Genomic DNA, 54,352 nt, shown 5'->3' on the forward strand with positions numbered 1-54,352 from the left:
CGACCCGTCGGCCATCGACTCCGGGGCGGTCGGCTGGGCCTGTCGGTACGGCGAGTTCGCACCCGCTGTCGAGAGCGTGTTGTCGCCCAGCGTCGCCTGGTCGGCGGCGTCGGGACGCGCGACCGCGGCGAGGTCCTGGCCCTTCCGCGGGTCCCACCACTGGTCGTCGTCGGTCTCACCGGCGATTGCGGCGTCCGCGACGGCTGCGCCGTCCGAGCGCCCGTCGTCCTCGACCAGCCGCGCCGTCGCCTCCCTGAGGTCCTCACAGCGGTCGTGCGTGCTCACGTCGTCGGGGAACTGCCCTTCACGACCGTACGGGCAGAGGTCGCGCTTGCCGACCAGCGAGATACCGTCGAAGGGCTCCTCTATTCCAGCGTTGAGCGTCCGAAGGTCGTCGACGAACTGCTGGAGCTGCTGTTTGACCGGGGTGACGACGACCATCCGTTCGTACAAATCCGTATCGCGGACCAGCGTCGCGCCGGCGGTGAGCGCGGCCATCGTCTTGCCGGTCCCGCAGGGCCCCTCCATCGCGAGAAAGCCGCGCGCCTTGCCCGCCTCGATGGCTCGTTCGACGGCGTCAGCCTGGTTCTCGTATGGCTCGTCGAAGCCGAAGTACGTGCGCCAGGACTCCGTACCCGTCGAGGCGGGGTCTGCCATTGGGCCGGGATTAGTCGTCCCGGTATTTGAACCGCGGGGTTCGAGTCCATCGCCGTCGCTCCCGCTCTGTGTGAACAGTGTCGAGACCGCAATGAACGGAAAAACGGGCAGTGACTGACCGCCGGCCAGTCACTAGCACCGAGCCGTTAGTCCAGCAGGCCGAGATCGCTGAGTCGCTCGACGATAGTGTCGACGGCTTCCTCCGCGTCCTCCTTTCGCTTCCCGCCGGTGACGACGAGCTTCCCCGAACCGAACAGCAGCGCGACCACGTCGGGCTCGTCCAGTCGGTAGACGAGGCCCGGGAACTGCTCCGGCTCGTACTCGATGTTCTCGAGGCCGAGGCCGATTGCGATGGCGTTGAGGTTGAGCGAACTCCCGAGGTCCGCGGAACTGACGATGTTCTGGACGACGATTTCGGGGTCGTCGTCGACCTGGATGTTCAGGTCGCGGAGTTTGTCGAAGACGATACGCAGGCTCTGGTGGACGTCGTCCGTGGATTTCGCACCCGTGCAGACGATCTTGCCCGACCGGAAGATGAGCGCGGCGGATTTGGGGTCCTGTGTCCGATAGACGAGGCCCGGGAACTGCTCGGGGTCGTAGTCGGCTCCCTCCAGGTCCATCGCGACGCTCTCGAGGTCGAGTTCTTGTCCGATACCGGTCGAAGCAACGACATTTTCGATGTCAATGCTCTCTTTTGGGTCGACCATATAGTGTTTTAAATACCGGATTTAAATCATATAAACGTTTGTGATGCTGTGATTACTAGTCGTTCTTCGACCTCTACCGCGTCCGACAGATTCCATTCAAGTAGGGGCACGTCGGCCGAGCGACCCGCTATGACTGTTTCTTCCGGCCCTGTAAGGACTCCTGTCCGGCGGTCACTGGGCCGCTGAAAACGGAACTGTTCCGCTATACGGTCCGGCCGTCGTTGTCGACGACGCTCGCAAACGCCACGTTCTCTTGTACGGTCTCGATCTCGACGGTCGGCGAGTCGCCCGGTTCGCCGTCGGGGACGATGACGACGTAGCCCCGCTCGACCTTGGCGATGCCGTCGCCCTGGTCGCCCAGCGATTCGATGGTGACGTTTCGGATCTCGCCCTCGTCGACCGGCGGTTGCGGGACGCCGGTGTCGGCTCGCTCCGGGTCGGTATCCTGTGTGGGCGTCTGTGGCTGGGCTGTCGCCGACGAACCGGCATCGACCTGTGATAGCAGACCGACGCGGTAAGTCTCGCCCGGCGAAATCGCGCCGTGGGACACTTCGCTTTTCGGAATCTCGACAATATATCGGTCCCCGTCAGTCTCTACTCGCGCACTGAACAATGTACTGAGTGCATCTGGAACTTCGACCATAGCCTATTCTACGGCTCATGATAGATAATGGTCCTGCCCTGATGTGGTGAAAATTGCCGGCAGTTGGCGATCAGTCGTCGCTTTCGACGCGATTGGTGCCCGTACCGACCCCGGCCTCGTCAAGCAGTTCCGCCCTGTGCTCGTCTAGCAGCGGCGCGCGACCACCGGGCGAGGGCATGGTTTCGGTCATCTTTATCGGACTGCCGGCGATGGTTATCTGTTCGTCGGCGCCGGGCTGGTCGACATCGGTGAGCATCTCCCGGTCGTGGATGTGGGGGTCGTCGAAGATGTCGGCGGTGTTCTGGACCGGCGCGGCCGGCACGCGCCCTTCGAGCAGGTCGAGGAGCGTCTCCGAGTCGATGGTAGCCGTCCAGTCGGCGATTTCGCGGCGCAGGGACTCGCGGTTCGCGATCCGACTGCCGGCGTCGGGGTAGTCCGCGGCGAGGTCCGGACGCTCCATCGCCTCGCACAGCGTCTCCCAGTGGCCGTCGGCAAACGCCGCGATGACGACGTGGCCGTCGGCGGCCTCGAAGGAGTCGTACGGGAACAGCGTCGGGTGAGAGTTCCCCTGCCGGGTCGGCGACTCGCCGTCACAGGAGTACTGGTACACCGTTCGCTCACACAGCGACACCATCGAGTCGTACATCGCCGTATCGACGTACTGCCCCTCGCCAGTGCGTTCGCGGTGATGCACGGCCGCGAGGATACCGACGGCGTTCAGCACGGCAGTGAAGAGGTCGCCGACGCCGGGGCCGACCTTCGTCGGCGGGCCGTCCGACTGCCCCGTGATTTCCATGACCCCGCCCAGCGCCTGCGCGATGAGGTCGAACGAGGGCTGGCCCTGCCGGTGGGTTTCGCCCGTCCGCGGGTCGCCAAAGCCCCGGATGGAGGAGTAGATGAGGTCCGGGTTGTGTTCCCGCAGCGTCTCGTAGCCGCAGTCGAACTTCTCCATCGTGCCAGCCTTGAAGTTCTCGACCACCACGTCTGCGCGCTCGACGAGCGAGAGGAACGCCTCGCGGTCTTCGTCGGCCCCCAGATCGAGTTCGAGCGAGCGTTTCCCGCGATTGACGCTCTGGAAGTAGCCGCCGTAGGCTTCTTCGTCACCGTCGCTCACGAACGGCGGGTTCGACCTGATGAGGTCGCCGCCGGGGCGTTCGACCTTTACCACGTCCGCGCCCATGTCTGCGAGCAACATCGTACAGTACGGTCCGGCGAGGACCTGTGTCAGGTCGAGCACACGCAAGTCGTCAAGCGCACCCATGGGAAAACCACGACGGGGCGGCCGCATAAACCTTCTTGAATGTCCGTTATAAATTCCTTAAGGCCATATTATCATGAAAGACCATTAGGTTTATCACTACCCGCCGATGACGGGGTAGTACATGCCCCGGACCGTTATCCTCGGCGTGATTGGCTCCGACGCGCACGTCGTCGGCATCACGATTCTAGAGCAGGCGCTCTCGGCCGCTGGCTTCGAGGTCATCAACCTCGGCGTCCAGACGTCACAGGACGAGTTCGTCTCCGCCGCGAAATCTCACGACGCCGAGGCAGTACTGGTATCCTCCCTGTACGGGCACGCCCGTCAGGACTGTGAGGGGCTTCACGACGAGCTCGACGACGCCGGGCTCGACGTGCTCACCTACGTCGGCGGGAATCTCGCTGTCGGACAGTCCGACTTCGAGGAGACGCAGTCGACCTTCCGACAGATGGGTTTCGACCGCGTCTTCGACGCGGAGACGGACCCGGAGGAGGCAATCGAGATGCTCCGCGAAGACTTGCAGCTATCCACAACAGAGGCGGAGCAGATCAGGGTTGACGGGTGACTATGCCAACTGACGAGCGACTCAGCGACGACCAGCTACAGCGCATCGCAAACGAACTCAGGGACAACTGGCACACGGGCCGGGAAGTCGACTTCGAGGAGGCTATCGCCTTCCACGAGTCGCTGCCTGCCTCAAAGCAGTTCGCCACAGTGCTGGAGTCGGCTGACCAGCCCCTCCTCCAGCCGCGGGCGGGCGTTCCCTGTCTCGAAGAGCAGATCGACCTGCTGCGGTATCTGCAGGACGAGGGCGGGGCGGACCTCCTGCCGACGACTATCGACTCGTACACGCGCGACAACGAGTACGAGAAGGCTGAGGAGGGGCTCGCCGCCTCCCGCGGCAGCGACGAGAACGAACTGAACGGCTTCCCGGCGGTCAATCACGGCGTCGAGGACTGCCGGCGGCTCATACGGGCGCTGGACGCGCCGGTCGAGGTCCGGCACGGCACGCCTGACGCCCGGCTACTGGCGATGGTCACGCTCGCTGGCGGCTTCCAGAGCTTCGAGGGCGGGCCGATTTCATACAACATTCCGTACACGAAGCGGCACGACCTCGCGACGACTATCGAGCACTGGCAGTTCGTCGACCGGCTCTGTGGGGCCTACACCGAGCGTGGCGTGACAATCAACCGCGAACCGTTCGGCCCGCTGACGGGCACGCTCGTCCCACCGAGCATCGCCATCGCGGTGATGCTCGTCGAAGGCGAGCTTGCTGCGACACAGGGCGTCCGGTCGCTCACGCTGGGCTACGGGCAGGTCGGAAACCTCGTGCAGGACGTGGCGGCGCTGCGCGCCCTGCGGAAGCTCGGTAACGAGTACCTCCGCGACGAGGTGACCGTCACGACCGTCTTCCACGAGTGGATGGGCGGCTTCCCGCCGGACGAGGCCCGCGCTAACGGCGTCATCAGTCTCGGCGGCGCGACGGCAGCCGTCGCCCAGCCGGACAAAGTCATCACGAAGTCCGCCCAGGAGTTCCAGGGCGTGCCGACGAAGGAGGCCAACGCGGCCGGGTTGCGGACGACGAGACAGCTTATCGATATGATGATCGAACAGGATATCGACCTCGGGGGTATCGACGAGGAACAGGCGCTCATCGAACGGGAGACACGGGCGCTGATGGACGCTATCTACGAGGCCGGCGACGGCGACGTTGCACAGGGGGTCATCAACGCCTTCGACAGCGGCGCGCTGGACGTGCCCTTTGCGCCCAGCGACGCCGCCAAGGGCGCGGTGCTGCCGGCCAGAGACGACGACGGCCGGGTCCGCATCTTCGAGTTCGCGGACCTCGCGCTCCCGGACGACATCAAGGAGATCCACGCCGCGCGGCTCGGCGAGCGGGCCGAGACCGAAGGCCGCGACCAGTCGTTCCGGATGGTCGCCGACGACGTGGACGCTATCAGCGACGGGAAGCTCATCGGGCGTCCAACCGGCGACAACAGCCCCGCGGGAGGTGCCAGCGATGCGGATTGAAGACGTTCGAACGGTTCCGGGCCTCTCCGGGTTCTTCTTCGACGACCAGCGGGCCATCAAGGACGGGGCGACCCAGAGCGGGTTCGCCTACGACGGCCAGCCGGTCACAGACGGATTCGACCGCATCCGCGAGGCCGGCGAGGCGCTCATCGTGGAAATCGAACTCGCCGACGGCTCCATTGCGACAGGCGACTGCGCCGCAGTCCAGTACTCCGGGGCCGGCGGGCGCGACCCGCTGTTCAGGGCCGAGAAGTACCGCCCCGTCGTCGAGGGCCCGGTCGCCGACGCGCTCCGCGGCCAAGACGCGACGCAGTTCGGGGCCAACGCGACGATGCTTGAGGAGATGGACGCACAGCGGTCGGGCGGCGACCAGCTCCACACTGCGGTTCGGTACGGCGTCTCGCAGGCGCTGCTGAACGCCGCTGCGCAAGCGAAGGGCGTGACGCCGACGGACGTGCTCGCAGACACCTACGACACCGAGCCGGCGACCTCGCCGGTCCCGGTGTTCGGGCAATCGGGCGACGAGCGCCGCATCAACGCCGAAAAGATGCTCATCAAGGGCGTTCCGGTCCTGCCCCACGGCCTGTTCAACAGCGTCGAGAAGGTCGGGGAGAACGGCGAGGGGTTACGCGACTACCTCGCCTGGCTCTCCGACCGGGCCACCGCGCTCGGGCCGGAGCCGTACTCGCCGCGCTTCCACGTCGACGTGTACGGTATTCTAGGGAAGGTGTTCGGCCCGCCGTACGACCGGACCGAGGTGACGGACTACTTCGAGACGTTGCGGGAGGCCGCCGCACCGTACCCCCTTCAGGTCGAGGGGCCAATGGACGCTGGCGGCCGGCAGGCACAGATAACCGCGATGGCCGAACTCCGCGAGGGACTGGCCGACGCCGGCGTCGACGTGGATATCGTCGCCGACGAGTGGTGCAACACCTTCGAGGACGTGCAGGCGTTCGTCGACGCGGAAGCGGCCGACTTGGTCCAGATTAAGACGCCGGACCTCGGCGGCATCCAGCGCTCGGCCGAAGCGGTGCTGTACTGCGATGGCACGGACACCCGGGCCTACGTCGGCGGGACGTGCAACGAGACCGTGACTTCCGCGCGGGCCTGTGCCCACGTCGCACTGGCGACCGATGCCGCGCAGGTGCTGGCGAAACCGGGGATGGGCTTCGACGAGGGGTTCATGGTCGTCACGAACGAGATGCGGCGGGCGCTTGCCAGGCGGGACGCCGCGCGGGAGGTGCCGGCCGATGACTGACTGGACCGATCCCGACGCGCTGGACCTCTCGGACGGCGAGACGTTCGACTCGCTGCTTGACCGGGCCGATACCAGGGAGAAGGGCCACTTCTTCGAGTTCTTCGCGGAGGGCGACGAACTCGCTCACGACCCCGGCCTCCGACTCTCCCATCACGGCAGCGAGCAGTGGATGGGCCAGACGCTCAACCACGACCCGGCGTACTGGCGGGCCGACACCGCACAAGAGCGTGGCTTCGAGGAGCGCCCGGTTCACCCGGATTACCTGCTGGCGTGTGTGATGGGCATCACTGTTGAGGACCTCTCGGAGAAGGGCGGCTACTTCCTCGGCCGCGACGACGTGACGTTCCATCAGCCGGTGACGGCCGGGACGCCGCTGTCGGTCACTTCGACTGTCGTCGACACCAAGACATCGTCCTCCAGACCCCAGTACGGTATCGTCACCTGGGAAACGGAGGGCCGGGACCGCGAGACCGGTGAGACGCTGGTCTCCTACCGGCGGACGAACATGATTCCGCGACGCGAGCCAGCGGCCACTGACGGCGGAGCTGTCGGCGAACAGGACGAGGGCGGACCGGCGATACCTGACACCCTCATCTCGCCTGCCGGGGAGCGCTTCGATGACTTCCAGACGGCACTGGAACGGGCCAACGCGGAGAACGCTGCTGTCGCCTACCGCCACGAGCGCGGGCGGACGATGGACGACCAGCTCGTCGCCGGGCTGCCGCTGGCGACGCTCAACACCGCGCGCCAGCACCACAATCGCGACGAAATGGCCGACTCGCCGTCGGGCGACATCGTCGCGTACGGCGATGTGACACGCTCGGTTGCGCTGGCCCACGCCCGCTCCGACGAGGCGACCTACCGCGAGCGTCGCTTCGCTGACGAGCGGTTCCACGACTTCGTCACGCTGGGCGACACCGTCTACGGCTTCACCCGCGTCCTCGACTGCGACCCAGACGCCGGGCCGGAACGAGCCGGCGCGGTCACGTTCGAGCACGTCGCGTTCAACCAGGAGCAGACCCCGGTCTACTCTGGCCGGCGAACCGCACTCATCCAGCGACACCAATGACACGACTCTGCCGAACCTTCCAGACCGCACCGGCCGCGATACCGAACGACAACAGCGCGAAGTTCCTCGTCTCGGGGCTCACCAGCGAGGGGTTCCAGACCCCCGACTGGCTCGTCCCCGACATTGAGGACGGCACTGCGCCGTCGATGAAAGACGAAGCCGTCGACAACATAATCGAACACATCCCGGACCACGCCGACGACTTCGCCGGGGACATCCTCCCCCGTGTCGAATGGGCTTACGACGACGCCGACGCCCGCGAGCGCGGCATCGAGCAGGTGACCCGCCTCGCAGCTGAGGTCGGCGAGGAACTGGACGGCTTCGTCTTCCCGAAAACCGGCCGCCTCGACGACGTGCGCGACGCTGCGGGCGTCGTCGCCGACGCGGAGCGCGATGCCGGGCTCCCCGAAGGAACGCTGGAGATGGCGATTATTCTGGAGACGGCCCCCGGCCGCTCGGACCTTCGCGAGATCTGCCAGTACGCCACAGACACCCGGCTCTCCGGGCTCGTGTTCGGGCCGGTGGACTACACAGCGGAACTCGGCGGTCGCACGCTCGACGGCGAGCGGCCCCGCTGGGACGGCCTGCTCGAAGCCCTCTCAAACGAGACGAGCGCCGCTGACATCGTCGCCATCGGCGGCCCCTTCGACCAGTTGTTCCACGAGCGCGCCGGCGTTACCTACTACAACGCCGAGGGGTACGCCGACCAGGTGGAACACGAGGCGACCATCGGCATCGACGGCTCGTGGTCGCTGCACCCCAAGCAGACCGAGCAGGCGAATCGCATCCACATGCCGACGGTGGAGGAACTGGAGCGAGACCTCCACAAGATCGAGTCGTTCAACGAGGCCAAGCGCGAGGGGACCGGCGCAGTCGTCGTCGACGGCCAGATGGTCGACGAAGCGACCTACAAGAACTTCGCCAACACCGTCAAAACCGTCCGGGCTATCGACGAAACCCATCCCGCCCAGACCGAGGAGTACTACGACGACGACCTGCTGGCGCGGGCGAAAGACGTCGAACTGATCTTCGGCTAAGCCGGCAGTCGCTTTTTACTCGAAATAGTTCGCCAGCCGTTGGGCTGCCTCGTCCACCCGAGGCGTCACGAGTGCGAATCGTATCCAGTCACGCCGAGACTCGCCGAAGGCCTCGCCAGGCATCCCGGCGACGCCGGCTTCATCGATGAGTTCGTACACGTTCTCAAACGACCCGGGGAAGTCGGGGAACCGCGCCATCACGTAGAAGCCGCCGTCGGGGCGGTTGTACTCGGCCCCAGCCGCAGCCAGTGCGGCACAGAAGTCGTCGACGCGCCTTTCGAGTCGCCGTCGGCAGGCGGCGTAGTAGTCCGGACTCGTCGTCTTCAGCGCCCGCAGGACGGCGTACTGCGCTGGTCGGCTCCCGGTGACGTTCGTGAGCATATGCTGGGTGCGAGCGCGTTCCAGAAGTGCGCCGGTCGGGCCGTCCTCCGGCGGGAAGATTGCATAGCCGACCCGGAAGCCGGTGATCGCCATCGTTTTCGAGAGGGAGTTGGTGGCGACGACGTGGTCGGAGTCGGCGTGCAGCGCCGAACTGAACCGACCCGCGTAGTCGAAGTGGTCGTACACCTCGTCGCTGAGCAGCAGCGCGTCGTACTCCTCGGCGATGGCTGCGAACTCGGCCATCGCGTCGGCGTCGTACACCGCGCCGGTGGGGTTGTTCGGCGAATTGACGACGATGACGGCCGTCTCGTCGCTCGCGGCTGCCCGAACGTCCGCGGGGTCCAGTCGGTTGCGCTCGTCGACTGGGACGAAGGAGATGTCCGCGCCGACGAAGTTTGCCCGGCCGGCGTAGTAGGGGTAGACCGGGTCCGTCAGGAGAATCTCGTTTCCGTCGAAGTGGTGGAGTCCGCCGGTCATCGCGAGGTGGTTTGCCTCACCCGCGCCGTTCGTGATGAGGACTCGGTTCCGGTCCACCCCACGCCGAGCGGCGATTTCATCGCGGAGGGGCGTCAGCCCGACGCTGGGCGGATACTGGTAGTCGTCGGCCGGAGCCTCGGCGTAGTCTCTGAGCCCGTCCCGAAGCCCCTCGGGCGGGTCCCAGTCGGGGTTGCCCGACACCATGTCCACCACGTCCCGGTCGGCCCGGGCCGCATACTGCATGACCCGGAAGAACTGGGGTTCCGTGTAGTCCATACCCGGTCTCGGGCTGCCGGCCCCGTTTGCTTTTCTGTCTACTGGCGGATGTACAGCGTCAGTCCGCCGAGGACCAGCAACAGCATCCCCCACAGGAGGTCCGACCCCGGCAGGACCCAGAGGAATAGCGTCACGAGACCCGAGGTAACAAGTGACCAGCCAAGCGTCGTCTGATAGCTCATACACGCAGTTGTGTCTCCGAACTGAAAGTATTCCGGCCCGCCCTGAACGCTTATTCGCCCATCGCGACAACTACCGCTAATGACAGACGATACAGCGGACCCAGTCGAGAAGCGCGTCGGCAAGCGTCTCCGAGAAGCTGATGCCACAGTCGCTACCGCGGAGTCCTGTACCGGCGGCCTTGTCGGGTCGAAAATAACGGACATACCCGGTTCGAGCGACTACTTCGACCGCTCGCTGGTTACCTACTCCTACGAGGCCAAGCGAGAGCTGCTCGCCGTCTCGCGGGAATCGCTGGACGCCCACGGCGCAGTCTCAGAACCGGTCGCTGTCGAAATGGCTCAGGGCGCTCGTGATACCGCCAGGACAGACTGGGGCGTCGCCACGACTGGCGTGGCCGGGCCGAGCGGCGGCTCGTCGGAAACGCCCGTCGGGACGGTGTACATCGCCGTCGCCGAGGCCGCCCCGTGGGGGACCAACGAGTCCGGCGTGACAGTGTCCCGCTACGAGTTCGATGGCACCCGTCGCGAGGTCAAAGCGGCCATCGCGACACAGGCGCTCCGGGACCTGGAAACCGCCCTACAGGAGTAGTAAGCTCTTTCAGTTGGGACACAGACGGTCCGGTAGATGAACAAACGTGGGCACGTCCTGAACGCCGTCCTCCTGAGCATCGGACTGGGATACGTCCTTGACCCCTCGGGCGACGTGACGACATTCGCGACAATCACGGAAGTGTTCCTTCCCATCGTCTTGGGCGCACTGTTCCCCGATGTCGACACCGCCTTCGGCAAGCACCGCAAGACGCTGCACAACATCCCTGTCCTCGTGATCTTCCTGGCCCATCCGCTGTATCACGGCGGCAATCTCCAGTGGGTGTGGCTCGGCGTCCTCACCCACTACGTGCTGGACTACTTCGGTTCCCGCCGGGGCATCGCGCTGTTTTACCCCATCTCGGACAAAGAGTACGGGTCACCGACGGGTGTGACGACTTCCAGTGAGTATGCGGAGGTTGTCACCGTCGCGATTACCATCTTCGAACTGGCCGCGGTCGGGCTGTTGATACATGTGCTCCCACAGTACCTGCCGCCGTCGGTCCGTACCTTCGTCGTCGAGAACAGCGCGTTTCTGGTTTAGTACACTTTCACGTCGTCGAACCGACCGCTGTACGCGACGTGGTCCGGATGAGTCGGCTCGGTCCCCTGCAGCATCAGCCGGTCGAACTTTCCCCAGGTGTTTTCCAGCCCCAGATGCGCCCACTCGACTGCCCGGCGGATGTCGTGTGAGATGCCGTCGCGATGGAACAGCGACCGCTCCACGTCGTCTTTCAGCGCCGCACTGAGCGCCGCCACGTCCTCGAACGCCTCGGTAAAGGTCACGTACGCCTCGCCGACGGTACCACGGACGTGGGCATACGACGAGACGAACGGCTCGTGGCCGGTCTCCGACGTGAACGACTGCGCGCGGTCTCGGTGGTGGGACAACTGCTTGGGGTTGTACACTTCCAGCGCGTCGATGCTGTCGTCGTACGCTTCGATGTCGTCGAGTCCGAGGCTCACGTTGAGAAATCCGGGATGGGGGACAAGCACGGCTGCGTCCTGACGGTCCAGCTCTCGCATCGCGCCGTCGAAGGTAATGAAATCCGGGATCGGCTCTTCGAGTCCAATACCCAGTACGTGCCGGCGCTGTTGCCAGGTGCCAGTAAATATCTCTCTGGCTGGAAACACAGTCAGCTCTTCGTCGGAAAACGCCTCTGCTTGCCGCCGTATCTCCGGTAGCCGCGTGAAATGCGGCGCGTACACCAGCGCGTCGAGGCCACATGCCTTCGCGCGCTCGACGACCCCGTCGTCGAGCACTTTCACGTGGAGATCAACGGCGTACCCCTCGGGTTGCACGGTGAACGCTAACTCCGTACTGCCATTAGGGGTTTCCGTTTTGGCAGTCTGAGAGACAGACTTCTGACAGGTGGCAGCCAACGTTTTTAACCCCGCGTCGCCTGCCACTGAGCAAATGCCACGCTGGGAGTGCGACATCGAAGGGGACGACAGACAGTTCGACCGCGTCGAGGAGCTTATCATCCACCAGTCGGTTGAGCATGACCGCATCGAGTGCAAGGTCTGCGGTGCCGTCGTCCCCGACGGCTACTTCGCTATCAAGCACGCCTTCGACGAACACTCCCGCGCGGAGTACGTTCGCGCCTACGACGCCTCCGCCGCCGAGGTCCGCCGTCGTGAACAGATAAAAGAATCCGTTGAGGCCGCCGCCAACATGAGCGAGGTCATCGACCGATTGGAAGGCGGCGAAGCGTAGCAACTACCGCTGTTTTACGACGGTGCCTGACTTTGCTCGACAATGATTGCCAACTAGTCTGAAAACGCTTGATTGCTCCCTTGCGGGTCGCTACGCATCCGTTCGAATTGCACGAGACCCGTTCGCCTACCGCTCTTCGGAGTCGAGAACGCGAATCTGGTCGCCACGCACGGTGACCGGAATCGGGACCGTTGCCTCGTACAGTTCGACGGTGACCTGGTCCTTGCCCTCGTCGATGCGCTGGACCTGCGCCTTCTCGCCCTTGAACGGGCCGGCGATGAGTTCGACGATGTCGCCCTCCGCAATGCCTTCTACGTCCGGTTTCGGCGAGAGGAAGTGCTCGACTTCCGCCATCGAGGACTCCCCCTGCACGACGCCGTTGGCGTGGGGGATCTCGTCGAGGATGCGGTCGAAGACGTTGTGATCGTCCGCTTCGACCATCACGTAGCTCGTGAGCGAGTCCGGCGCGAGCGCGGCGTGGATCTCGTCTTCCTCGCGGGAGATGATCATGTCTGCGACGGTGCGTTCCTGGCTGGCCGTGGTTTTGACTGCGTAGATTCCCATCGGTTTACACCGGCTTGCTGCCAGGGATGAAGGTCATCACGGCGAAGATGATGAACCCGAGCAGTCCGACCAGCGCGATGCCCGCGCCGGCGATTTTCGCGATCTGGGAGAACTCCTCCCACGACGGCGTACTCGCCAATTTGAGTACGCGGATGTAGGAGGTGAGATCGTATGGAACGTCCATAGCGGGTCGTACCCACTGGTGGCTTTTCTATATTGTGGTGCGCGGCGACGAGTCCGAACCCGTCACAGAGCGAGCTGTACAGCGTCACAGAAAAAAGTAGCCGACAGAACGGGGCGATAACCGGGACGAGCGTTCCCGAACGTTCGGTTAGTCGTCGGTCAACGCAGTCCCGTCCGATCCGTGTGTCCCCAGGTCGCTACCGTCACCGGCATCGCCGGTTTCGAACTGGTCGATGAGGTCCTTGAGGTCGGTCGCCTGACTGGAGAGCGACTGTATCTTCTCGGTGACCTCCGTGATCGACGCCGTCTGTTCCTCGGCGGACGCGGCGACGTTCTCGGCCTCTGCGGATGTCTCCTCGCTGATCGAGCCGACTTCCTCGGCCATCGAGACGACCTCTTCCATCGAGGCCGCCTGCTCGTCGGTCGCGTCGCTGATAGCCTGCACGCCGTCGTTTGCCTCGTTGACCTGCTGGACGATACTGGTCAGCGAGTCGGTCGCGTTTTCGACCGTTTTCTTCCCGGTGTCGACGCTCTCACCCATCTCCTGCATGTCCTCGACGGTGGTGTCTGTCCGGGACCGAATGTCGTCGATCATCGACTCGATATCAGTCGTCGCTTCCTGCGTTTCCTCGGCGAGCGTCTTGATCTCGCGGGCCACGACAGCGAACCCTTCGCCCGCCTCGCCGGCCCGCGCAGCCTCGATGTTCGCGTTGAGCGCGAGCATATTCGTCTGTTCCGCGATTTCGTCGATGAGCGTCGTGACTTCGCCAATGCGCTCCATCTCCTCTGCGAGGGATTCCACCTGTTCGATAGCTTCAGTGGACTTCCGTTCGAGCGCCTCGATTTCGGCGGCGGCCTGCTCGGCGTATTCGCGGCCGGACTCGCCGTCGTTGACGGCCTGCTGGGACTTCGACGCGACTTCGTCGGTCGACGAGGTGATTTCCTCGACGGTCGCCGACAGGTCGGTCATCTCGTCGCTCACCTGCTGGATGTTCCGGTTTTGCTCGTCAGCGCCTTCAGCGATCTGTTGCACCGACTCGCTCACCGACTCGCTGGCCGACCGCACTTCCTGTGCGCTCGCGGAGATCGTCTCCGTCGAACTGTCGACAGTGCCGGCGAATCCTTCGATGCGGTTGACTGTCCGTTCGAGTTCTGCAATCATCTCGTTGAAACTCTCCGCGATATCGACCATCGCGTCGTAATCGCTGTCGGTAGCCATCCGCTGGGTGAGGTCCCCGGCCGCCGACTTGTCCATCACGTCGCTGAACTCGGCCGCCTTCGCTTCGAGGGCGGACGCCATCGCCTCGGCGTCTTCCTTCGCCGCCTCCGCCTCGTCTCTGGCGGCTTCGACGTCGGTAATCAACGTCTGGATGTCCTCGCCCATCTCCTCCAGCGCCGCGCCGAACTCACCGGGGATGCTCTCGTCGAGCGCCGGGTCGTCGAACCGCTTGTCAGCGAGCGCGTCGGCCTGATTCGCAGCGGTCGTCAGGTACGCCTGCATCGACGCGAATGAGTCGTACAGTTGCCCCATCTCGTCGACGCGCGTGGTCTCGGGGAGGGTGCTGTTGATCTCACCGGCGGCGATGTCCTCGGCGCTTTCGGCCACGCGGGAGAGCGCGTTCGCGGTTCCGCGCCCGATTGTCACGCCGACGACGAACAGTGCCCCCACGGCAAGCGCCAGGAGGAGCGCGATGTTCTCGGAGACAGCCGACTGCAGGGCGAACGCGCGGTCCTGCGGGACGTGATACAGCAACGCCCACTCAGTGCCGGTGACCGGCGTGTACGCCATCACGTACTGCCCGTCTTCCATGCCCGTTCTGGCGGAGACGGACTTGTAGCCGGTTTCGCCGTTCAGTGCCGCTTCGACGCTCGTGTCGGTCGCGTCCCCGGTTGCCGCGTACTCTTCGAGAATCGAACTCTTCCGGTTGTCGAGAATGATCTGTCCGTTCGACCCGACGACCTTCACGTCGCCGGTCGCAAACGGTGACGTGAACTCGTGGGAGCGCGCTTCGAGCGACGCCGTCAGCACGACGTATTCGTCGCTGCCGGAGACAGGCTGGACGAACGCAATAACCGATTCGTTACTGCTCTTGTACGCTTCGGACGTGCCCGTCGGACCCGACGAGACGACTGCACCACTCGCGTCGGTCCACGGATCGTCGACGTTGCTCAGTGCGACGCCGTTCAGTTCGTCGTCGGTGCTGGCGGTGACTGTACCGTCAGCGGCGTCGACGTAATGAAGCGCCCGGACGTCTCCCGGTAACCCAATGAGCTTCTGTTCGAGCCACCGCTGGTGTTCTCTGTCAGAGGTGGACTCGGACCGATCACCGATAGACGCCGCGAGAAACGACGCTGTCGACTGCTTGTTCGAGACCCAAGTTGAGACGGAACTCGATTGGGACTCCGCGACACCGCGGATTTGATCCTCTGTCTGTGACTCAACTAGCGCCCCCGTTTCGAGGTTGATGGCTGCCCCACCGAGTGCGAGCAAGACGACCACGCCGAGCAACAGGACGCCGAACTTCGCCGCGTACCGACGCCGAATGACGTCAGGGAGCGCACGCTCCGTTGCCTGAACCAGCCGGCTCGGGAGCGAACTCATCGGGACCCTCCCGATTTGAAGAACTGTGGTTGCAATAGCTCCAGCGACTCGACTGACCCGTTAGTGACCCGCTCGATCAGGTACGAACTCAGCGGTTCGAGGTCAGCCGTCAGGTCGACGCTGCCGGACGCACCCTGGTAATTCACTGCCCGGCCTGCTTCAGTGAGTGACCGAACACGACCGAAGTCGCCGACAGAGACAGTGTGTCCAGACCCGCCGGAGACTGACTGAATGGTCTCGGCGATTGCCGGACCGCTGCTTTCGCCGGCCTGTTCGGCGGCACACGCCATCAAAAACAGCGCGTCGTACGCGTTGACCGAGTACGCTCGGGGATCATCGATATCCGGGAGCCGGCGGACCAGTTCGAAGTACGCCTGCGTTCGCGCAGAGGACAGCGACGCGCTGTAGAACCCGTCGTAGTACGACGGGAGGTCACCGCCGAACATCCCCGCAGACAGCACCCATGGAACGTCGTACTCCGACTGGTTGTACGCATCAAGGATACCGCGCTCCTGGCCGGAGACGCTGGTGAAGCTGACGGCATCAGGGTCGTTCTGGAACACGTCTGCGAGCGTGTCGTCGAACGATTCCGACGACGGGTCATATCGGATATCGGCGACGATATCGGCGTTCAGTGCCTCACGCTGTGCGTCCGCCAGTCCGGCACCGAAGGAGTTGTCGATGCTCAGTAACGCGACGGAGTCCGCATCGATGTACAGCGGGTCGTCGACGGCCTTCGCCATTACCACCGCTTGCGTCCCGTCGCTCGGCACTGTTCGGCCGAAGTATTTCCGGCCGTTGGCCCGGCCGGCAGTCGATAGCTGCGGGGCAGTACTGGCGGGGCTGACCTCCATGATTTCGTCGCTGGCTGCTTCCGGAGCGAGAGCGAGCGACGCATCACTGACGAGGCCGCCGACGAAGCCGATGACACCACGGTCGACGAGTGATCCGTACTGCTCTACCGCGGTTTCGGCGTTCGCCTCGGTATCAAGAATGGTCACTTCGACGTCGTTACCGCCGATACCACCGGCGGCGTTGACGTCGCTTGCTGCCTGCTCGACCATGCGCTTGCCGTGTTGTCCGAGTGGGGCGAGCGCACCACTGAGTGGGAGGAGTGCACCAAACTGAACAGTGTCACTGCCTCCGCTCAGAGAACCGAGACAACCGGATGAGAGTCCCAAGCTCCCAACGGCCAGACACTTTTTGAGAACATTACGCCTCGAATCTGAGTACATGCGAAGAGAGTTAGAATTTCCGGATAAACGCTTTTCGGCGAGAGTATCATTTATGATAGCAAACGTGTGGAGATAAATTCATTTACTGGCAGCTAGGGAGAGTCAGAAAACTGAGACAACGAGGCAGTTCAGTCGACGTAGTCGATGTCTTCACCGAGTTGCTGGGCGGCCTTCTCCTGTTCGGCCTCGCTCTGGCCGTATATCTGCGGGCTCTCGACGCCGGTGACGACGATCATCGTCTCCATCTTGCCCTCGAACTCGTTGTTGACCGACGCGCCCCAGATGATGCGAGCGTCGGGGTCGATGCGGTCGTAGATCTCCTCGACGACGCCCTCGGCTTCCTCGATGCTCATGTCGGGGCCGCCGACGACGTTGACGAGCGCGGAGTTCGCACCGTCGAACTCCACGTCAAGTAGCGGCGAGCGGAGCGCCGAGCGGATGGAGTCCTGTGCCTTGTTCTCGGAGTCGGATTCGCCGAGGCCGATCATCGCGACACCGCCGTTCTCCATGATGGTCCGAACGTCGGCGAAGTCCACGTTGACGAGGCCGGGCTTGGTGATCAGTTCGGTCATGCCCTTGACCGAGCGCATCAGCACACGGTCGCAAATCTTGAACGCGTCCTGCAGCGGCATCGACGGCGCATAGTCCAGCAGGCGGTCGTTCGGCACGACGATGACCGTATCGGAGACCGAACGGAGTCGTTCGAGGCCAGCGTCGGCGTTGGCACGGCGGCGTTCACCCTCCGCGGTAAACGGAATCGTGACGATAGAAATGGTGAGTGCGCCGGCTTCCTGCGCGGCCTGTGCGACGACCGGGGCCGCGCCGGTGCCGGTGCCGCCGCCGAGACCTGCGGTGACGAACACCATGTCTGAGCCGTCGATAGACTGCTGGATGTCCTCGATGTCCTCCTGGGCGGCCTCCTCGCCGATTTTCGGGACCGAACCCGCGCCGCGGCCGCCGGTGCGCTTGCGGCCGATGAGAATCTTGGTGTCGGCGGCCACCTCGTCGGCGAGGTGCTGTGCGTCGGTGTTTGCGGCGACGAGTTTGGCCCCGTGGATGCCCTCCTCCATCATCCGGGTGACCGTGTTCCCGCCAGCACCGCCACAGCCGACGACCGTGATCTTCGTTTCCAGGTCCTTGACGACGCTTGCCAGTTCCTCGTCGGACATCGTCCCGGACGTGGACATGTCTTGAGACGGCGTCGATGTCGTTTCGTCGACAGTTCCGCCAGCCGCGTCCTCCCCGTCTTGTTCTGCCTCGTCGATAGCGTCGTCAATTATCGAATCCATAATTTAAAACCCCCTTGCAGACGAACAGTTATTAGTTTTCCCCCTACGTCTGACGCACGTCTGACGTGTTGAGTCATAGTTTTACCGGCTGACGCGCCAGTGTTCACAGCGTATATCGACGTATACGCTCGCGCTGGAACCGCTCCGGGTCAATCTCTTCGCCGTCGATTTCGACGGATTGGCCCGAGGCGAGTTTCCCGAACTTGGGCCCTTCGGGGATACCGGCCGTTCGTGCGAGGTCCGGGTCGAACGCCGTCTCCCGGGCGACCAGTTCGTCCGCGGTCCAGTCGACGCTGTCGAAGCGCCGTTCGAGGATTTCGACCAGCGGTTCGACGACCGCTTCTATTTCTGTCGCCGCCGGACAGACAATCGGTCCGGTGAGGACAGTCCCGTTTTGCTCGGTCGCGTACGCGATGGACTGGCGTTCGATAGTCTCACGCAGTGCCTCGCTATCGACGCCGCGCACGTCGGAAATAAGCTCGTTCGGGAGGTCGATTACGGTCCATTCCCCGTCGTACCCGGACGCAAGCTCTCCGAACCTGAGACCATCGTCGACCGGCCGGACAGCGTCTTCCAGCGTCTCGACGAGGCCCAGGTCGACACCGGTCGTCTCCCGAACGAACGTCTCACTGACGACGCGGTAGCCCAGCGACTCGATGGCGGCCGTGAGGTCCGGCCGGTCGCCCTCCATGAGAGCGTAGTCGGCCGCGCTGGCCCGGAAGGCGCGGTCGAGCACTGTGTCGCGCTCCGCGTCGCTGACGGCCCACTCCGCCAGCGCGTCCAACGACCAGTTGGCGGCGATGTGGCCGACCGCCCAGTCCGTCTCGCGGACGACCCGCTCGAACCGCGGGGCGTAGTGGCCGCCGCCGACGCCGAGGAGGTGGCGGCGCGTCCCGTTTTCCCGCGGCTTGTCGGCCGGCTCGTCGGCGAGGTCCAGTATCGCCCTGGCGGCGGCTTCGGCGGCGTCGGGGTCCTCCCACTGTGGCTCCGCACTGCCGACCTCGACAAACATCGACGGGACACCGACTGCTGTCGGGCCGTGGTGCGTACACTCCATCCCGACTTCGTAGTCCGGCGGAGCGTGGCGCTGGAGTGCCGACACCACGGCCTTGTGAGCCCCGGGACAGGCGCGGGCGAACTGCCCGTCTTCGCCGCCGTACTCCGCGACACCGAAGTTTCCGGTATGGTGGGCCGTCAGGAGCTCGTCCGTCTCGCCGGCGTGTTTTGAGGCGAACACCAGCAGGTCCGGATCGTCGAACGCTGCCGCGACGTTTTCGATGTCCAGATGTAACGCCTCGAACTCGCGGAGTTCCACGCTGTCAATCTGGTACACCGTACCGCCGCCTTCGTCGTCGGGCCGCGTTTCGTCGCCGCTCGTTTCCCAGTCCCGCAATGAGCGCAGGTGCTCTCCGATGTGCATCGATGCCGCGTCGGCGTGTGAGACAACGATTCCGAGCATCAATCGGCGTTCTCCAGATGGACCGGTTCACGACCCACCGCGGACCGGACGGCGTCACCGGCCAGCCCAAGCAGGTGTTTCAGCGCTTCGCGGCGCTGGACGAACAGTCCGACCCCGAGGAGGACGTACAGCCCTGTATACGCCAGCAGAAGGTCGTGACTCGATATCGGCAGAGCGAGAAGGTCCCTGATGATGGCGAACTCCAGAACCACCTGCGAGATGAACAGCGCGAACAGCCCGATTGCTTCCCGGATACTGATCTCGAAGTTGACCAGAATGGCGAGCGCAAAGAAGGACTGGGCCGCTGTAATCCAGATCTCCGCGCCCTGTCTGGCGTCGAACGGCAGGACGCCGTACCCGCCGAGTGCGATGGAGTACACCACCGCAATAGTCCCGATGAGCAGCGTCCACTGATTGAGTTTCGAGGAAATGAGGGCGTTGAACCCCGCCGTCGAGCGGGCCTTGTTGACCAGCACGGCGACGACAATGAGCTCAGGTGACTCACTGGCCAGCGGGGCGACCCACTGGATCATGAAGAACTCGGGAATCCCGTTCGCGACACCGATCTCTTCGAGACCGTGGGCGAACGGCTCAACCGCGGTGAAAATCATTGCGCCGGAGTAGCCAAACAACGCCAAGACGACGAGTGGCCGCCACGGCAGCGACCACTCCTGGAAGTACTTTGGGACGCCGACGGTGTGCTCGCTGTGTTCGATATCGGACTTGAGCACGAGGCCGATGTACGCGACGTAGAGGCCCACCAGAAACAGCGTATCGAAGATACCGATACCGCCGCCGAGAGGGACAAGAAACGCCCACAGCGTCGCCAGAAAGAGGAAGGAGATCTCGGTTGCGATGTCGGTGTCCAGCTGGACGGCGTCTTTCAGGAAGCCGTCGCGTTTCGTGACTGCGGGGTCCCGTGTCTTTGCGGCGCGCCAGACGGTGAACACGGCGATACCCGCCCAGCCGATACCGATGAGGATGCGGTTCGCGCCGGTCATGTTCGCAATCGCGAGGTTCGCGTCGTGACAGGCGCGAGCGAGCCCCCCGCTTGCGGACTCGATTTCTGCCGCCGTGAACTGGCGACAGGCCTCCGTCGTCGCCCCACCAGCCCCGGCGTTCCAGGCGTACAGCGCGTCAACGGCGTACTCGGGAGCCACGGCGAGAATGGCGAGGACGGCGATAGCGAACGCCCTCGGTACGTCTTTCTCGGCGGTTTCAGCGCCCCAGGCCAAGAGGAACGACGCCCCGAGGACGGCGAGCCCACTGACCGCGACGGTGGTCACGTTCCCGACCTCAATGCCGGAGATAAATAGGTAAATCCAGCCGACAGTCAGGGCCAGCGCGACTGCGACTTGCATCAGTGGATGGCGAAAACGACTCACTGTCGGAAGTGTGGCTGGGTCTGGCTGAAAAGCTTGCGAAAGTGTCGGCTGCAGACCGTGCTTCCCACAGAGCGTGGCGTTCATACGACCGGGGCGCGCTGGCGTTGGTATGGACGTTTACGGACTCATCGGCAACCCGGTCGGGCACTCGCTGTCGCCCCCGATGCACGAGGCGGGCTACGAGGCACTGGGACTTGATGCACGCTACGTCACGTTTGAACCACCAGCGGATGCTGGTGCCGAAGCCATCGAAGCGGCAGAGACGCTCGGAGTCGACGGCCTCAACGTCACAATCCCGTTCAAGCAGGACGTGCTAGACGCCGTTGACCCCGCACCGCTCGCCGAGCGCATCGGCGCGGTCAACACCGTCGATTTCACCGGTGGGACGCCGACGGGCTACAACACCGACGCGGTCGGCGCGGTCCGAGCACTGGCACACCACGACGTCTCGCTGTCCGGCACTGCTGTCGTCGTCGGGGCCGGCGGCGCGGGACGCGCAGTCGCGTTCGGCCTCGCCGACGAGGGGCTGTCGGTGCGGATAGCAAACCGAACCGAATCTAAGGCGCACGCGCTGGCCGAGGACGTCCCGGACGCGACGGGCCACGGCCTCGATTCGCTCGCTGACCTGCTCGCAGACGCCGACATCCTCGTCAACTGCACCAGCGTCGGCATGGAGGAAGACGAGACGCCGGTCCCCGCTGACGCGCTGCACGGCGACCTCGCGGTGCTCGATGCGGTGTACACGCCGATAGAGACTCGTCTGCTACAGGACGCGGCAGCCGCTGGCGCGACGACAGTTGACGGCGCGTGGATGCTCCTGTATCAGGGGGTTGAAGCGTTTGAACGCTGGACTGGCGAGGACGCACCTGTAGACAGGATGAACGGCCGATTGCGCGAACACTTGTAACGGAGCGGTCACCAGCAAGAGATTTGTGTTGGGGATAAATACGTTCATGTATGGGTCTGCTTCAGAAATTGAAATCTGCCCTCGGGCTTGACGGGACTGGGTCATCCACGTCGGGAACCAATCGCGACGTGGACGTGACCGTCGAGCGAGAGCCTTCTACTGAAGACGAAGACGCTGTGAAGGGGACGAACACCGCGACGACTACCGAGACCCACACATCCGATACCGCGGACGGGGCCGGGACTGAATCAGGGGATGGGAGTGCAACATCTGCTCAGACGGCCGAGTCGGAGACTGCGGCGTCACCGACTGCGACCGACGACGAATCGACATCTGCGACCGATGCTTCTCCAGCAGGGTCCGAGCAAGAACCAGTGGTCGACGACGAAGCCAGCGACTCGGAGGCCACCGCTGACGAAGAACCGGCCGAGGCTGATGCCGAGACTGAGGACGAGGAAAGTACTGCCCCAGTCACGGAAATAAAGGGTATCGGTCCCGCCTACGCCGACCGACTCGCCGATATCGGTATCGAGACGGTGGGCGAACTGGCCGCTGCGGATGCAGCGGACATCGCCGCAGACACCGACCTCTCAGAGAGCCGCGTTTCGGGCTGGATCGAGCGGGCCGAAGACTTCTGAAACCGTTGACGTTCCGTCTTTTTGCGCCGAACCGCAAGGGAATTAGTCGCCGCACTGTTTTCGTTCGGTAATGCAATCGGTCGAAACCGACCGGACCACGTTCACCGACCTTGCGGCCGACGCGCATCCAGCGGCGCGCGTCCCTGTCGAGGTTCGAGTGGACGTCGATGACCCGTTTCTCGCCTATCGTCGGGCGCGCGACGAAACTGGCGGCGTGTATCTGGCGACGACCGGCGGCCAGTCGGGGTGGGGTTACTTCGGGACCGCTCCGGCGGACTTCCGCGAGGTCGACCCCCGAGCTGGCGGGACCCTCGCCGCACTGACTGAGTTTCTCGACGGCGAGCGGCTGGTCCGTGGTGACTGCGACGTGCCGTATCCCTGCGGAGCCGTTGGATGGCTCTCCTACGACGTGGCGCGGGAACTGGAGTCACTGCCCGACAGCGCCGATGCCGACCGCGCGCTCCCAAACCTGCAGGTGGCCCGCTACGACCGCTTCGCCGCTTGGGAGGAACCCCGCGGTGAGTCGGTGACGCTGCGCGTGACAGCCTGCCCGCGGGTCGACGACTTTGAGACGCCCGAACTGGCCTACGAGTTCGGCAAGCAGCACGCGCTGGACTTGGCGCGGGCAGCGGCACAGGGCGACCCCAGTGTCGAGGATCCGCCGGTCGAGACCGATGAAGCAACCTTCGAGAGTGACTGCACGCGCGAGTCATTTGCTGACCGAGTCCAAACGGTCAAGCAGTACATCCGCGACGGCGACACGTTTCAGGCGAACGTCTCACAGCGTCTCCGCGCACCCGCCGCAGTCCATCCCGTCGAGGCGTTCGACGCGCTTCGAACTGTGAACCCCGCACCGTACTCTGCCCTGCTTGAGTTCCCTGGCGTTGACCTCGTCAGCGCCAGCCCGGAACTCCTCTTGCACCGCGACGGCGACCGTATCGAGACCGAACCCATCGCTGGCACCCGCCCGCGGGGCGAGACGCCCGACGCTGACGACCGACTGGAAGCGGACCTGCTCGACGACGGGAAGGAGCGGGCCGAACACGCGATGCTCGTCGATCTGGAGCGCAACGACCTGGGGAAAGTGAGCAAATTCGGGAGCGTGGAAGTGTCTGACTACCGCCGCGTCGACCGCTACTCCGAGGTAATGCACCTCGTCTCGGTCGTCGAGGGCCGACTCCGTGACGGCGCGTCCCTGCAGGACGCCATCGCCGCGGTGTTCCCCGGCGGCACCATCACCGGCGCGCCGAAACCCCGGACGATGGAGATTATCGACGAGGTCGAGGCCACGCGACGAGGACCGTACACCGGCTCCATCGGCCTGTTCGGCTTCGACGGCCGGGCGACGCTGAACATCGTCATCAGGACCTTGGTCCGGTACGCCGAGGAGTACCACCTCCGCGTCGGCGCGGGCATCGTTCACGATTCGGACCCGGACAGCGAGTATCAGGAGACGCTTGACAAGGGCCGTGCGCTGGTCAACGCCGTCGACGAAGCGCTGGGGAGACGCGTCGACCTGGCGATGGAGGACCAGCAATGAGCGGCTCCCGTGGTAGCGACGGCAGCGACGATAGCGACACCAACGCCGCGGGTGGCCCGACGGCGGACTCGCTGGCTCCGACCGTGCTGGTCATCGACAACTACGACTCGTTCGCGTACAACCTCGTCCAGTACGTCGGCGAGGTGGTCCTCCGACTCGGCGGGACTGAGGACGACGTCATCGTCCGGCGCAACGACGCCATCGACGTCGAGGGCATCCGCGAACTGGACCCCGACGGCATCGTCGTCTCGCCGGGGCCAGGGACGCCCGAAGAGGCGGGCGTCTCGATGCCGATCTTCGAGGAGCTGGACTACCCGACGCTGGGCGTCTGTCTCGGTCATCAGGCGCTGTGTGCGGCCAACGGCGCGCCAGTCGGCCACGCCGAGGCGGTCGTCCACGGCAAATCGTCGTCGGTTACCCACGACGGAACAGGCGTGTTCGAAGACCTGCCGGACCCCGTCGAGGTGGGTCGGTACCACTCGCTCGCGGTCGACCGCGAGGACCTTCCCGACGTGCTGACCGAGACGGCGTACACTGTTGGCCACGACGATGCCGACGGAGCCACAGAGACGCCAGACTCGTCCGAACCTGCCACCGCCGACGGCACGGACGAGTCCCAGGTCGTCATGGGCGTCCGCCACAGCGACCGCCCGCACATCGGCGTCCAGTTCCATCCCGAAAGCATTCTGACCGACCACGGCAAGACCATGATCGAGAACTTCTGCCTGCTATGCAATACCACGTAGACGGCGACCTCGTCCCCGAAGACGAGGCGACGGTGTCAGTGCGCGACCGCGGGTTCATGTACGGCGACGCGGCGTTCGAAACGCTCCGGGCCTACGGCGGCGAGCCGTTCCGGTGGGACGCCCACCGCGAGCGCCTCCAGCGGACGGCCGAGACGCTGGGGTTTGCCGACGCCGTGCCTGGTGACCTCCGGGAGCGCGTCGACGAGACGCTCGCGGCCAACGACCTCGACGAGGCGTACGTCCGGCTGTCGGTCACGCGGGGCGTCCAGCCCGGGAAGCTCACGCCGGGGGGCGATGTCGACCCGACGGTCGTCGTCATCTGCAAGGGGCTCCCGAGGGGCGGGCTCAACGGCGAGTGCGTCTGGGACGAGCCGGCGTCGGTCCAGACGGTCCGGACCCGGCGGATTCCGAGCGAGGCCGTCCCGGCGGACGCGAAGACGCACAACTACCTCAACGGGATTCTCGGCCGGCTCGAACTCCGAAAGGCCGCCGCTGGCGGCGAGCCCGCCGACGACTGTCTCATCCGAGACATGGACGGTAATCTGGCCGAGGGAGCGACGAGCAACCTCTTTTTCGTCACGGACAACGGCCTCCGGACGCCGAGTACGGATCTGGACCTACTGCCGGGGGTCACCCGCGACGTGGTAATGGACATCGCCCGCGGCGAGGAGTTCCCCGTCGAGACCGGCCACTACTCGCTCGATGCCCTGCGTGACGCCGACGAGGCGTTTCTCACCAACTCGACGTGGGAGATCCGCCCCGTTTCGACCGTCGACGGTATCTCCGTGGGGAGCGGGCCGATGACGAAGCTCCTTCAGCGGTTGTTCGACGAGCGAATCGAGGAGCGGCACTACTGATCGCGCTGAAGGTAGTGGAAAGCGAGCCAGCGCGGGTCGCTGGCGTGCCAGCTGACTGGTGTCCGCGTCCGGCTGCCTACTCGGGTGCGTAGCAGACCCAACTTGTCGCGGGAACGGTGATCTGGACCCAACTATCGCCGTTGGTCGAGATATTGCCCGCGTTGCCGCTGTAATCGTTGAGTGTCTGGTTCGTCCAGCTCGTGGGGACCCACTTGCTCCGCTGGCCGCTCGCACGGTTCAGGCCGACGAGGAGGTTCCCCTCTCGCTCGTAGACGTACAGGTCCTGGTCGACGTGGCGGGTCTGTGAGCCGCCGCTCGCGAGGTTGTTCCGGATCCAGAGGAGGTTCCGGATATCGTCGTCGTCGACGCTGATACGGTTGCTGTACACGCGTGGATACCCCTCGTACGTGAGGATGTAGGCGTACGCGAGTTTCTCGTAGTCCGGCGGCCCGCTGTCGTGGTTTGAAACGAACGTAAACGCCTGGAACGGCGACTGATTCACCATGCCGGCGCCGTCGAGCGCCTGCATGTTGCCGTCGCTGTGGAACGCCTCCTCTTTCATCGTGTAATAGAGCGGGTAGTCGGTGACGGACATCCCCGTGTCGGCGTACCCTTGGCAGACGCCGATATCGCCGTCGAGCACCTCACCCACTGTCCAGAGATCGAGGTCGTCGGCCCACTGGTTCGCGTAGTCGGCGAAAAACGACTCGGGGACGTGTTTGGCGGCGTCCCAGCGAATACCGTCGACGCCGAGGTCCGCGTACTTCTGGACGTAGGCCTGCAACTCGCCGCGGACGTACGCGGACTCCTGTTTCAGGTCCTTCAGCCCGACGAGCCAGTCGTCCTCGACCGATTCCGGGTTGTCGTAGTTAATGTCGTCTTTCGGGTGGAAGTCGCGTTCGCTGAACCGGGGGAGGTCCGCGAACGTAATGCCCGGCGCGTCCCGGAAGTCGTCGTTTGCGGCCATGTGGTTGATGACCGCGTCGGCGACGACGTCGAGGTCCTGATTGTGGGCCTCCTGCACCATCGCCTCGTACTCGTCCTCTGTGCCGAACACGCTGTTGAAATCCGTCAGGTCGACGGGCTGATAGCCAAGCGGTGGGTCGGTGACGCCGTTCTGATGGCTCCGGTCGAGGCGGCTCCGCTGGGCCGGTGGGACCTGAATCGCGTCGTAGCCCTGTTGTGCGACTGTTTCCAGCGTCGCTGTGATCTCTGTCCAGTCTGTGTGGTAGTACTGGTACACCGCGCTATCGCCGACAGCCGCGCTACTGCCGACTGAGGCGGCGGTGCCGAATACTGCGGCACCGAGCGCTCCGATTCCTTTCAGAACGGTTCGCCGAGACGCCTGCTTACTGCCGGTAATTCGGGGTCGATTCATTTGCTCTCCGAGGTATGTCTCATGTTATCTACCATGCTTTTCCGCAAAAGATGATGAGATTCTACATCACAATAAATAGTTGGTATATATGATTTTTTACATATCGGAAGTCAATCACACCTGAACAGTAATATAGCGATGATACGGGGACTGAGCCACTATCTCTACCGCGTTTCCGGCTCCCGGAAGACACACTTCGACGCTCCTATTTTATTTGTGATATATACCCGACTTTCTCACCAACCTCGAAGTAGTCCGTTCACACCACGTCTTCGCGCTCGACACCGTCGACAGCGAGAATGAGGTCGGGACCGTACGCGCCGGCAGGCGTCTGGAACCCGGCGGGCGCGTCGCCGTCGATGACCCGCTGGGTGATTTCGACCGCCGTCGCCGCCGTGAGGTCGTAGGTGTGTGGCCCTCGCAGTCGGGACTCGACGCGGTCGCCGTCGTCAGTTCTGGCTTCGCCCCAGACGAAACTGGGCACACTTGCGCGCTCTTCAGCGTCGGGTCCCTCGATCGTCTGCTCGATAAACCACTTGAGCGTGGCTTTCACCGGCGGGAGACCGAGTACGGGCGCGAACAGCCCCGCAAATCGCTGCTGTCGGGCCGCCGACGGCGGCATCGACATGTACACGGTCACGTTCGGTATGCCGGTGGTGTGGTACGCCGTCGACACGTCGCCCCACGGGATCGAGACGGTGTTCATCCCATCGTGTCCCCAGCCGAAGTCTATCTCGCGCGATTCGCTCCCGACGGTCACTCGCTCTATGCGGCCGTCGCGGCGCACCGCCCCGCCTGCGTCGATGTGTTCGACCATCGTCTTCGCGGTTCCCTTCGAGACGCCCATCTCCGCGTGAAACGCCAGCGCCAGCGTGTCGGCGTCGGGCAGCCGGTCGGCGAGGTGTGCAGCGAGGCAGTCCGTCGGGACCACGTCGAAACCGACACCAGGCAGGAGCATGATCCCGGCCTCCCGTGCTTCGCTGTCCCGCTCGTGGATGGCCTCAAACACGTCGAGCTCCCCGGTGATGTCCAGGTAGTGCGTCCCGGTTCGCAGGCAGGCCTCGACCATCGGCTCCCACGTCCGGCTGAACGGGCCGGCGCAGTGGACGACGGCGTCGGCGTCGTCGAGCAGCACGTCGAGCACTTTGGGTTCATCCAGCCCGACGACTTCGGACTCACAGCCGAGTTTGATCGCCTGCGTCGAGAGTTCGTCCCGGTTCCGGCCGGCCAGTACGGGCTCTAATCCCCGGTCGATGGCCGCCTGTGCGATGATGTTGCCGGTGTAGCCGTACGAGCCGTAAATGACGACATCTCCCATAGCGTCGCGTTCGCAGCGTCCCCCGATAACAGTTGACACTGAATCGACAGCCTGGCCAGTGACCGCTGGCCGCTCACTTCACGAGAGCTTTGGCCGCGCTCTGGCCTCGCTTCTTACTGCACGGTGCCGTTTCCGTCTGAATAGCCCGTGGCGCTTCACGCGGTTACTCGCCGGGATCGGCGGTTTGAAACGGGTTACGTCCGTACGGATGCGTAGTATGGACGAGGACAGCCGTATCGTCGCGCTGGACGAGGTGCCCGCTGACGGAACCTTTCTGTTCACTGTTCGCGACGGCTTCGACACGAAGGAGGCGATTATCGTCGAGTTGTCCGACGCGGTCGTCGCGTTCGAGAACTACTGTCCACACTGGACAGACGTCCGACTCGACAAAGGCAGTGGGGCGACTGTTCGGAATGGGGAACTGGTGTGTGAGAAACACGGGGCGACGTTCGAATCCGATTCGGGGCTGTGTAACTACGGCCCTTGCGAAGGAGCGGTTCTGGAGGAAGTTTCGATTACCACCGAGGACGACGTCGTCTACCTGACCGACGAGCGCTACGAGTTCGAAAACCAGGGGCCGTCCGGCGACCACGACCTCTCTTCGCGCGGTCGCATCGGCTTCTCCGGGAACTGAGCGGCTGGAATCGGCTTCTCCGGGACTCCGTACCGGTTAGCTGATCCGGTACGCCGGCTCTGAGACCGCTTCGCATTTACACTCCGGACACCGGCTTGGTCGGTTTGTCAGGTCGTCGAAGTCCGTGAAGCCGCACTCCTCGCACTCCGGCGGCGCGACGAGGAGCTGTTCGTCGGTCGATTCCAGGGATTTCGAAATATGCTCTACGTGCGTGAGCGCGTCGCTGGTCTGTATTTCGAACTCGTTCGCGATTGTCCCGGCGGCCATCGCTTCGTCGCGTAGTTGGTCAGCGATGCGCTGGCGCGTCGTCCGACTTGCCTCGCGCATGGGGGATGTTGGCATCCGATTGTTATAGGTTTTGTTCCGGACTCACTGCGTCGCAGTGACGCTCTCCCACGTTCCTGTACCAGCCACGATACTTTATCACCGACGGCGGTGAATAGCGACACCCAATGTTCGACAGAATCCTCGTTCCGACCGACGGAAGCCCCGGTTCCGAGCGCGCGTTCGAGGTCGCCGCGACGCTCGCCAGCACTCACGATGCAGCCGTCCACGTTCTCTCGGTCGTCGACGAACACGGGCCTACGGACGACTGGGACTACGACGGCGACTCCCCAGCAGAAGCGTTCATCGAGTCCCAAGCCGACCACGTCGACACCGAGGGCCTGTCCGTCACCACCGCGGTCCGCGAGGGAGTCGTCCACGACGCGGTTCTCGACTACGGCGACGAGAACGAGATCGACCTCATCGTCATGGGGACTCACGGCCGCACCGGTGTCCGGCGCTTCCTCCTCGGCAGCGTTACCGAGAAGGTCGTCCGCCTCGCCGACGTACCAGTCCTCTCGGTCAAAGCCGACGCGGAGCCGGGGACCGTCTCGTTCGACGACATTCTGCTCCCGACTGATGGCAGTAGCGGCGCGGAGGCAGCTATCGAACCGACGGGCGCGCTCGCAAGCGCGACCGATGCCACTGTCCATCTCGTCTCGGTCGTGGATACGCGATCACTCGGCATCGATGTCGGGTCGAGCGTTATCGTCGACGAACTGGAGTCTGTCGCGACGGATGCTGTCGGAGATGCGTCCGATCGACTCTCCGGGATGGGAGTCGAGACTGTCGAGACAGCTATCACGCACGGTGTCCCGTATCGGGCCATCCTCGACGCCATCGAGGAGGCTGATGCCGACCTCGTGGTCATCGGGACTCACGGTCGCACTGGTATCGACCGCTACCTGCTGGGCAGCGTCGCGGAAAAACTGGTCCGAACCTCGCCGGTGCCGGTGATGACTGTTCGAGCGCCGGACGCTGGTGATGAAAGCTAACATCGCTCCCGGTTATCCATCGATGAAGTCAGGACCGACCGGTGACACGGCGCTTGACCGACCTATCCGAAGTTCTCGACCTTCGCGTCGTCGGTACTGACGCCGGCGTCTTCGAGCGCTTCCGTGGCGGCATCGAGGAAGTCCGCGAAGCCGTAGATGAACACTTGACCGCCGTCCTCGACGGCCTCGGCGACCGGCTCAGTCAGGGGGTCGTCGCCGCCGATGACCGAGACGAGCGCCCCAGCATCCCGAAGCGCGTCCAGTCGGTCCTCGTGGACCGGCGCGTCGTCCTGATACACGACTGCGGCCTCGTTGCCGTCGTCCAGCGCACGCTCGGCGATCCCAACTGCCGGGCCGACCCCGGGACCGCCAGCGAGCACGACGACGCGGCTCTCGCCCTCGTAGTAATCTGAACCGAACGGCCCGGCAATGCGGACGCCGTCGCCCGCTTCGAGTGCGCCGAGCTGTGGTGCCAGCTCGCCGTCGGGGTCGATACCGGCAGTAATCTCGAACGATTCGTCGACCGTCGGCGAGGAGATGGTGTAGAACCGCGAGATGTCCTCCCCGTCGACAGTCAGCGTCAGCTTGACGAACTGGCCCGGCTGTGCGTCGAAGGCGTCCGGCGTCTCGAAGTCAATCGCCACGGTGTCTGGTCCGACGTCTCGGACGGCAACCACGTCGAGGACTCGTTCATCCATACCCGAGAGTTGCCGTGACTGGGCAAGGGGGTTACGGTCGCGGAGTGTCACGTTATTCGGTGTTAATTGCCGGTTCTTTCCCACAGACGGGTTATTATGCCGGTTTTCACTCGAAACTACGGCGGAATTCACTCGAAACCGAGTAGTGCGCGCGCGGGCGGTTACGGAAGGCTTTTCCTGCCACGCTGGCTACCCGAGGGATATAATGCCAGAGGACCTGAACTGGGCCATCGGCGGCGAAGCCGGCGATGGAATCGACTCCACCGGGAAGATTTTCGCGCAGGCACTCTCCCGGGCTGGTCGACACGTCTTCACCTCAAAGGACTTCGCCTCCCGCATCCGCGGCGGATACACTGCCTACAAGGTACGGACGTCAGTCGACCGGGTTGAGAGTGTCGTCGACCGCCTGGACATCCTGATCGCACTCACCGAGCGCACCATCCACGAGAACGAGGACGAACTCCACGAGGATTCCGTCATCATCTACGACGGCGAGCGCTCGACGATGCAGGACGTGGAAGTGCCCGGCGACGCGACGGCACTCGAAGTACCGCTGAAACGACTCGCCGAGGACGCGGGTGGGGCCATCATGCTCAACGTCGTCGCCCTCGGTGCGGCGTGTGAGGTCACCGGCTTCCCCATCGAGAACCTCGACGAAAGCCTCGAAAAGCGCTTCGGCGACAAGGGCGAGGCCATCGTCGAGAACAACAAGGAAGCCGCCCGGAAGGGACAACACTACGTCCAGGAGGAGTACGGCGAGTTCGACTACGACATGGAGACCACCGACGAGGACTACGTGCTCCTCAACGGGGACGAGGCCATCGGCATGGGCGCTATCGCCGCCGGCTGTCGCTTCTACGCCGGCTATCCAATCACACCGGCGACGGACGTGATGGAGTACATGACCGGCCGCGTCGACCAGTTCGGCGGGAAGGTCGTCCAGGCCGAGGACGAACTCTCCGCAATCAACATGGCCCTTGGTGCGGCCCGCGCCGGTGCCCGAGCCATGACCGCCACGTCCGGCCCGGGCATCGACTTGATGACCGAGACGTTCGGGCTGGTCGCCACGAGCGAGACGCCGCTGGTCATCTGTGATGTGATGCGCTCCGGTCCCTCGACCGGGATGCCGACCAAGCAGGAGCAGGGCGACCTCAACATGACGCTGTACGGCGGCCACGGCGAGATTCCACGGTTCGTCGTCGCGCCGACCACGGTTTCGGAGTGCTTCTGGAAGACCGTCGAGGCGTTCAACCTCGCCGAGAAGTACCAGACCCCGGTCTTCCTCGTTTCGGACCTCGCGATGGCCGTGACGGAGCAGACCTTCTCCCCCGAGACGTTCGACATGGACGAGGTCGAAATCGACCGCGGCAAGGTCGTCGACGAGAACGACATCGACGCCTGGCTCGACGAGAAGGGCCGCTTCCAGGCCCACTTCGCCGCCGCCGACGGCATCTCGCCGCGTGCGTTCCCCGGGACGACCGACGGCGCGCACATGACGACCGGCCTCGAACACGACGAACTCGGTCGGCGGACCGAAGACACGGACATCCGCATCGAGCAGGTCGACAAGCGCCAGCGGAAAGTCGAGACCGCCCGCGAGCAGGAGGACTTCGACTACCGCGAGTTCGGCGACCCCGACGCGGACACGCTAGTCATCTCCTGGGGCTCCAACGAGGGCGCGCTCCGCGAGGGGCTGACACTGCTGGAGGAGGACGGCTACGACATCCGGTTCCTCTCGGTCCCGTACATCTTCCCCCGACCGGACCTCACCGAGGAGATCGAGGCGGCCGAGGACGTCATCGTCGTCGAGTGCAACGCTACCGGCCAGTTCGCGGATGTCATCGAACACGATGTCCTCGAACGGGTCCAGCGCATCAACAAGTACAACGGCGTTCGGTTCAAGGCAGACGAACTGGCGACAGAGATAAAGCAGACGCTTGACACACCCGCGGAGGCAACACAATGAGTTCCGACGTTCGCTTCACAGACTTCAAATCCGACAAGCAACCGACCTGGTGTCCCGGCTGCGGTGACTTCGGGACGATGAACGGCATGATGAAGGCGCTGGCGGAGACGGGCAACGACCCCGATAACACCTTCATCGTCGCCGGTATCGGCTGTTCCGGCAAGATCGGGACGTACATGCACAGCTACGCGCTCCACGGCGTCCACGGCCGCGCCCTGCCCGTGGGAATCGGCGTGAAGATGGCCAACCCGGACCTCGAAGTGATGGTTTCGGGTGGTGACGGCGACGGCTACTCCATCGGGGCTGGCCACTTCATCCACGCTGTCCGCCGCAACGTAGACATGAGCTACGTCGTAATGGACAACCGAATTTACGGGCTGACAAAGGGTCAGGCCTCGCCAACCTCGCGCGAGGACTTCGAGACCTCGACCTCGCCGGACGGCCCGAACCAGCCGCCGGTCAACCCCAAGGCACTCGCCTTGGCCTCCGGCGCGACGTTCATCGCGCAGTCGTTCTCCTCGAACGCACAGCGCCACGCCGAGATCGTCCAGAAAGCCGTCGAGCACGACGGGTTCGGCTTCGTCAACGTCTACTCGCCGTGTGTGACGTTCAACGACGTGGACACTTACGACTACTTCCGCGACGCCATCGTGGACCTCGACGAAACCGACCACGACCCGTCGGACCGCGACCAGGCCAAGGACAAGATTCTCGAAAGCGAAAAGGAGTACATGGGCGTCCTCTACCAGGACGAGGATTCGGTCCCGTTCGAGGAACGCGAGGGCGTCGAGGGTTCGATGGCCGAGATTCCCGACGGCGCGCCCGAGGGCGCGATGGACCTCGTCCGCGAGTTCTACTAGACCAGCCGTTTCTGTTTCTGATCTCCCCGCCCCGTTGGAGCAGTTCCTGCACGTCGATATTGAACTCGGCGGGCAGTTCGAGGGGCGCTTTGAGCATAACACGGGTAGCCGCCGGCACGTCTTCGTGGCAGGTAATCACCGTGGCGGGTCAGAACCTCGATCCTAGCCGGGAAAAACCCATCTCTGGTCAGCGGATTACGTCCTCATCAACAGGGGGACCACCGCCGACGTGGCCTGAATTCACGGGGCAAAGCAAGCGTCCGGCACACGAATCCAGACGCGGAAATCATCTGTGCGAACTCGACGATTGCGGCCGATGGGAGCACCATCGCTGGAGAACACGTTCCCGGCGTTGAAGACGGACCGACACTCGCCCACTGTGCTATACTCTATGGCGCCAGATATCTCTTCGGCGCGTGATCACCTACCTCGGCGTTCACGCCGAGGTTTGTCGGTGGACTCCCCGGTCTATCCACTATACCGTGGAAGGCGAGTAGTCGCCGTTCCCGTTCAACGTCCCCGACTTGAGGGCGAGGTGATTGGTCGCCCGTCCAGAACCAGACTTGAGCCGATTCTGGACGTACCTGTGTGCGATGTTGCGTGCCGCGTTGTAGTCGCTGTGTAGCTCTTTGCCGCACTTCTGGCAGGCAAACTCGTCGCCGTCGCGGTTGTCCTCGTGCGTGAATCCACAGTCGGCGTGACTACACCGTTGACTGGTGTACGCCGGATGGACTGTCGTTGATGAGGGGCTCTCGCTTGATCCGTGGGTCCCTCTGGCTGCTGGCGTGGTTCTCAGTAGCCGGAAGGTTCTGATAAACAGAAACAACAATCTTTACATATTATTAGGCCAGCCTAAAAATATGGAATATGGTAGTCAGTCAACACGACGCCAGTTACTCGCAGGGACCGGTCTCACAGTCGGCGCGGCACTGGCCGGCTGTGCGTCGATGACCGAGTCAGACAACACGGAAAACTCAAATGAGTCGACTCGGACAGAACAGGCAGACAGCTACGAGGCCTGTATCGAGCCAGTAGGGTGTCAGACTTTCGAGTCGGTACCTGAGACCTACATCGTCAACAACGGCGAGTGGGCCGATATGGCCTTTGCGCTGGGTCAACGCGACGGGTTCCTGACGTCGACGAACATGATACCCGGATTCCTCTTCGAGCCGTTCGGGCTGGACGTACCGCCGCGCTCGGAGACGGAGTCGATGTCGGCGATTAGCTGGGACAAGGAGATCTTCTACGAACGCGAGCCCGATGTGATTTTGATGGACCCTCACTACATGCATGGCACCGGCTGGGACGACTCATGGGACGAGTCAGATACCCGGGAAATCAGCGAAAACGTTGCTCCCTTCTTCGGGAACAACATCCTGCGCCGACGCGATTTCCACGACTACAAACTCTACTCGCTGTACGGGGCCTTCGAGCGGCTCGCTGAGTTGTTCCAGGAACGCGAGCGCTACGAGGCGATGGCGTCTGTTCACGACGATCTTCAGAGGGAGATCCAATCGCGGCTCCCGTCGGATGGCAACCAGCCAACGATTGGTCTCGTCAACAGCGCCACTAATCCGAGCGAAGGGACGTTCTATCCGATGAATACGGATGCCGAAGGTATCGAAATGAAACCATACCAGGATCTCGGCATCGAAAGCTCGTTCACCCCTGAGCTGGTCGAGAATGGAACCATCGACTACGAACAGCTGCTTGAAGTCGACCCCGAGATCATCGTCGTCCACTGGGGAATCAAAACCACCGGCAACACTGATAGCTTCTCGCTGTCAGCGTTCCACAAGCAGTTCGTCGAGCCGATGGAGACCGATCCGGTCGGCAGCCAGCTGACAGCGGTTGAGGCGGGCAATATATACCCCGGTGCGTTCGGGTCACAGGGCCCACTGGTGAACCTGCTCCAGACTGAGATGGTCGCCCAGCAGCTCTATCCTGAGGAGTTTGGCGAGTTCGAACCCGAACGGTTTCCCGAGGTGGCCGACGACAAGCAACTGTTCGACCGGCAGCGGGTGAAAGACATCATTCAGGGACGCTTCTAACTGACGCATGTATCATCTCATGCAGTTCATCGAGGACCACTTAGCCGACGATGAAGCTGTTGGGCGAGAAGCGGCACAGACCTAGGCGGAGGACCTACAAGAAAGGACGCTCGCGGAGAGACGTTCGTCAGCTTCACGCAACATTGCTATCTCGTTCGCAAACCGGAGTCACGGTAGGTCAGCGATATATGGGAGCCGATGCGCCGGATATCATGCCCTTCTGTCACACACACAATAGAATCGGGTTCGGACCCATATGTCGGTATCTCTAACGGAAGGTATGCACGTCTTCTGGCATCAGCGGGATCTCCGGATACCGGACAACCGCGGGTTGACTGCCGCTGCCGCAGACGACGAGGTACTGCCGGTGTACGTTCTCGATACGGACCTGCTGTCGAAGGTCGGGAAGCGGCAGCGAGCATTCCTGCTGGCCGGTGTCAGAGCGCTGAAAGCGGCGTATCGGGACCGCGACGGTGACCTGCTCGTCAGGAAGGGGGCCGCTGCCGATGTGCTCTCAACCGTCGTCGAGGAGTACGACGCCGACCGGGTGTACTACAACGACCACTACCGGCCGGCGCGCCGGAACCGACAGCGCCGTGTCGATGAGGCCGTGCCGACGAAGTCCCTGACCGACCTCGTCCTCGTCGATCCGGCCGGGCTCGACAGCCGGTACGAGAACCACAGCCGCTTCTACGACGACTGGCAGGCCCACCACAAGCTCCCGCCGGTCGACCCGCCCGAAGCGGACTCGTTTGCCGACGTGTCGGACCCGACGACGGCTCCGAGCATCGAGTCGGATATGGACCTGCCAACCCCCGGCTACGAGGGGGCACGGCAGCGGTACGACGACTTCCTCACCGGTGGCATCGAGACGTACAACGAGACCCGTGATGACATGCAGGCAGCCGTCGAGCGGCCGACCAGCGCCGTCTCGCGTATGTCGCCGTACCTCGCGGCAGGGATGATTGGTATCCGCGAGATATGGCGAGATGCGTCCGACCGCCACACCGAAGCCACCGGTGACGCCCAGCGGAACATCCAGAAGTACCGCTACGAACTCTCGTGGCGCGAGCAGAGCTATCACCTGCTGTACCACAACCCCACGCTGCTGTCAGAGAACTACAAGTCGTTCCCGAACCGTATCGAGTGGGAAAACGACGGGGACAACTTCGAGGCCTGGAAGCGCGGCGAGACGGGGTATCCGTTCGTTGACGCCGGGATGCGCCAGCTCGAACGGGAAGGATACATCCACAACCGGCCGCGCCAGAACGTCGCGTCCTTCCTCACGAAACATCTACTGGTCGACTGGCGCGAAGGCGCACGGCACTTCAGGAAGCGACTGGTCGACCACGACCCCGCTAACAACGCCGCAAGCTGGCAGTGGACGGCGTCTACCGGGACCGACTCCGTGGACGTGCGTATCTTCGACCCGGTCGCACAGATGAGCAAGTACGACAGCGGGGCGGACTACGTCACGGAATACGTGCCGGAGCTTCGTGATGTTCCGGCGAACAAGATCGTCGACTGGCCGACGCTCTCTGACGGCGAACGCGAGGAACTGGCTCCGGATTACTATCATCCAATCGTCGACCGAAACGCCGCCTACGAGCGAGCACAGCGCGTGTTCGAGACAGCGCTGGGGAAACGCTGAGGGAGGGTCGAGGGAAGTGGCGCTACGCTCTGTACTGCACAAAGAGATAGGCCGCCACTGCAACGGACCCAGTGACGCCGGTGAGCCAGATATCCGTACTCAGATACAGCCCCGGCGTCGGCGGGTGGTACTGCGTCAGTGGCCACAGCACTTCGTAGGACCGCCCAGAGGCTTTCAACAGGAGCGCATCGGCAAACAGATGGCTGGTGGCTCCAAGCGACAGCAGACCGAACACGCGCCGTCGGTCGGAGCGGTTCACGACGACCACGCCAACGAGGACGGCGACGAGAGCGCCGCCGAGCGTATGGACGCCCAGCCAGTCGAACGGGATATCCAGTGTTGCCTCGACGGTTGCAGCATCCACGAGAAGCTTGATCTTCGCCATGTCCGGGATGAACGCGCCGGCCATCCCCACGGTGACGTACTCTCCAGAGAGCCAGTCGTACCGCAGTGACAGGAGGGTACAGATGGTGAACGCGATGAAAGCGTGCGAGAGCAGATCCGGCATCAGGCACGCACCTCCCGCATCATCGTAAGGAGCGCTCGTATCGGCCTGAGCGGCTCTTCACGCCGGCACAGTGCCCCCGTTTGCCAGTCAAGCCGCCAGCCACAGATCAGTCGCCCGAGGGTCCACAGGCCAGCGAGGGCGGACACGAGGTACATCGCAGCGTAGTTCATCGCCGGGACGCTCACACTGTTCTCCGCGGTGATAGTCCGGTCCGGGCCGAGCGTGCCATACACTTGCAGTGACTGGCCCTCGGCGACGGCTGTGTCGACGTTCCGGACCGTGACTGCGAGCGTCCCGCTGTGGCGCTCGCCGCCAGTAGCGTACTCGTACTCGACGGCGATTTCGACGGGGCTGGTCCCACTGACCGTGCCGGTCACCTGAACGTACTCGCCGACGTGGCTGTCGTAGTCCTCGGCCAGTGCGTCCTCGGCTGGGTAGTCACCCAGCGCCGGAGCGGGCGTGGCCGCCCCCAGTCCGACCATGAGCGCGAACAGCACGGCCAACAGTCCACAGATAGCGACGACCCTGCCCACCCACGAGTGAAGCATTCAAATCCCGGTGCGGGCGGCGGGATATAAACTCTGGCGCTTGGGTCGAGTCGCTGTCGTTCGTGCGCCTACTCGGGCTTGCCGGGTAGGACGTCCGGCTCGCCGGAGCGGTAGATGTACTCGACAGCGACGCCGGTCAGCGGCGAGTCGGCGACCGTCGCGTACGACTTCGCGAGGTCGAGATACTGTTCGGTCACGTCGACGACGCGCCGATAGGCGGCCTCGTCGTCGGGTGCGAGCAGGTACTCGGCGGTGACTGGCGTCAGTTGCCCCTCCGCGCGGTCGTCGCCGTAGTCGTCCACGTCGTCGAGCCACACCTGCGCGCCGATGATGGCGAGGACGATGGCCTTCGCGAACTCGTCGTCGATATCGAGGCCGGCGAGTCGGTAGAGGTCTAGCATCCCGTCGTAGAGGACGCCGACGCGCGCGTACTGGGTCTTGCTGTAGGGGAGTTCCTTTTCGGTCTCGGTGAGTGTCGCCGGCTCCTCGTCGTACTCGGCGAACTTGTACTCCTCGCGGATATCTGTCAGAGAGTCCTCGTCACCGTCCTCAGCCGCGGTCATCAGTTCCCGGAAGTAGCCGTCGCGGTCCTGATGGGCCTCGCTGTAGTCGACGGCCCACTGGTAGGCGTTCTCGACAACAGGCGGCATATCCTCCAACAGGCCGTCGAGGTGGGACTGGAGCGCGGATTGGGCGACCTCGGCGACGCGGCGGCGGTCGGCTTCACTCGCGTCAAAGTCGACCTCGAAATCTTCGAACTCGTCGTCGTTGATCGCGTCACGCATGTCGCCGTCGATAAGCGCCTCGATGGAGAGGCGAGTCATCTGCTCGGCGCGGACGACCATCTCGCGGGGGGCGAGGTCCTGTGCCGGCCCCTGTTCCAGTGCCGTCTCGTCGACAGTCGGCACGCCGTCGGCGATAGCGTCGATAACGGGGTCGCCGGGTGCTTGCTGACGAGCGTTGCGGTAGACGTAGCCCAGCGTTAGCTGCGCGGGCAGGATGAGCTTCGTGTCATAGGAGAATTCGACCGGACGGCCGAACTCGTCTTCGAGGGCGTCCTCGATGCGGTCGGTCACGTCGTCGACCATCGCCTCGGTGCGGTCGTCGATCTCGGATTTCAGCGAGAGGCTGCCGGCGTCGAACACGCCGGTGTCCGCGTAGTATCCCAGCACTGCCCGTAGTGCCGTGGGAAGCCGCCGCCTGTCCGCGAGCACGCCCGCGCCTGTCTTGAACATTGTATGTCGCCCCGGGTGTTCCCGTCATGGTAGTGGGGCCGTCTTTACCCTTTCGAGACCGCCCTCGGTGTATTCGGAAAGACTGATTACCGACAGGGAATACCCACAACCATGCGCGAGCGCTTTGACGTGGTGATAGCCGGAGCCGGGCCCGCTGGAGCGCAGTGTGCCCGTGATCTAGCGGAGCGAAACTACGAGGTGCTCGTTCTCGAAACCGAGTCCGAAGACGAGTTCCCGCGTCAGAGCAACAAGTCCACCGCCGGGACGTTCATGTCGGCGATGACGGGCTTTGCGATTCCCGATGACGTGGTGATGAACTACACGGACGACGTCGTGCTCGAATCCCCCAACGACCACTACGTCCGCAATCAGACCGGAGCGGTCCTGGAGTTCGCGGAGTTCAAACAGTGGCTCGTCTCGGAGGGTCGGAGCAAGGGTGCGACCTACCGCTTCGACGCCCGTGTCTCAGCACCGATCATGGAGAACGGGGAGATCGTCGGCGTCCGGTACGACGGCGACGAGGAGGTGTACGCCGACATCGTCATCGACGCCACCGGCCCTGCCGCGCCACTGGCGAAGAAACTCGACGTGTGTAACCTCAAGCGGGATCATCAGGCTATCGGTGTCGAGTACGAGTTCGAGGGCGTCGAAGTCAACCACGACGACTACGCCGACCTCCGGGACGCGATGATGCTCCGCCTGGATCACGACCTCGCCCCGGGCGGCTACTCCTGGATTTTCCACACCGGTGAAGACACAGCGAAGGTCGGCCTCTGTTACATCCAGAACGGCTCTCACCAGAAGTACGCGAAAGACGGGATGGGCATCGACGACTATCTGGAGTACTGGCTCGACTCGGACCCCAGATTCGACGACGCCGAAAAGATCGAGGGTACGCAAGCCCACCGCGGGTCGGCCCACATCCAGCCCCCCGATTCGATGAGCACGGACAACTTCATGGCTATCGGCGACACCGTCCCGACCGTCGACCCGCTGTGGGGCGAGGGCATCCACAAGGGGATGAAGTCGGCCCGCGCCGCCGCCGCGACAGCCGATTCGGCGCTCAAGCCCGACGAACCCGACACCTCCGCGGAGAACCTCTCTGTCTACGATCAGCTCTGGCACAGCGAGGTGGCCCCGAAACACAACGCCCGCCTGATGATGACGGAGCTGCTGTATCTCGCTCCTAACGAGCGGTACGATCAGCTGATGGACGACCTCCGGAGCACCGGACAGGACACCCTCAGGCAGATCAACGGCGGTGACCGTCGGGCGATTGCGAAGCTGACCCACCTTTCGGATATGCCGATTCTCATCGAATACGCGCGCCGTCGCCTCGATATTTGAAGTGACCGCGCGGAGTGCGGCAGGTTTTTTTCCGCCGGCCCGGAGTTTCAGATGATGGGAACCCCCGTTGGTGTGGTCGGTGACGACGCCATAGCAGACGAACTTCGAGACGCTGGCGTGGCTGTTGAACGGGGTAGTGACGGCACTGTTCCGAAGACCGACCGGGTCGTGGCAGTCGGTGAGGACGCCGTCGCTGCCGCGGCGCGGGTTGACGGTGACCCGCTCGTGTTGCCAGTCGCGGCTGGTCGCGGCGTCCGATCAGTACCGCGAGACGACGCCGTCGCCGCTGTGTCAGGGCTTGCTGACGCCCGGGTTGAGACGCATCCGGTCCTCCGCGTGGCGATGCCTGACGGAACGGTCGAACAGGCGTTCTGGGACGTGACTCTCGTTACCGCCGACGCGGCCCGCATCTCCGAGTTCACTATCGCGTCGACGGCCGACCGCATCGGCCAGTTCCGGGCTGACGGCGTCGTCATCGCTACGGCCGCCGGCTCGCCGGGCTACGCCCACCGCGTCGGCGGCCCGATTCTGGCACCGTCGGACCAGGCGGTGGTGGCACCGATTGCGCCGTTTGCGACTGATCCGGACCACTGGGTGTTGCCTGTCGCCGGACTCAGTGCTTCGGTGGAACGCGACGAGGCGACCGTCGAGTTACTCGTCGATGACCGCGTATCGCAGCCCGTGGGCTATCAGGAGAGTATCGCGATCTCGCTCGGCTCCCCCGTTCGGACCGCCGTCGTCGACGAGAGCCAGTCCAGGTTCGAGTGAGATTGGAAAGACACTAATGGACGGTGGACAGAGCTTTGCATATGCAGCCATCCGTAACGTTCTTTGGGCCACTGGATACCATTCTGGGGAGCCCCACGGTCGGCGGCGCGCTCCTCATCGAATACGTCATCTTCGGAGTGGTAATCGTCAACTTCCTGACCCGGCAGCTCGCCCACAGAAGCCACGTCAAACAGTACGAAAACGATGGCGCGGACGCGGTCAGCCGCCACCCGGCGCACACGTTCACCAACATCGCGCTGGTCGTGCTGTCGTTTTTCTACATGACGCTCCACCATCACGGCGGGATGGTCTTGTCGGTACTCGTCCTCGGCGCAGTCATCACTGACTTCTTCGAGTTCGAATCCCGGAAAGTCGAGGCGCGCCGTGACATTCCGCTGGAACGGCCGAAAGGGGCCATCGTCGCTGCCCTCGTAGTGTTCATGTACGCGGGCTACCAGAGCCTGTTCTGGGTCATCAAGGGTCCCTGGAGCGCCATCATCTAAACACGGTTTCTCGTTCTGTCGTCTTCGAGTGCCTATAATCCGCTAGTCGCGCGTACTGATAGCCCTACGTGTGTGGTCGGCAAGCAATACTGGGTTCAATATCTTACTTTTGTACACATTCTTTCCTTTATTGGCCCCATATATTCACTTTTCTCCGGATAGTCTGGCCGATTGGCTTAGAAGTAGGCGAAATAGTTTAATACTCGCACTGTATTTGTATCGGTGTAGACGAAGATGTCACACAGGTCCCTCACAACGGCGCTGACACTGTATCGCGGGGAAACACTCACACTCGAAGAGGCGGCGACGTACAGCGGGGTATCACCGACAAAATTCGCTACGGCGCTTCGCTCGCGCGGCATTCAGGTGCGTGACGAAGACGGCGCGCCAGTCGACCGGACTCCGAACTGAGAGCGGCGTCGGTCCCGCAGAAAAGGCTACTGCGTACTATTACGCCGACCGCTCGTTGAGATACGCCTGGAATTCACTGATCAGCGGAAGCACGACCCAGAAGGTCAGCGCGCCCAGCACCGCGAACCAGAAGAACGCGTCGCCCATGAACAGGGCGATCTGATCGAACGTGGTCGGTTCCTCGATAGTAAGTTCGCCGGTGAGCTGTGCCCCCTCGAAACTCGGCGTGTTGTACCAGCCCTTGATGGTCATCCAGCCCAGTCCGCCGACCATGAGGCACGCGAACCCCTTCATGAACTCGTCAGCCATTATCCGAACGTTAGGTAGCGTCGTCTTTAGACTTTCCCATTTCCTCGGTACGGAAGCGCGTCGAGAACGCATAGACGACTGTGCCAGCGAGGATGCACGCGATCCCGGCGATGCCGACCGGAACGTCGATCTCCGAGGCGGGCGCCGAGGCCCGCTGTGTCGCCACGTCGACGAGGATGAATCCGGCGACGACGCTGACGACCGCAAACAGCGTCGAAAACACCGTCACGGCCTTGTACACGCGCAGCGGCACCACAACGTCCCGCCGCTCCGAACCGTCCTCAGCCCCCGCTGACTGGTCCTCTGTCATCGTCGCTAGTACGGGCGGGAGCCACTTTACTGCGGCGAGATGCAGTCGCAACGCTCGCGGTAGTAGTAAGCAGAGAATGTAAAAACCGACGGAGAAATCGACCGGTCAGATTACTTCGGCGGCCGCAGCCGGTAGTACCGACGGTTGAGGTCGAACATGTAGCCCTCGCGCATCGTCTTGAGCACCGCGTAGGTGATGGTCGCGCTGACGATAGGGACGAGGAACGTCAGGTCGAACAGCAGGTGCGAGTCCATCGGGACGAGGTTCTTGATGGACAGCGCGGCGATGGTCAGGCTGAAGATGACGCCGGACATCCCGACCGCAGCCCAGAACGGCTGCTCGACGGGACGGCGCGCGGACCCCTTGTTCAGGAAGGGGACGATGGCAACGAAGCCGACGACCACGACGTTTGCCAGCACACCGTAGGTTCGGTCAGCCATGAGCTTCGAGCCGCCGAGGATGCTCAGCTCGGGGTTCAGCGGGCCGAGCTTGAGCAGGCCAAAGGACCAGTAGAGATACCAGTCCGGCAGGATAATTGCCGGCGTCACAGCGGAGTTAGCGGGGTTCGGCATCTCTGGCGGTAACGTCGCCGAGACGAACAGGATCATGCCCACGAAGAACGACGTCAGCGCGATGTTGCGCATCATCTCGTGGGGCCAGGCCGGGAACGCGAGCACGTCACGCTCGACGTAGTCCGACTGCTGGCGAAGGTCCTGGTCCTCGCGGCGCGCCCGCTCGAAGTACTCGTAGGTCAGCCGGGAGAGCCCCTGGGTCCGCTCCTTTCGCTCGGACCATGCGGGAGTCTCGTCGTCCGGCGAGACGATACCGGTGCCGGAACCGTCCGTGCGAACGTCGTCTGTGTCGTTGTCGCTCATAGTATTAGTGTGGCTCAGCGATCCCCTGCATCCAGACGATGCCGATGTGGACCGCGATGATGGCAGTCGTGATGAACGGCAGGAAGAACACGTGCAGGATGTACATCCGCTGTAGCGTGGCCTGCGAGAGCGTGAACCCGCCGAACATCAGCTGTGCGACCCACTCACCGATAAGCGGGATGGAGAGGGACATCTCGACGCCGATCTGGCCGGCCCAGAACGAGAGCTGGCTCCACGGCAGCAGGTAGCCGGTGTACCCGAACACTAGCGTCAGCGAAATCAGGACGATGCCGATGAGCCAGTTCAGCTCCCGCGGCTCCTTGTACGCTCCGGTGAAGTACACGCGGAGCATGTGGAGGAACACGGCGGCGACCATGATCTGTGCGGCCCAGCGGTGGACCGAGCGCAGGAAGTAGCCGAGGTTGAGCTGGCCCATGATGAGCATCACTGAATCGTACGCGACCGTCGGCGACCCGTCGGCAGCTGCGGCGGCCGGTGCGTAGTAGAAGCCCAGCAGCGCGCCGGATATCGCGGCGACGACGTACGCAACTGTCGAGAACGATCCGAGTGCGTACAGTGGGTACCAGTACCAGAACTTGTTGTCGAGATTGTACTGTTCCGTGTGGCTCTTTGGCATCTGCATGTTGACCTTGTAGTAGAGATCTTCGAGGATCTCTAGGTAGTCAACGACGCGCAGTCGCCTGTCGAGCCAGATGAGCACGGTCAAGTACACCGATTCCACCGGCGTCAGCTCGCGCGATTCCATCCAGCCTTTGTGGTCGTGTTCGTCTTTGCGTTCGAGACTCATTGATTACTCCGTTTTTGGTGGGCGTGGCAGCGCCACGAACGTCGATTGCACAGGACTGAACGGGTCGTACACGGACTGGTGGCACTGACAGTAGATGTCGTTGGCTGCGGCGAAGTTAGCGCTTCCCTCCTGTGTCTTGAACCCGGGCACACAGCAGAAGTGTGTACATTTGTTCAGCCAAGCGATGAAGCCCTGGTCGGTCGCCTCGGAGACGAACGACTGGACGTTTCCGGGAAGGTTCGCGTACTCGCCCTCGCCGTTGGCCATCTTCTCGACTTCGACTGACCGGATTATCTGCACTGGGGCGCCGTTCTTGCCCTCGCTGTTGGTCCGCCAGACGACGCTTGCGGGCTTCCCGACGCCAGGGTCGCCGATGCCGTTGCCCCACTCCTGGTAGTCGTCGAACATGTCGACCGTCATCGGCTTGCCGGACTCGTACTCCCCTTGCCAGGAGAAGGATCCAGTACTGTTGAGGAACGTGTTGTTCCGTTCGGATTGCGGGTAGATAGCCGCAGTACTCTGGATACCGCAGTACTGGAACCACTGCGAGGAGTAGTCGATACCGCTCCCGCCGAAGTCGGATGCGACCGCCGCACCGGCGTTCTCGTCGTATTCCGGCCAGATACCGCTGATTTCGCCGCCGTTGATCTCGATGGGGATGATCGGCATTCCTCGCGGAGCCGGTCCGTCAGTGTTCTCGACGGCGACGAACGGCGTCGTTCCGCCACCTTCGCCGGCGGCATCCGTCGTCGCGTCGACGGCTGCGGCGCCACCGACGCCGACGCTGGAGAGTGCCGCACTCCCGACGACGCCCTTTACGAAGCGACGACGGCCTGTTTCAGCCGGATATTTGTCTTCATCAAGTGGCATATTATTTCTTGTAGTATGGGTACACTGCGCGTTTGAATGTCTCTGCGAACTTGTCGCCGTCCGCCATCGTCGTGCCGTCGACGTCTTCCTGACGGATATAGAGGTCTTCCCACTTGCGACGGCGCTTCTTGACGATCATTACGTCGGGGAGGAACTCCTTTCGGTACAGCAGCATGATGAACGCCAGGTCGATGAAAATCGCCGTCAGCACGCCGCCCATGAACATGTTGGCCTCGATGAGACGGACCGTCAACACCGTGCCGATGCCGGACGCCCATCCGGCGATCATGCCGTAGGTGAAGAGGCCGACGAGGCCGACCTGAATCACCGTCAGAAGTACGATACCGACAGCCGCTGCTGTGCTCTCGCGCGGCGGTTCGTACCGGTGGATATCACCGTACGTGGAGCCTTCGGACGCCATTAGTTGTTCCCTCCGCTAGTGTGGGGCGACTCGCCGTACTTCAGCTGGAAGAACGTGAATATCAGCGGGATGATGACTGCGAGGCCAGCGCCGAACCCGACGTAGTGTGGCTGAATCGGGACGCCGGCGTAGTGCGGGTCGACTTCGACCGGGCCGCCGCCACCGATTGTCTGCGTCGGGTACTCCTCGCCGACGACGATAGCGCCCTTCATGTTGAGTCCCTCGTGGGGGACACAGAGGTACGGGTAGATGCCGTCCTCCTCGAAGGTGTGCTCGTAGTTGACGCCGGCACTGGAGGCTGTGCTGCCGGAGTCCAGCGGTCCGTCGCCGTCCGAGACGACGTTGTGGCCGCCGCCGTTGCCCGTCCATTCGAACTGGACGGTCGCCCCGTTGTCCACATGGACGGCTGGCGGGCCGAACCCGTACGCGCCGCCGTTGGCCTGCACGCCGACCTCGACAGTTACTGTGTCCTGTCCGGTCGCATCGACGGTCGATCCATCGAAGTTCCCGACCGAATCCAGGAAACCGCCGTAGTCCGGGACGGTTTTCGCACCGTCACCGCCTTCCTCCTGTGCGGCGGCTGCGCCGGTGGCACTGAGGGTCGCCGCAGCACCGGCGGCCCCCCCTGCTGTCCGGACGAACTCCCGTCTGTTCATATACACTCTGGAATCAGGACTGAGTTTGTATAAACCCACCGAATACCACCCGCAGGAACCGTCATTACCCGGCTTCGTCAGTCTCGGCCGCCCCGTCTTCAGACCCCGAATTCTGTGGGTCGAGCTCCGGAACGAACTCCGGTCGTTCGCCGTCCTCGAGTCCGATAGCCCGGAGTCTGTCCCGGTACTCTTCGGCGCGGAACGTGTCCGAGAGCCTCGCGTTTGCGACGGTGAAAAAGAGGACGAGCGACACACCGATGAAGGCAGCGCCAGCCACGACCAGGAGCGCAATGCTGGTTCCCCTGTTGCCGATGACGCCAGCGGTCGCGAGCACTGCGCCCCCGAGCAGGGCAATCCCGGCCAGGAGCTGCGCCCCGGCAATCGCCTGTAACATCCAGTTACCGAGTTCGCCGCCACCCTCGGGAACTGACTCCGGTTCGGGAAGGGGCCTGTCGGGGACGTTCTCTGGCACGTCGTAGGAATCCATGGAACACAGCGCGACCGTGGGCTTCACGTCACGCATGACAGTCCCCTCGCCTTCGAGGCTGCCGTCCGGATAGACAACCGCGTAGCCTTCGTCGGAGTACGCGAGAACTCGCGGCGGGTCCCGATGGCGTTCGATGCGGGCGAACACGTCGCGGTTTGCAACGCGGTTCCGCAGGTCCCGCGTGACCCGGTCGAGCAGGTCGTCGCCGGTGATCCAGGAGTCCTCGTCGAAGGCAACGTCCCATTCCTCAGCAGTCATCTCGGCCATGTCCGCCGGGCCGAAGTTGTCGAAGTCGTACTTCTCTTCGACCTGCTTCCGGAGTGCCTCCGTGTCGAGTTCCTCGCCCGACTCTCCGTCGTCGGCCGTCTCGCCGCCGTCATCCTTGGCCCCGTGTTCGCCGGGCTCGGTTTCGGCAGCTACCGCGTCCGCAGGGGTGTTCCCGCGCTCGTCCTCCGTGGGAGACGTCGAGTCCGGGTCGGCCATTGCCCGGGTGTACGGACCGCGACGGCTTACAAGTTCTGACCTTCTGCATCCGGCAGTCTTTAGCGAGCACTGTCCCTAGGTCGGCCTATGGTGTCGGACGGCCTCGTGGCCACAGTCGTGTTACTGTCGGTGAGCCTCAGCCTCCCCTGTTTCCTGTACGGCGCGTATTACATCATCGAGACGGAGCCGGTCACCTGGGACGTGCTCGTGCACCATCTGAAGTTCGTCACGACGGGGCTGGTGTTGACCACAGTCCCGATGGTGTTCTGGATGATTCCACGCCTGCCGGACCAGCTCGGTGGCTTGTCCGCCGTCCACGCGATGCTCGGCCTGCAGGCCTACGCGCTGCTTGCCTTCGGCGGAACCGGAATCGTTCGCATCTTCCGCGCAAAGCGGCAGCACGACCTCTACAACGAGTACGACGAAGACCTGTTACTGGACGAAATCGGGGACGAGACGTTCAGCCACTGGCGCTCGCGGCTCCGTATCGGCGTGTTCGGATACGTCATCTTCTGGCTGCTGGCGTATCTGGTCGGTATCGCTCGGTACGCCCTCCGCTACGTGGCGTGAGCGCCGTCGATAGCGGATCTGATTCTCGGAATCTGCGAACGGACTAGATGTTTCATTAGCATTGCATGTCCATCGCTAGCTGTGGTTCCAATGTACGAACACATCCTCTTTCCGACGGACGGTAGTTCCGGAGCAGAAGCCGCGCTGGCACACGCACGCACTCTCGCCGAAACGCACAACGCGACGTTACACATCATGACCGTCCTCGATACGTCGTCGCCGCATATCGGGATGACTGCCCCAGGCCCGGAAGGGGCAACGACCGGCATGACTGCGGAGGAGCACGACGAGTCGGAGTCGGGGATGGTCAACGAAGAACACAACATCGAATCGTCGCTGCGGGAGCGGTCACAGGCCATCGTCGACGCGGCGGCAGACGAGGTCGACGGAGTCGACACCGTCACCGCCGTCGAACACGGCCCACCGCACAGCGCGATCCTCGACTACGTCGACGAGAACGACATCGACCTCATCGTTATGGGGACCCACGGTCGAACAGGAGTCGAGCGATATCTCCTCGGTAGCGTCGCCGAAAAAGTCGTCAGAACGTCCGATGTGCCTGTTCTCACGGCGCGCCTCGGAGAGGACGACAGCTGAAGCCCTCGCGCGGGGCTACCACGCCTCGCCGCTAGCGAGGTCGACGTCGCTGTCTCCTTTCTCGGAGGGACAGATGTCCGCGAGCACGCACGCTCCGCACTCCGCGGAGCGCGCGCCACACACCGCTCGCCCGTGGTCGATAAGAAGGTGCGTGAACTGTTGCCACTCGTCGCTGGGCACCACGTCGAGCAGGTCCTGTTCGATGGCTTCCGGACGCTCTTCTTCGGTAAGGCCCAGTCGCCGCGACAGGCGCTGGACGTGCGTATCGACGACGATGCCTTCGACAATGTCGTGGCCGTGCTGGAGGACGACGTTCGCCGTCTTCCGGCCCACGCCCGGGAGGTCGGTCAGCGCCGACATCGTGTCAGGCACCTCGCCGTCGTGTTCCTCGGCCAGAATCTCACCGATGCCCTGGAGGTAGCCGCCCTTGTTGTTGTGGAACGTGATACCGTAGATGTCCTCGGCCAGTTGCTCCTCGGGGGCTTCGGCGTAGTCCTCGGCGCTCTGGTACTTCTCGAACAGGTCCGCCGTGACCTCGTTGACTCGCTCGTCGGTACACTGCGCGGAGAGGACGACGGCAATCAGCAGTTCCAGACGGCTGCTGTAGTTCAGTGAGATAGTCGAATCGGGGTATTCCTCGTGCAGTCGGTCGACGACCTCTGTTGCCTGTTCTTCGCGTGACTCCAGCAGCGTTCCCATACCGCAGAGCAGTGCTGGGTTCCCTTTGGCGTGTCGTTCTTCGCTGTCTGGACTACAAATGGTATCATTACACATACCACGGCAACACCCTTGTGTCAACTATGAGTACTCTTGTACGTGCCAGGACCAGTGTTCATCCACGGCGAGCAGGTGACACTCCACCCACAGCAAGCAACCGACAGCGACCTGCTACAGCGACTATTAAACGAGCCGCAGGTCCGGCATAACATCGGGTTCAACGAACCACTCTCCGAGCCAGCTGCCGAAGACCTCGACAGCCGCGATGCCGACACGCACTTCGTCGTCTGTGTAGACGACAAGCCGGTGGGGACGTGTTCGCTTCACGAAGACTACCACCCGTGGGGGTTTGGTGTGCTCGGGTACTCGATGTGTCCGGACCGCTGGGGCAACGGCTACGCGACTGACGCTGTCGACTGCCTCGCACAGTACGCGTTTCAGGAACTGCGATTGAACAAACTCGGAGCGGACTGCTATGCCACCAACCCGGCTTCCGCGCGTGTGCTGGAAAAAGTCGGGTTCCAGCAGGAGGGTCGACGCCGCGACCACGCCTTCGTCGACGGCGAGTACGTCGACCTGCTGGAGTATGGCCTGCTCGCTGACGAGTGGTGTCCTTGAAAATATCTCACACACCTACCGAAGCTTCTTTCACCATCCCTTCGTCGGCTTGTGTATGCCCGGACCAACATTCCTCCGGGGCGAGACAATCACGCTCCGAACGGTCGAAGACGAAGACGTGTCGTTCCTGCAAGAGACCATCAACGACCCGGATGTCAGACACGGCCTCTCGGCCACGGAGCCGATCTCCGAACGGGCTGAACGCGAGTGGGTCGAATCCGTGGCCAGTGGCGAGTCCGATGACGTCCACCTGCTCGTCTGTGCTGACGGCGAGGCGGTCGGTATCATCGGGCTGAACGACGTCACGGACCGAATGGGTATGGCCGAGGTCGGCTACTGGCTCACGCCGGACGCGTGGGGCAACGGCTACGCGACCGACGCCGTCCGGACGCTCACCGAGTACGCCTTTCAGGAGCGGCGGTTCCACCGGGTGTACGCGAAGGTCTTCGCCGGCAACGAGGGGTCCCAACGCGTGCTCGAAAAGGCGGGGTTCAAGCGGGAGGGGACGATGCGGGACCACTGGTTCCGCGACGGCCGCTACGAGGACGTGTATCTCTATGGACTGCTAGAGGGCGAACTGGACCGCGGTGAGTAGCTACAACTCGGCGAGGCCACGCAGAACCGTGTCGAGGTCCGGTACAGTCCCGTCCAAATCATCGAATGCTGTCGCCGCCCGAACGCGACATCGCTTGTCAACGACGAACGCCGCTTGCTGCATGCTCCCGTCCTGTTTTCGGACGCCGAACTGCGCAGCGACGCCGTGGGTGTCGGCCAGCAGGGGGTAGGGAAGCGACAGCGCCGCCGCGAGTGACTGGCAGTCGTCGATACCCGCCGGGAGAACGCCAAAGACTGCTACAGCGTCCGAGACGCCTGCCCAGTCTGTCTCGGCTAACTCGGTGAGGAGGGTCCGCGAATCGGAGGCGTCGCCGGGAGCGAAGGCGACGACCGCCGGCGCGCGGTTCGTTGCGGCCGACAGCCGATAGGTACCAACACCTCCGCCAGCGGTCCCCTGCAGGTCGAAGTCCGGGGCCGGATCGCCAGGGCTGAGCATACCGAGCGAACGGGGAAGCGGGACAAAAGTCCCGCGACCTATAGTAGCCATTGAAAATCAGTGCACACCTGCTCGCACGACGGCAGTGCGATCAGTGTGTAATTCGTTTCAATTGTTACTATAGACAGGCGACTGCTCCCTGTGTAGGGACGCTGGCAGCGGCATCAGAGTGCGGCCAGCAGTCGTTGTCCGGGGGCATCTCGTAGCATTTGCTCCCCCGAGCTGGAGACGTTTCAGTCGCAAAGAAGCTTTATAAGCCGTCCGACCAACCACCGTCGTATGGGAATGGAGAATCTACCACAGGAGATTACAGCCCTCGTGGGTCGCGAGGTGTATTCGAAAAACGGCGTGTTCGTCGGCGAAGTCGAAGACCTTCGGCTGGAACTCGACCGCAAGGAAGTGACGGGGCTGGCACTCACCCAGCTCAACACGGAACTGTTCGACGAAGAAGTGAACACAGCCCGGGGCGTCATCATTCCGTACCGGTGGGTCCAGGCTGTCGGCGATGTCGTCATCGTCAGCGATATCGTCGAACGGCTCCGCCAGCCCGAGGCCGGCGACGAGGAAGAGGAAGTCCCCGCCTAGTTTCCGTTCGAACTCTCGCTACTGCTGTCGACACCCATCGCTTCGAACAGTTTCCGCTTGACTGCTTCTTCAGTGAGTTCTAGCAGGGTGTCTCTGTTGTCGTCGCTCGTATCTAAACCGGTGAAGATGCCGAGCGGTATCTCGACGCTGGCGTCCGTGGAGTGACCCGCCGTCTCGCCCATCCCGCCGAACGCGTCCGACAGCACTTTGCCGATGTTCATCCGGATATCCTTCGAGCGCGCGGCGAGGTAGATGGTGTCGTCGGCGATGGCAAACACGGCTGTGGTCGTGATGCCCTCCAGATTGAGGAGGTGCTGGGCCGCCTGCGCCAGCGCGTCGCGGTCCCGAATGAATCCGGCGTTGGAGACGAGATGGCTCCCCTGAACCTCGCGGTTCCGGATCGCTTCCGCGAGCACGTCGAGCGTCTCCGGACTCATCGACGGCGATTCGACCTGTTCGAGCGTGTCGTGGTCGGCGAACGGATACAGGTACGCCGCGGCGGTCAGGTCCGCCGGCGTCGTGTCCCGTTTGAAATCCAGCGTCTCGGCGCGGATGCCGTACAGCAGCGCTGTGGCGACGCTCTGGTCGAGATTGAGGTCCAGTTCCTGAATGTATTTCGTGAGAATCGTCGACGTGGCCGAGATGTTCGGCCGGATATCGGAGAAGGCGGCGTCGTGTTCTAGTTCGTGTTCGTGCTCGTAGTGGTCGACGACGATGTCGACCGAGTCGATGGCCGGTTCGCCGCCCTTGGCAACGTCCACCAGCGCGAACGTGTCGTATTCGTCGAGGTCGACGTCCTCGTTCGATGTCAGTTCGATACCGAGGAGATTGACGAACGCGCGGTTCTCCTGGTGGCCAATCTCGCCCTCGTAGATGATGTCGGCCTCGACGTCGCGGCTCGCAGCGATGGCCCGCAACGCGGCCGCTGAAGCGATGGAGTCCGGGTCCGGCGACCGGTGGATAAGTATCGCCATGCGTTCCTCGGTCCCGTCGATGACGTCCCCGAGCTGTGAGGCCTTGTACTCCAGTTCCCCGGTTTCCAGCGCTCGAAGCGCCGAATCGGCGATGACCGCCGAGGGGTTGATGACCACGTCCGCACCGAGCTCAGTGAGGTCGTCGGCCGACACCGGGTCGTCGGCGCGGGCGACGATGAACTGCTCGCCGCCGGACTCCCGGATGTTCCGGACTGCTTCGGCGTTGGCGTTCACGTCCGGGGACATGATGAGCACCACGTCGCGGTCGGCGACCGTCTGGGCGACGTCAGTCTCGCAGATGTCTGCCTGCTGTGCGTTGAGGTCCTGATCGCGGAGCGCCTCGACTCGCCCCTCGTCCGCGTCGAGGATGAGTACGTCTTTCCCCTCCTCGACGAGTTCTTCCGCCACGGCGTGGCCAACACTCCCACACCCGAGGATGGCGTAGGTCGACATAGAGGCCATCGTGATGCCGCTGGCTGTACTCATTAGTGTCTGTATCGCTTGGCGTCAAGCCTCTTTAATGCCAGCTATTTCTCCAACAACTGGGAACGGCTCCCCGAAAGATCGGTTCGAGAGGGCGTCAAAGGGCGTCTAGTGTGGGCATAGTCGGACCCTGTGCGATTGGTCTCTCAGTTCAGCACCGCTAGCTGACTGGTGTGTACAAGAAACGTGAGACCGACCGACACGAGGCGTCCGAATGAAAACCTATTTTACCGGGCCGTCCAGAGCAATGAGTGCACTGGGCCGGTAGCTCAGTCTGGCAGAGCGACGGCCTCTTAAGCCGTCGGTCGAGGGTTCAAATCCCTTCCGGCCCGCTTTTGCGACGAACACTTCGTGAGGAGCAAAGCGGCTACGAAGCGGTTTTGAACGATGGAACGAGCGACCTGTGGGAGCGAAGTTCCGGTGGTTCAAATCCCTTCCGGCCCGTATTCTTGCGCCGCGAACGAAACCGTGAGCGGCGCGACTTCGATAGGAATGGGTTTGAATGACGGCACGAGTGAGTGTCAACGAGCGAAGTGCAGGTGGTTCAAATCCATTCCGGCCCGTTTTTGCGACGCCCTCTCTGTGAGAGCGAAGCAGCTACCGGGCGGAGTGAACGATGGAACGAGCGGCGGAAAGGGGCGACGTTTACAGACTCAG

Annotated in this window: 61 protein-coding genes, 1 tRNA gene and 1 pseudogene (2 of these 63 cut by a window edge); 29 read left to right on the top strand and 34 right to left on the bottom strand. The window is 63.5% G+C overall.

Annotated features, from left to right (window positions below; all coding sequences use genetic code 11):
- The 4 genes from AV929_RS08305 to mct all read right to left on the bottom strand — a co-directional run.
- Positions 1-657: the start of an ATP-dependent DNA helicase gene (locus AV929_RS08305; RefSeq protein WP_064287972.1), read on the bottom strand. Its footprint begins 1,791 nt before the window's first position; the window shows 657 of its 2,448 coding nt (coding positions 1-657); its start codon is at positions 655-657; its stop codon lies off the left edge, out of view.
- A 146-nt stretch (positions 658-803) separates the two neighbouring features.
- On the bottom strand, positions 804-1,364 hold the full coding sequence (locus tag AV929_RS08310) for a TATA-box-binding protein (protein WP_004516850.1): 561 nt from the start codon (positions 1,362-1,364) through the stop codon (positions 804-806).
- 202 nt (positions 1,365-1,566) lie between these two features.
- Entirely contained in the window at positions 1,567-2,007 is a 441-nt protein-coding gene (locus tag AV929_RS08315; protein WP_064287973.1) for a TRAM domain-containing protein, read from the bottom strand.
- Between the two features lie 70 nt (positions 2,008-2,077).
- Positions 2,078-3,268, bottom strand: a complete 1,191-nt coding sequence (gene mct, locus AV929_RS08320; protein WP_050007304.1) for a succinyl-CoA:mesaconate CoA-transferase — start codon at positions 3,266-3,268, stop codon at positions 2,078-2,080.
- Positions 3,269-3,389: 121 nt separating this feature from the next.
- On the opposite strand from mct, the gene glmS reads away from it, so the two are divergent.
- The 5 genes from glmS to citE are packed head-to-tail and all read left to right on the top strand — an operon-like array spanning position 3,390 to position 8,660.
- Complete coding sequence (gene glmS / locus AV929_RS08325) at positions 3,390-3,830, top strand: methylaspartate mutase subunit S (RefSeq protein ID WP_064287974.1); 441 nt, start codon at positions 3,390-3,392, stop codon at positions 3,828-3,830.
- 2 nt (positions 3,831-3,832) lie between these two features.
- Positions 3,833-5,296, top strand: a complete 1,464-nt coding sequence (locus tag AV929_RS08330) for a methylaspartate mutase subunit E (RefSeq protein WP_064287975.1) — start codon at positions 3,833-3,835, stop codon at positions 5,294-5,296.
- Positions 5,286-6,554: a methylaspartate ammonia-lyase gene (locus tag AV929_RS08335; protein WP_064287976.1), complete on the top strand. Its 1,269-nt coding sequence runs from the start codon at positions 5,286-5,288 to the stop codon at positions 6,552-6,554. The genes AV929_RS08330 and AV929_RS08335 overlap by 11 nt, the downstream gene beginning before the upstream one ends.
- Complete coding sequence (gene mch / locus AV929_RS08340; RefSeq protein WP_064287977.1) at positions 6,547-7,623, top strand: 2-methylfumaryl-CoA hydratase; 1,077 nt, start codon at positions 6,547-6,549, stop codon at positions 7,621-7,623. The genes AV929_RS08335 and mch overlap by 8 nt, the downstream gene beginning before the upstream one ends.
- Positions 7,620-8,660, top strand: coding sequence for an L-malyl-CoA/beta-methylmalyl-CoA lyase (citE, locus tag AV929_RS08345; RefSeq protein WP_064287978.1), 1,041 nt, complete (start codon positions 7,620-7,622; stop codon positions 8,658-8,660). The genes mch and citE overlap by 4 nt, the downstream gene beginning before the upstream one ends.
- Before the next feature lie 15 nt (positions 8,661-8,675).
- Here citE and AV929_RS08350 read toward each other — a convergent pair whose 3' ends face one another.
- Together AV929_RS08350 and AV929_RS22300 are read right to left on the bottom strand one after the other, a co-directional pair.
- Entirely contained in the window at positions 8,676-9,794 is a 1,119-nt protein-coding gene (locus tag AV929_RS08350; protein ID WP_064287979.1) for a pyridoxal phosphate-dependent aminotransferase, read from the bottom strand.
- A gap of 38 nt (positions 9,795-9,832) precedes the next feature.
- Complete coding sequence (locus AV929_RS22300; RefSeq protein ID WP_004961837.1) at positions 9,833-9,976, bottom strand: hypothetical protein; 144 nt, start codon at positions 9,974-9,976, stop codon at positions 9,833-9,835.
- A gap of 79 nt (positions 9,977-10,055) precedes the next feature.
- Between AV929_RS22300 and AV929_RS08355 the strand changes: the two genes are divergently transcribed.
- A complete protein-coding gene (locus tag AV929_RS08355) occupies positions 10,056-10,565 on the top strand; it encodes a CinA family protein (RefSeq protein ID WP_014040208.1) in 510 nt (169 codons plus the stop codon).
- 36 nt (positions 10,566-10,601) lie between these two features.
- The gene (locus tag AV929_RS08360; RefSeq protein ID WP_064287980.1) at positions 10,602-11,108 is read left to right on the top strand and encodes a metal-dependent hydrolase; all 507 of its coding nucleotides are present in this window, start codon (positions 10,602-10,604) and stop codon (positions 11,106-11,108) included.
- Here the strand turns inward: AV929_RS08360 and AV929_RS08365 are convergent.
- Positions 11,105-11,866 (bottom strand): PHP-associated domain-containing protein, encoded by a 762-nt coding sequence (locus AV929_RS08365; protein WP_064287981.1) that lies wholly within the window; start codon positions 11,864-11,866, stop codon positions 11,105-11,107. The genes AV929_RS08360 and AV929_RS08365 overlap by 4 nt on opposite strands.
- A gap of 115 nt (positions 11,867-11,981) precedes the next feature.
- Between AV929_RS08365 and AV929_RS08370 the strand changes: the two genes are divergently transcribed.
- Entirely contained in the window at positions 11,982-12,281 is a 300-nt protein-coding gene (locus tag AV929_RS08370; RefSeq protein WP_004516837.1) for a hypothetical protein, read from the top strand.
- A 126-nt stretch (positions 12,282-12,407) separates the two neighbouring features.
- Here AV929_RS08370 and AV929_RS08375 read toward each other — a convergent pair whose 3' ends face one another.
- The 7 genes from AV929_RS08375 to AV929_RS08405 all read right to left on the bottom strand — a co-directional run bounded on the left by AV929_RS08375 (position 12,408) and on the right by AV929_RS08405 (position 20,974).
- Positions 12,408-12,845, bottom strand: a complete 438-nt coding sequence (locus tag AV929_RS08375; protein ID WP_004516836.1) for a transcription elongation factor Spt5 — start codon at positions 12,843-12,845, stop codon at positions 12,408-12,410.
- 4 nt (positions 12,846-12,849) lie between these two features.
- The gene (locus AV929_RS08380) at positions 12,850-13,029 is read right to left on the bottom strand and encodes a protein translocase SEC61 complex subunit gamma (protein WP_004592944.1); all 180 of its coding nucleotides are present in this window, start codon (positions 13,027-13,029) and stop codon (positions 12,850-12,852) included.
- 147 nt (positions 13,030-13,176) lie between these two features.
- A complete protein-coding gene (locus tag AV929_RS08385; protein WP_064287982.1) occupies positions 13,177-15,630 on the bottom strand; it encodes a methyl-accepting chemotaxis protein in 2,454 nt (817 codons plus the stop codon).
- Entirely contained in the window at positions 15,627-16,865 is a 1,239-nt protein-coding gene (locus tag AV929_RS08390; protein ID WP_228841561.1) for an ABC transporter substrate-binding protein, read from the bottom strand. The genes AV929_RS08385 and AV929_RS08390 overlap by 4 nt, the downstream gene beginning before the upstream one ends.
- Before the next feature lie 128 nt (positions 16,866-16,993).
- Complete coding sequence (gene ftsZ, locus AV929_RS08395; protein ID WP_004592941.1) at positions 16,994-18,154, bottom strand: cell division protein FtsZ; 1,161 nt, start codon at positions 18,152-18,154, stop codon at positions 16,994-16,996.
- Positions 18,155-18,257: 103 nt separating this feature from the next.
- Complete coding sequence (locus tag AV929_RS08400; protein WP_064287983.1) at positions 18,258-19,613, bottom strand: D-aminoacyl-tRNA deacylase; 1,356 nt, start codon at positions 19,611-19,613, stop codon at positions 18,258-18,260.
- On the bottom strand, positions 19,613-20,974 hold the full coding sequence (locus tag AV929_RS08405) for a sodium:calcium antiporter (RefSeq protein WP_007190461.1): 1,362 nt from the start codon (positions 20,972-20,974) through the stop codon (positions 19,613-19,615). The genes AV929_RS08400 and AV929_RS08405 overlap by 1 nt, the downstream gene beginning before the upstream one ends.
- A 133-nt stretch (positions 20,975-21,107) precedes the next feature.
- Between AV929_RS08405 and AV929_RS08410 the strand changes: the two genes are divergently transcribed.
- The 5 genes from AV929_RS08410 to AV929_RS08430 all read left to right on the top strand — a co-directional run bounded on the left by AV929_RS08410 (position 21,108) and on the right by AV929_RS08430 (position 25,686).
- On the top strand, positions 21,108-21,905 hold the full coding sequence (locus AV929_RS08410) for a shikimate dehydrogenase (RefSeq protein ID WP_050007128.1): 798 nt from the start codon (positions 21,108-21,110) through the stop codon (positions 21,903-21,905).
- Positions 21,906-21,955: 50 nt separating this feature from the next.
- A complete protein-coding gene (locus tag AV929_RS08415) occupies positions 21,956-22,543 on the top strand; it encodes a helix-hairpin-helix domain-containing protein (protein WP_050037978.1) in 588 nt (195 codons plus the stop codon).
- Positions 22,544-22,613: 70 nt separating this feature from the next.
- Positions 22,614-24,083, top strand: coding sequence for an aminodeoxychorismate synthase, component I (pabB, locus tag AV929_RS08420; RefSeq protein ID WP_064287984.1), 1,470 nt, complete (start codon positions 22,614-22,616; stop codon positions 24,081-24,083).
- Positions 24,080-24,829: an aminodeoxychorismate/anthranilate synthase component II gene (locus tag AV929_RS08425; RefSeq protein ID WP_064287985.1), complete on the top strand. Its 750-nt coding sequence runs from the start codon at positions 24,080-24,082 to the stop codon at positions 24,827-24,829. The genes pabB and AV929_RS08425 overlap by 4 nt, the downstream gene beginning before the upstream one ends.
- Complete coding sequence (locus AV929_RS08430; RefSeq protein ID WP_064287986.1) at positions 24,814-25,686, top strand: aminotransferase class IV; 873 nt, start codon at positions 24,814-24,816, stop codon at positions 25,684-25,686. The genes AV929_RS08425 and AV929_RS08430 overlap by 16 nt, the downstream gene beginning before the upstream one ends.
- A 76-nt stretch (positions 25,687-25,762) precedes the next feature.
- Here the strand turns inward: AV929_RS08430 and AV929_RS08435 are convergent, their stop codons facing one another.
- Entirely contained in the window at positions 25,763-27,064 is a 1,302-nt protein-coding gene (locus AV929_RS08435; protein ID WP_064287987.1) for an alpha-amylase domain-containing protein, read from the bottom strand.
- Positions 27,065-27,323: 259 nt separating this feature from the next.
- A complete protein-coding gene (locus AV929_RS08440; protein ID WP_064287988.1) occupies positions 27,324-28,382 on the bottom strand; it encodes a trans-acting enoyl reductase family protein in 1,059 nt (352 codons plus the stop codon).
- A gap of 217 nt (positions 28,383-28,599) precedes the next feature.
- Here AV929_RS08440 and AV929_RS08445 point away from each other — a divergent pair, with 217 nt between their 5' ends.
- Positions 28,600-29,016: a Rieske 2Fe-2S domain-containing protein gene (locus AV929_RS08445; RefSeq protein WP_050037982.1), complete on the top strand. Its 417-nt coding sequence runs from the start codon at positions 28,600-28,602 to the stop codon at positions 29,014-29,016.
- Between the two features lie 36 nt (positions 29,017-29,052).
- On the opposite strand, the gene AV929_RS08450 is transcribed toward AV929_RS08445, so the two are convergent.
- Positions 29,053-29,343, bottom strand: coding sequence for a transcriptional regulator (locus AV929_RS08450; protein WP_004592932.1), 291 nt, complete (start codon positions 29,341-29,343; stop codon positions 29,053-29,055).
- A gap of 125 nt (positions 29,344-29,468) precedes the next feature.
- Between AV929_RS08450 and AV929_RS08455 the strand changes: the two genes are divergently transcribed.
- Entirely contained in the window at positions 29,469-30,335 is an 867-nt protein-coding gene (locus AV929_RS08455) for a universal stress protein (protein WP_014040221.1), read from the top strand.
- A gap of 62 nt (positions 30,336-30,397) precedes the next feature.
- Here the strand turns inward: AV929_RS08455 and AV929_RS08460 are convergent, their stop codons facing one another.
- Entirely contained in the window at positions 30,398-31,033 is a 636-nt protein-coding gene (locus AV929_RS08460) for an FAD-dependent oxidoreductase (RefSeq protein ID WP_064287989.1), read from the bottom strand.
- 205 nt (positions 31,034-31,238) lie between these two features.
- Between AV929_RS08460 and AV929_RS08465 the strand changes: the two genes are divergently transcribed.
- The gene (locus tag AV929_RS08465) at positions 31,239-32,999 is read left to right on the top strand and encodes a 2-oxoacid:acceptor oxidoreductase subunit alpha (protein WP_064287990.1); all 1,761 of its coding nucleotides are present in this window, start codon (positions 31,239-31,241) and stop codon (positions 32,997-32,999) included.
- Positions 32,996-33,859, top strand: coding sequence for a 2-oxoacid:ferredoxin oxidoreductase subunit beta (locus AV929_RS08470; RefSeq protein ID WP_004517803.1), 864 nt, complete (start codon positions 32,996-32,998; stop codon positions 33,857-33,859). Before AV929_RS08465 ends, AV929_RS08470 begins: the two co-directional genes overlap by 4 nt.
- Positions 33,860-34,334: 475 nt before the next feature.
- On the opposite strand, the pseudogene AV929_RS21380 reads toward AV929_RS08470, so the two are convergent.
- A pseudogene (locus tag AV929_RS21380) lies at positions 34,335-34,595 on the bottom strand (zinc ribbon domain-containing protein); the annotation flags it as partial.
- Between the two features lie 124 nt (positions 34,596-34,719).
- On the opposite strand from AV929_RS21380, the gene AV929_RS08475 reads away from it, so the two are divergent.
- Together AV929_RS08475 and AV929_RS08480 are read left to right on the top strand one after the other, a co-directional pair.
- The gene (locus tag AV929_RS08475; protein ID WP_064287991.1) at positions 34,720-35,910 is read left to right on the top strand and encodes an ABC transporter substrate-binding protein; all 1,191 of its coding nucleotides are present in this window, start codon (positions 34,720-34,722) and stop codon (positions 35,908-35,910) included.
- A gap of 280 nt (positions 35,911-36,190) precedes the next feature.
- Positions 36,191-37,561, top strand: coding sequence for a deoxyribodipyrimidine photo-lyase (locus tag AV929_RS08480; RefSeq protein WP_064287992.1), 1,371 nt, complete (start codon positions 36,191-36,193; stop codon positions 37,559-37,561).
- Between the two features lie 22 nt (positions 37,562-37,583).
- Here the strand turns inward: AV929_RS08480 and AV929_RS08485 are convergent, their stop codons facing one another.
- The 3 genes from AV929_RS08485 to AV929_RS08495 form a co-directional block, all read right to left on the bottom strand.
- Positions 37,584-38,069 carry a metal-dependent hydrolase gene (locus AV929_RS08485; protein ID WP_014040227.1) on the bottom strand — a complete coding sequence of 162 codons (486 nt, stop codon included), beginning with the start codon at positions 38,067-38,069 and terminating at the stop codon, positions 37,584-37,586.
- Positions 38,069-38,617 carry a hypothetical protein gene (locus AV929_RS08490; protein ID WP_064287993.1) on the bottom strand — a complete coding sequence of 183 codons (549 nt, stop codon included), beginning with the start codon at positions 38,615-38,617 and terminating at the stop codon, positions 38,069-38,071. The genes AV929_RS08485 and AV929_RS08490 overlap by 1 nt, the downstream gene beginning before the upstream one ends.
- A 68-nt stretch (positions 38,618-38,685) precedes the next feature.
- Positions 38,686-39,852, bottom strand: a complete 1,167-nt coding sequence (locus AV929_RS08495; protein ID WP_014040229.1) for a hypothetical protein — start codon at positions 39,850-39,852, stop codon at positions 38,686-38,688.
- Between the two features lie 111 nt (positions 39,853-39,963).
- Here AV929_RS08495 and AV929_RS08500 point away from each other — a divergent pair, with 111 nt between their 5' ends.
- From AV929_RS08500 to AV929_RS21850, 4 genes are all read left to right on the top strand, one after another.
- Positions 39,964-41,199: a digeranylgeranylglycerophospholipid reductase gene (locus AV929_RS08500; RefSeq protein ID WP_064287994.1), complete on the top strand. Its 1,236-nt coding sequence runs from the start codon at positions 39,964-39,966 to the stop codon at positions 41,197-41,199.
- A 54-nt stretch (positions 41,200-41,253) separates the two neighbouring features.
- Positions 41,254-41,967 (top strand): NAD(+)/NADH kinase, encoded by a 714-nt coding sequence (locus tag AV929_RS08505; protein WP_064287995.1) that lies wholly within the window; start codon positions 41,254-41,256, stop codon positions 41,965-41,967.
- Between the two features lie 41 nt (positions 41,968-42,008).
- Positions 42,009-42,470: a hypothetical protein gene (locus AV929_RS08510; protein WP_008309394.1), complete on the top strand. Its 462-nt coding sequence runs from the start codon at positions 42,009-42,011 to the stop codon at positions 42,468-42,470.
- A gap of 234 nt (positions 42,471-42,704) precedes the next feature.
- On the top strand, positions 42,705-42,881 hold the full coding sequence (locus AV929_RS21850; RefSeq protein WP_023843247.1) for a UPF0175 family protein: 177 nt from the start codon (positions 42,705-42,707) through the stop codon (positions 42,879-42,881).
- A 39-nt stretch (positions 42,882-42,920) separates the two neighbouring features.
- Here the strand turns inward: AV929_RS21850 and AV929_RS08515 are convergent, their stop codons facing one another.
- The 8 genes from AV929_RS08515 to AV929_RS08550 form a co-directional block, all read right to left on the bottom strand.
- The gene (locus AV929_RS08515) at positions 42,921-43,190 is read right to left on the bottom strand and encodes a hypothetical protein (RefSeq protein WP_004517812.1); all 270 of its coding nucleotides are present in this window, start codon (positions 43,188-43,190) and stop codon (positions 42,921-42,923) included.
- Positions 43,191-43,200: 10 nt separating this feature from the next.
- A complete protein-coding gene (locus AV929_RS08520; protein ID WP_014040232.1) occupies positions 43,201-43,500 on the bottom strand; it encodes a hypothetical protein in 300 nt (99 codons plus the stop codon).
- Between the two features lie 110 nt (positions 43,501-43,610).
- A complete protein-coding gene (locus tag AV929_RS08525) occupies positions 43,611-44,375 on the bottom strand; it encodes a cytochrome bc complex cytochrome b subunit (RefSeq protein ID WP_014040233.1) in 765 nt (254 codons plus the stop codon).
- A gap of 4 nt (positions 44,376-44,379) precedes the next feature.
- Positions 44,380-45,183: a cytochrome bc complex cytochrome b subunit gene (locus AV929_RS08530; RefSeq protein WP_008309387.1), complete on the bottom strand. Its 804-nt coding sequence runs from the start codon at positions 45,181-45,183 to the stop codon at positions 44,380-44,382.
- 3 nt (positions 45,184-45,186) lie between these two features.
- Positions 45,187-46,053 carry a Rieske 2Fe-2S domain-containing protein gene (locus AV929_RS08535; protein WP_014040234.1) on the bottom strand — a complete coding sequence of 289 codons (867 nt, stop codon included), beginning with the start codon at positions 46,051-46,053 and terminating at the stop codon, positions 45,187-45,189.
- A gap of 1 nt (position 46,054) precedes the next feature.
- Entirely contained in the window at positions 46,055-46,474 is a 420-nt protein-coding gene (locus tag AV929_RS08540; RefSeq protein ID WP_014040235.1) for a hypothetical protein, read from the bottom strand.
- On the bottom strand, positions 46,474-47,130 hold the full coding sequence (locus tag AV929_RS08545) for a halocyanin domain-containing protein (protein WP_014040236.1): 657 nt from the start codon (positions 47,128-47,130) through the stop codon (positions 46,474-46,476). Before AV929_RS08545 ends, AV929_RS08540 begins: the two co-directional genes overlap by 1 nt.
- 64 nt (positions 47,131-47,194) lie before the next feature.
- A complete protein-coding gene (locus AV929_RS08550; RefSeq protein ID WP_064287996.1) occupies positions 47,195-48,100 on the bottom strand; it encodes a hypothetical protein in 906 nt (301 codons plus the stop codon).
- Between the two features lie 87 nt (positions 48,101-48,187).
- Here AV929_RS08550 and AV929_RS08555 point away from each other — a divergent pair, with 87 nt between their 5' ends.
- Both AV929_RS08555 and AV929_RS08560 read left to right on the top strand, forming a co-directional pair.
- Positions 48,188-48,670, top strand: a complete 483-nt coding sequence (locus AV929_RS08555) for a hypothetical protein (RefSeq protein WP_064287997.1) — start codon at positions 48,188-48,190, stop codon at positions 48,668-48,670.
- Positions 48,671-48,760: 90 nt separating this feature from the next.
- Positions 48,761-49,267, top strand: a complete 507-nt coding sequence (locus AV929_RS08560) for a universal stress protein (RefSeq protein ID WP_064287998.1) — start codon at positions 48,761-48,763, stop codon at positions 49,265-49,267.
- Positions 49,268-49,282: 15 nt separating this feature from the next.
- On the opposite strand, the gene nth is transcribed toward AV929_RS08560, so the two are convergent.
- Positions 49,283-49,966, bottom strand: coding sequence for an endonuclease III (nth, locus tag AV929_RS08565; protein ID WP_064287999.1), 684 nt, complete (start codon positions 49,964-49,966; stop codon positions 49,283-49,285).
- 117 nt (positions 49,967-50,083) lie between these two features.
- On the opposite strand from nth, the gene AV929_RS08570 reads away from it, so the two are divergent.
- Together AV929_RS08570 and AV929_RS08575 are read left to right on the top strand one after the other, a co-directional pair.
- Positions 50,084-50,602 carry a GNAT family N-acetyltransferase gene (locus AV929_RS08570; protein ID WP_064288000.1) on the top strand — a complete coding sequence of 173 codons (519 nt, stop codon included), beginning with the start codon at positions 50,084-50,086 and terminating at the stop codon, positions 50,600-50,602.
- A 55-nt stretch (positions 50,603-50,657) separates the two neighbouring features.
- Positions 50,658-51,197, top strand: coding sequence for a GNAT family N-acetyltransferase (locus AV929_RS08575; protein WP_044951815.1), 540 nt, complete (start codon positions 50,658-50,660; stop codon positions 51,195-51,197).
- On the opposite strand, the gene AV929_RS08580 is transcribed toward AV929_RS08575, so the two are convergent.
- Positions 51,198-51,653: a redoxin domain-containing protein gene (locus AV929_RS08580; protein WP_064288001.1), complete on the bottom strand. Its 456-nt coding sequence runs from the start codon at positions 51,651-51,653 to the stop codon at positions 51,198-51,200.
- A 285-nt stretch (positions 51,654-51,938) separates the two neighbouring features.
- Here AV929_RS08580 and AV929_RS08585 point away from each other — a divergent pair, with 285 nt between their 5' ends.
- On the top strand, positions 51,939-52,238 hold the full coding sequence (locus AV929_RS08585) for a PRC-barrel domain-containing protein (protein WP_008309371.1): 300 nt from the start codon (positions 51,939-51,941) through the stop codon (positions 52,236-52,238).
- On the opposite strand, the gene AV929_RS08590 is transcribed toward AV929_RS08585, so the two are convergent.
- Positions 52,235-53,698, bottom strand: coding sequence for a DHH family phosphoesterase (locus tag AV929_RS08590; RefSeq protein WP_023843248.1), 1,464 nt, complete (start codon positions 53,696-53,698; stop codon positions 52,235-52,237). The genes AV929_RS08585 and AV929_RS08590 overlap by 4 nt on opposite strands.
- 255 nt (positions 53,699-53,953) lie before the next feature.
- Here AV929_RS08590 and AV929_RS08595 point away from each other — a divergent pair.
- Positions 53,954-54,027: transfer RNA gene (locus tag AV929_RS08595), tRNA-Lys, on the top strand.
- 321 nt (positions 54,028-54,348) lie between these two features.
- Here AV929_RS08595 and AV929_RS08600 read toward each other — a convergent pair.
- Positions 54,349-54,352, bottom strand: the 3' end of a protein-coding gene (locus AV929_RS08600; RefSeq protein ID WP_014040245.1) for a YihY/virulence factor BrkB family protein. 788 nt of this gene lie beyond the right edge of the window; 4 of the gene's 792 nt are visible here — the last part of the coding sequence; its start codon lies off the right edge, out of view; the stop codon is at positions 54,349-54,351.

It is taken from the genome of Haloarcula sp. K1, assembly GCF_001647155.1.
GTDB classification, from domain to species: domain Archaea; phylum Halobacteriota; class Halobacteria; order Halobacteriales; family Haloarculaceae; genus Haloarcula; species Haloarcula hispanica.

Excerpts from the sequence above, each read along its gene's own strand:
- AV929_RS08585 (WP_008309371.1), top strand. The coding sequence starts at position 51,939 with ATGGAGAATCTACCACAGGAGATTACAGCCCTCGTGGGTCGCGAGGTG.
- nth (WP_064287999.1), bottom strand. The coding sequence starts at position 49,966 with ATGGGAACGCTGCTGGAGTCACGCGAAGAACAGGCAACAGAGGTCGTC.
- AV929_RS08510 (WP_008309394.1), top strand. The coding sequence starts at position 42,009 with ATGCAGCCATCCGTAACGTTCTTTGGGCCACTGGATACCATTCTGGGG.
- AV929_RS21850 (WP_023843247.1), top strand. The coding sequence starts at position 42,705 with ATGTCACACAGGTCCCTCACAACGGCGCTGACACTGTATCGCGGGGAA.
- AV929_RS08350 (WP_064287979.1), bottom strand. The coding sequence starts at position 9,794 with ATGGACTACACGGAACCCCAGTTCTTCCGGGTCATGCAGTATGCGGCC.
- AV929_RS08525 (WP_014040233.1), bottom strand. The coding sequence starts at position 44,375 with ATGAGCGACAACGACACAGACGACGTTCGCACGGACGGTTCCGGCACC.
- AV929_RS08400 (WP_064287983.1), bottom strand. The coding sequence starts at position 19,613 with ATGCTCGGAATCGTTGTCTCACACGCCGACGCGGCATCGATGCACATC.
- AV929_RS08455 (WP_014040221.1), top strand. The coding sequence starts at position 29,469 with ATGTTCGACAGAATCCTCGTTCCGACCGACGGAAGCCCCGGTTCCGAG.
- AV929_RS08515 (WP_004517812.1), bottom strand. The coding sequence starts at position 43,190 with ATGGCTGACGAGTTCATGAAGGGGTTCGCGTGCCTCATGGTCGGCGGA.
- AV929_RS08390 (WP_228841561.1), bottom strand. The coding sequence starts at position 16,865 with ATGTACTCAGATTCGAGGCGTAATGTTCTCAAAAAGTGTCTGGCCGTT.
- AV929_RS08445 (WP_050037982.1), top strand. The coding sequence starts at position 28,600 with ATGGACGAGGACAGCCGTATCGTCGCGCTGGACGAGGTGCCCGCTGAC.
- AV929_RS08495 (WP_014040229.1), bottom strand. The coding sequence starts at position 39,852 with ATGTTCAAGACAGGCGCGGGCGTGCTCGCGGACAGGCGGCGGCTTCCC.
- AV929_RS08435 (WP_064287987.1), bottom strand. The coding sequence starts at position 27,064 with ATGAATCGACCCCGAATTACCGGCAGTAAGCAGGCGTCTCGGCGAACC.
- AV929_RS22300 (WP_004961837.1), bottom strand. The coding sequence starts at position 9,976 with ATGAGCTATCAGACGACGCTTGGCTGGTCACTTGTTACCTCGGGTCTC.
- citE (WP_064287978.1), top strand. The coding sequence starts at position 7,620 with ATGACACGACTCTGCCGAACCTTCCAGACCGCACCGGCCGCGATACCG.
- AV929_RS08375 (WP_004516836.1), bottom strand. The coding sequence starts at position 12,845 with ATGGGAATCTACGCAGTCAAAACCACGGCCAGCCAGGAACGCACCGTC.
- AV929_RS08520 (WP_014040232.1), bottom strand. The coding sequence starts at position 43,500 with ATGACAGAGGACCAGTCAGCGGGGGCTGAGGACGGTTCGGAGCGGCGG.
- AV929_RS08425 (WP_064287985.1), top strand. The coding sequence starts at position 24,080 with ATGAGCGGCTCCCGTGGTAGCGACGGCAGCGACGATAGCGACACCAAC.
- AV929_RS08485 (WP_014040227.1), bottom strand. The coding sequence starts at position 38,069 with ATGCCGGATCTGCTCTCGCACGCTTTCATCGCGTTCACCATCTGTACC.
- AV929_RS08575 (WP_044951815.1), top strand. The coding sequence starts at position 50,658 with ATGCCCGGACCAACATTCCTCCGGGGCGAGACAATCACGCTCCGAACG.
- AV929_RS08505 (WP_064287995.1), top strand. The coding sequence starts at position 41,254 with ATGGGAACCCCCGTTGGTGTGGTCGGTGACGACGCCATAGCAGACGAA.
- AV929_RS08475 (WP_064287991.1), top strand. The coding sequence starts at position 34,720 with ATGGAATATGGTAGTCAGTCAACACGACGCCAGTTACTCGCAGGGACC.
- AV929_RS08530 (WP_008309387.1), bottom strand. The coding sequence starts at position 45,183 with ATGAGTCTCGAACGCAAAGACGAACACGACCACAAAGGCTGGATGGAA.
- AV929_RS08335 (WP_064287976.1), top strand. The coding sequence starts at position 5,286 with ATGCGGATTGAAGACGTTCGAACGGTTCCGGGCCTCTCCGGGTTCTTC.
- AV929_RS08410 (WP_050007128.1), top strand. The coding sequence starts at position 21,108 with ATGGACGTTTACGGACTCATCGGCAACCCGGTCGGGCACTCGCTGTCG.
- pabB (WP_064287984.1), top strand. The coding sequence starts at position 22,614 with ATGCAATCGGTCGAAACCGACCGGACCACGTTCACCGACCTTGCGGCC.
- AV929_RS08500 (WP_064287994.1), top strand. The coding sequence starts at position 39,964 with ATGCGCGAGCGCTTTGACGTGGTGATAGCCGGAGCCGGGCCCGCTGGA.
- AV929_RS08465 (WP_064287990.1), top strand. The coding sequence starts at position 31,239 with ATGCCAGAGGACCTGAACTGGGCCATCGGCGGCGAAGCCGGCGATGGA.
- AV929_RS08480 (WP_064287992.1), top strand. The coding sequence starts at position 36,191 with ATGCACGTCTTCTGGCATCAGCGGGATCTCCGGATACCGGACAACCGC.
- AV929_RS08430 (WP_064287986.1), top strand. The coding sequence starts at position 24,814 with ATGCAATACCACGTAGACGGCGACCTCGTCCCCGAAGACGAGGCGACG.
- glmS (WP_064287974.1), top strand. The coding sequence starts at position 3,390 with ATGCCCCGGACCGTTATCCTCGGCGTGATTGGCTCCGACGCGCACGTC.
- AV929_RS08545 (WP_014040236.1), bottom strand. The coding sequence starts at position 47,130 with ATGAACAGACGGGAGTTCGTCCGGACAGCAGGGGGGGCCGCCGGTGCT.
- AV929_RS08535 (WP_014040234.1), bottom strand. The coding sequence starts at position 46,053 with ATGCCACTTGATGAAGACAAATATCCGGCTGAAACAGGCCGTCGTCGC.
- AV929_RS08360 (WP_064287980.1), top strand. The coding sequence starts at position 10,602 with ATGAACAAACGTGGGCACGTCCTGAACGCCGTCCTCCTGAGCATCGGA.
- AV929_RS08590 (WP_023843248.1), bottom strand. The coding sequence starts at position 53,698 with ATGAGTACAGCCAGCGGCATCACGATGGCCTCTATGTCGACCTACGCC.
- AV929_RS08490 (WP_064287993.1), bottom strand. The coding sequence starts at position 38,617 with ATGCTTCACTCGTGGGTGGGCAGGGTCGTCGCTATCTGTGGACTGTTG.
- AV929_RS08380 (WP_004592944.1), bottom strand. The coding sequence starts at position 13,029 with ATGGACGTTCCATACGATCTCACCTCCTACATCCGCGTACTCAAATTG.
- AV929_RS08540 (WP_014040235.1), bottom strand. The coding sequence starts at position 46,474 with ATGGCGTCCGAAGGCTCCACGTACGGTGATATCCACCGGTACGAACCG.
- AV929_RS08460 (WP_064287989.1), bottom strand. The coding sequence starts at position 31,033 with ATGGATGAACGAGTCCTCGACGTGGTTGCCGTCCGAGACGTCGGACCA.
- AV929_RS08440 (WP_064287988.1), bottom strand. The coding sequence starts at position 28,382 with ATGGGAGATGTCGTCATTTACGGCTCGTACGGCTACACCGGCAACATC.
- AV929_RS08330 (WP_064287975.1), top strand. The coding sequence starts at position 3,833 with ATGCCAACTGACGAGCGACTCAGCGACGACCAGCTACAGCGCATCGCA.
- AV929_RS08355 (WP_014040208.1), top strand. The coding sequence starts at position 10,056 with ATGACAGACGATACAGCGGACCCAGTCGAGAAGCGCGTCGGCAAGCGT.
- AV929_RS08310 (WP_004516850.1), bottom strand. The coding sequence starts at position 1,364 with ATGGTCGACCCAAAAGAGAGCATTGACATCGAAAATGTCGTTGCTTCG.
- AV929_RS08580 (WP_064288001.1), bottom strand. The coding sequence starts at position 51,653 with ATGCTCAGCCCTGGCGATCCGGCCCCGGACTTCGACCTGCAGGGGACC.
- AV929_RS08415 (WP_050037978.1), top strand. The coding sequence starts at position 21,956 with ATGGGTCTGCTTCAGAAATTGAAATCTGCCCTCGGGCTTGACGGGACT.
- AV929_RS08560 (WP_064287998.1), top strand. The coding sequence starts at position 48,761 with ATGTACGAACACATCCTCTTTCCGACGGACGGTAGTTCCGGAGCAGAA.
- AV929_RS08470 (WP_004517803.1), top strand. The coding sequence starts at position 32,996 with ATGAGTTCCGACGTTCGCTTCACAGACTTCAAATCCGACAAGCAACCG.
- AV929_RS08550 (WP_064287996.1), bottom strand. The coding sequence starts at position 48,100 with ATGGCCGACCCGGACTCGACGTCTCCCACGGAGGACGAGCGCGGGAAC.
- AV929_RS08555 (WP_064287997.1), top strand. The coding sequence starts at position 48,188 with ATGGTGTCGGACGGCCTCGTGGCCACAGTCGTGTTACTGTCGGTGAGC.
- mct (WP_050007304.1), bottom strand. The coding sequence starts at position 3,268 with ATGGGTGCGCTTGACGACTTGCGTGTGCTCGACCTGACACAGGTCCTC.
- AV929_RS08450 (WP_004592932.1), bottom strand. The coding sequence starts at position 29,343 with ATGCGCGAGGCAAGTCGGACGACGCGCCAGCGCATCGCTGACCAACTA.
- AV929_RS08370 (WP_004516837.1), top strand. The coding sequence starts at position 11,982 with ATGCCACGCTGGGAGTGCGACATCGAAGGGGACGACAGACAGTTCGAC.
- AV929_RS08315 (WP_064287973.1), bottom strand. The coding sequence starts at position 2,007 with ATGGTCGAAGTTCCAGATGCACTCAGTACATTGTTCAGTGCGCGAGTA.
- AV929_RS08405 (WP_007190461.1), bottom strand. The coding sequence starts at position 20,974 with ATGCAAGTCGCAGTCGCGCTGGCCCTGACTGTCGGCTGGATTTACCTA.
- mch (WP_064287977.1), top strand. The coding sequence starts at position 6,547 with ATGACTGACTGGACCGATCCCGACGCGCTGGACCTCTCGGACGGCGAG.
- AV929_RS08385 (WP_064287982.1), bottom strand. The coding sequence starts at position 15,630 with ATGAGTTCGCTCCCGAGCCGGCTGGTTCAGGCAACGGAGCGTGCGCTC.
- ftsZ (WP_004592941.1), bottom strand. The coding sequence starts at position 18,154 with ATGGATTCGATAATTGACGACGCTATCGACGAGGCAGAACAAGACGGG.